Genomic DNA, 56,826 nt, shown 5'->3' with positions numbered 1-56,826 from the left:
ATTGGCCAGGCTGGGTTCCCGCGCGTCGACACAATCGATGTGGCTTCATATCAAAATGCGATGTCCCAGGCAAACTACACCACGCTTATACAACTTGGCGTCAAAGCGGTGATCGTCAAAACTTCAGAAGGCAATTCCTATCGCAATCCCTATGCAGCAACCCAGCTCAAATATGCACTAAACGCCGGGCTAAAAGTTGCGACCTATCATTACGTCCACTTCGCCACCAAGTCCGCAGCAGTCGCAGAAGCGACCTATTACGCTGCGACCTTAGCACAACTCGGCGTCGACAAGTCGGCGCCAGTGGTGGCTGATTTGGAAGATACTGATGTTGGCGGGGACGTGGCCACTAACCTGAACGCCTTCTGGAGCACACTGCAGGCTAAGGGCTACACCAATCAAGTCCTCTACACAGGACAGAACTATAGCTGGTCAAATCAAGCCATCGGTACCGTTGGTAAAGCACGAACCTGGGTAGCCCAGTATCCATACACGCCCAGTGCGTCGAACCTGTGGAATCTCGACTTTGGCGCCTGGCAGTTTTCCTCAGTGGCCAGAATTCCGGGCTACAGCGCAAGCGTGGATGCCTCGATCGATTACTCGAGCTTGTTCTCTAAGTCAATCGTTTATGACAAGGTCACTGCCACCCAAGCAGTGAATCTAGGAGGGAAGATTGATCAATCGTCCCGCCAAGATGGCTTCTACTCAGCGCCTTACTATACTGACAACATGACTATTACCCCGAATACAAATGCAACCGCCTTTAATGGGCAGACTGTCCAGATTCTCAGCAAAGCCACAACCACTCGCAGTGCTGCGTCTGGCAACACATTCTATCAGGTGCGGTTAGTCGACGGAAGAACCTTCTGGACTGATACTCGTGCCGTAAAAGTTGTACCCTTTCTCACCCCAACTCATCAGATTAAGACCAGTTATCGCGCTAAAATTGTGCAAACCACACGCAGCGATGGACTATATCCAGATGGACCATACAACACCAAACTATCCAATATTTACGCCAACACGAATGCGCCTCAATTTGACGGTGATATCGTCACCGTTAGTGCTGAAGCAACCATTCCAAATGGCACTTATTGCGAAATCACCCTTCCCGATGGCCGAGTCGAATGGATTGATAAACGCGGTTTAACCACGGATATCTACGACAAAGTTACGAGCACCACCACCTTGGACCGCGTCGGCGTAATCGACCAAACTGGTCGCCAGGACGGGTTATATTCGGCGCCATGGTTTACCGACGCCCTTACCATCACGGCAAATCAGAATGCAAAACTGTTCAACGGGCAAGCCGTGACCGTGTTAACCGAGAAGACAACCTCACGGAATAGCAAACTCGGCAATCACTTTTATGAGATTCAGTTTGCAAATGGCAACAAACATTGGATTGATAGCCGTGGGATCAAGCTCCTTACCCTGAATACGGTAACTGCAACCAAGCCCCTTTCGTTAGGTGGCCGCATCAATCAGAGTGGCCGGCAGGACGGCTTATACTCGGCTCCATGGTATACAGATGTCCTAACGGTCACCCCAAATCAGAACGCCCGCTTGTTTGATAACCAACTGGTCAAAATCACCGCTGAGAAAACGACGAATCGCTCTGCTGCTGCAGGCAATCGCTTTTACCAGATTACATTAACGAACGGGCGAAGCCTGTGGATTGATGCCAATGGTGTCACGCTGATTCCGCTTGACGCCGTTAGCAACCAACACACGGTGAGCTATACCGCTGTCATTAACCAAAGCTCTCGTAAGGATGGGCTGTACGCGCATCCATACAAGAGCAACCTGGATAGCGTAACGCCTAACTCCCTAGCAACAACCTTCAACGGCCGCGGTGTCACCGTGCTCGAAGAAGGCACCACTAGTCAGGGCACTTACGCAAAGGTTAAGTTGCCAGACGGGACCACCAAGTGGATTGACAAGCTTGCGCTGAAACCGATCAGCTACGACACGATTGTTAGTGAGAAGTCGGTCTCTCTGACCGGAACCATTAACCAGGCTGGCCGAAGTGATGGTTTGTACTCTGCCCCGTATTACACCGATGCAATGTCGGTGCTGCCAAACACGAACGCCCTTCAGTTCAATAAACAGAGCGTAAAGATTCTCAAGGACGTCACCACAACAAGACCAACAGCAGCGGGTAACCGCTTCTACTTGATTCAGCTCAGCAATGGTCGCCAACTCTGGATTGACGCTCGTGGGGTAAAAATCAATCGCTAGCTCACCCGGATTGATCATCCTGAAAATCTTCTTCTAATAATCTAACTCCCTCAGCTGCAGTACGTGGCTGGGGGAGTTTCACTTTAACCAATTTATAGCCTTGATATCCAGGTTTTCTCATTCACCCCAACCTTTACAGTGAACTCTTACACGAACAACCGGATGCCGCCCACAACCGCCGCTCAATAAACAACATAGAGCACTCTCATTTGAAGATCACAAACTTACTAAACACATAATTCGCAGCCACAATGGCGAACTGCGTCAAGATCTTGGCGACCGTCTCATTCATCCCCAGTGCCTGAATAAACAGCAACATAAACCCATAATCAATCCCCAGGCTGGCCACTCGGGCAATGATGAATTTACTGAATTCCCAGCCTAACGCGCTCAGATTCTCGGTATGCGAGTTAAACACCCAAATCTTGTTCGTCACAAAGGCAAATAGGACTGATAATAACCAAGCCAAAAAGTTGGCAATCTGCCACGAAAGCCCGCCATGTGTGGCACCGGCAAAGACAACAATATTCACTAAGGTGGTTAGGCCACCAAAAAAGACATACGTAAAAACATCCCAAAGCTTGCGCGCCTCAAGCCATTGCTTACCCTTTAAAAACAGCTCTTTCATCTTTCCCCAGTCCACTCTGCCCGCTAGGTTGGTCATTTCTTCTGCTGATCGACTTCATGGGTCTTTTTCTCTTCCACAAAGTACAGTGGCCGGTTTTTCACTTCCATGAAGACCCGCGCCAGATACTCTCCCAGAATACCATTGGAAATGAGAATACACCCGCCTAAAAACAGAATCAGCACCACAATCGTTGGGAACCCTGACTGGTCCGGCCCAATAATCATGGTCTTGATCAGCACGTACACCATGTAAAGAAAGGCAAAACCAGATACCAGGAAACCTAAGAAGGTCGATAAACGTAACGGCGTCGTCGTATAGGAAGTAATTCCTTCCATTGCTAGGTTAACCAAACTGCGAAAACCCCATTTGGTTTTGCCGTGCAGTCGTGGTGCAGCGTCAAAGTCAATGGCCGCCTTTTTAAACCCCACCACGTTATACAAGCCTTTGGTATAACGCTGGGTCTCTCGCAGTTGCCTGAGGGCTAGCACGACTTTGCGGTCTAATAACCGAAAATCGCCGGCATCGGGAGTCACTGGGGTTCGGGAAAGGACGCCCAGTAACTCATAGAACCATTTCGAGGTTTTGATTTTAAACCAACTTTCCCCGGCCCGTTGGTTCCGCTTGGCATAGACGTCCTCGAAGCCGGCTTGCCAAAGTTTCACCATATCATTGACGAGCACCGGCGGATGCTGCAGATCGCCATCCATCATAATCATGGCATCGTGATGAAAATAATCAAAAGCAGCGACCATCGCCGTTTCCTTGCCGTAATTGCGTGAAAGGCAAATATAAGAAACGTCGGCATGCATCGCTGCTAATTGTTTGACCACCTGGACGGTCTGATCCTTGCTACCATCATCGATAAACAGAATCTCAGGGTCAATGCCAAGCCCTGCGAAATCAATGTCAGCCTTGATCCGCGCGTACACGGATTCAACGTTGGCCTCTTCATTAAAGCATGGAATTGCGAGTAGAATGTCAGTCATGGTTAACCCTTCCCATCATGTTTCAACCCAAACCTAACAGGAAATCATGACCAACACACTGCCACCACTGGCCTCAATACTCGGCGGGACCCACTCCGCCTAACCCAGAAAGCCGATCACTCCAAATCGGCGATTAATTGCAATAATTATAAAATTAAATTGTATTATCTGCAAGGACAAGAACGGATTGTTCTGGTTTTTCGAAAAAACGCAGCCGCTTCAGTCAAACTTGAAGCGGCCGCGTTTACTTATCTTTGGATTTAGTCTTGAATTAAATGCACTTGAAAATCGAGTGCTTCCACGCCGGCTGCCTGCCAGCTACTCAACAGATGCTCAATCGGTTGTTGCTTTTCAATCAGCACAATCCCGCAATCGCCGCCGCCAGCGCCAGAGGACTTGGCCGCCCCACCTTTCGCTTCGGCTAACTCACACATCTTCTTAAGCAACGGCGTCTCGATGGCAACGCCGGAGAAATCAGCCAGGTTGTTCAACAAGGTCCGGTTGTGCCGAATCCCGGCCTGAATGCCGGCCAACGAATGAGCCCGGAAGTCTTTAATCAACTGTTCGATGGTGGCTTTGCTTTCAGCCAAAAACGCCTCGTACTGGGCCCGTTTCTTGGCTTTGGCGATGGTAATCTTGTCCACCAGACGTGAGGTTGAGGCTGGGGACCCGGTCCAGCCAATCAGCAGCCGCATTTCCGCCGGGGCCTCCAGCAAGTCAATCTGGAGCTGCGGCCAGTCCATCTCAAGTAGCTCGGCCAAGGTGTGACTGTTGCGTTCTGCGGCGAGCCAGGCTTTGTCGAACGAACGATAGGCAATCCAGCCGCCATACACCGACGCGGCAATATCGCCCAGTGAGCCGTTGCCTTGCACATCCAGATGGGCAATGGCTGCCAGCTTGTAGATCTGATCCGCGGACATCTGCAAGTCGTAGAACTTGTTCAGCGCCTTGACGGTGGCCACCGTCACGGCCGCTGAGCTACCCAGCCCGTATTTCTTGCCGTCATCAGAGTCCAAATCGGAATCGACAAACAGCTTATACAGCGCCAGCGGCTTCCCGAGCTCACGGGCGTATTTTTCCGTCAGGTTGATGGCGCTGAGGATGTAGTGGAACGGATTGTCCCGGTTGTCGAAAACCATCGCATCCCCATCCCGCTGCCACAGCAGGGAGTTTTCCTGATATTGCTTGGATACGATGCTCCCGTAGTCAGCCATTTTTTCTACCGTTACGGTCACGAATTGATTCAAAGCCACAATAATAGCGGGGTACCCAGTTTCCACCACCGCGTATTCACCGGCAATATAAAGTTTGCCTGGCGCCTGCGCTGTTACCACATCATCAGAACCCTTCCAACGAATCTTTCATTTCTGTCACATTGATTATAGCGATAACCGTGGCTAGCAACAAACCAAAGCCCCAACTGTTACCATTTCTCAAGAAACCAACCCTTCCATTGTAGCGAAATCTGAACTTTTTTCCAAATCACTGTTTCAAATTGGCCGAGTTATCGATTTATATAGTGTAGGCAAAATCCTACGACTAAATCATGAAGGGAGGTATCGCCCATGCGTCTCGTTAAACGGCAAGCCGTACGCTTCACGTTCCATGATCCGAGCGACCCAGACTACACCCTGAGCCGCTCTTACGGATCCATCAAGCAAACGGCCCAAGATGATGAGCTGCTGGCATTCGGCAAGGCCCTGGCCGCGCTGCTGCCAGGCGACCAACTGGCCAACGTCCAAGTGACCATCGCCAGTGATGTCGAAGCCGACTAATGACACCCAATCTTGAAGAAAGGAGGAGAGGCTCATGTTAGGCAATCTTGTGTTGACCTTTTTGGACAGCCAGAACAAAAAGCGGAACCTGACCATCCGCAACATTCCTGAGACGGTTGATCCTGAAGCCATCAAAGCGTTGGTCGAATTGATTACCGTTCAGAATTTCTTTGGCACCGATGATATCAGCTGGTATCAGTCCGCTTACAGCGCCAAGTTGGTGCTCACGACTGAAAACGTCTACTTCTCAGTCTAGCACCTGACCCACCAGCACCAACGAACGCCTGCCCGAAGCCTTCGGACAGGCGTTTTTTAGTGGCGGTCGTCGTTGGTTTCTTTGAGGATGTACTGCGGCCGATTTTTCGTTTCTAAGTAGATCTTGCCGACGTACTTGCCAATCATCCCCAGTGACAGCAGTTGCAACCCACCAAGGAACAAAATGATACAGACCAAGGATGGCCAGCCGGCAACAGAATTGTTGAACAACAGTGCCCGGACAAAGATGAAAACCAGGGCTACTGCGGCGCTCACACAACTGACGGCGCCGACAATCGAGGCCACGTTCAAGGGGGTTTCGGAAAAATTCACGATGCCGTCGAAGGAGTAGTTCAACAGCTGCCAGAAATTCCAGGAGGTTTTGCCCGCCACTCGCTCATGATTAGGATAATCCAGGTAGGTCGTGTTGAACCCGACCCAACTAAACAGTCCCTTAGAAAAGCGGTTGTACTCCGACAGTTCCAAAATCGCGTCAACCATCTGCCGAGTCATCATCCGAAAGTCGCGCACCCCGTCGATAAACTCGGTGGCGGAAATACGATTAATCAACCTATAGAATCGCCGGGCAAAAAAGCTGCGAATCCGGGGTTCGCCTTTGCGATCCACCCGCCGTGTCCCCACGCAGTCAATCTCGCCTTGCTTGAGCATGGCTACCATTTTAGGCAAGAGCTCCGGCGGGTCTTGCAAATCGGCATCCATCACCACCACCAAGCTGCCCTTGGCATGTTGCAGGCCAGCGTAAAGCGCCGCCTCCTTGCCAAAGTTCCGCGAAAACGACAAGTAGCGGACCGCTTTGTCCTTAAGCGCCAACTGACGCAGTTCATTCAAGGTCTGATCTTTAGAACCATCGTTAACAAACAGGTACTCGACGGATTCTCCCAGCTCTGGTCGAATGGCTTCGACCGCCTGGTAAAATAAGGGGACCGTTTCTTCTTCGTTATAACAAGGAACGACGATCGATAACATGCGCATCCTCCTCTAAACAAAACGGCCAGACCATCTACTGGCCTGGCCGTTCTCATTTTACAGCAAGTATTTTGCGTCGGCCACCGCATCTTGACTGGTCAAAATCTTCGGCCCGTCATTGGTGATGACCAACGTGTGCTCATACTGAGCGCAATCCGAGCCATCGGCGGTGACGTAGTATTCCCAGTCATCATTCGGCACCTGCTTGGCTTTGATCTTCCAAGTGCCGGTGGTAATCATCGGTTCGATGGTGATGGTCATGCCAGCCTTCAGCCGCAAGCCATGACCGGGTTCGCCATAATGCGGCACATTCGGCGCTTCATGCATGGTCGGCTGAATGCCATGGCCAATCAGTTCGCGGACATCGCCGTAACCCATTTCATCTTCGGTGTAATGCTGAATGGCATAGCCGATGTCGCCAAGGCGATTGCCCACCACGGCCTGGTCAATGCCCAGATACAGCGCTTTTTTGGTCACATCCATGAGCTTTTGCCGCTCTGGGGAGATGTTGCCAACGGCGTAGGTCCAGGCGGAGTCGGACATGTACCCTTGCCAGTTAACCACGGTGTCCACGGTCACAATGTCGCCGTCTTTCAGGTCCAGCCCTTTGCGGGGCACGGAATGGGCCACTTCATCGTTGATGGCTACGCAGGTTGCGTACTTATAGCCTTCAAACCCGAGTTCGGCAGGAATGGCGCCGTGGCTTTCGATGTATTCGCGGCCAACTTTTTCAATTTCCCAGCTGGATACACCGGGCTTAATGATTTCAGCGACGGCATGGTGCATGCCAGCCAAAATGGCGCCGGACTTCGCCATGCCTTCAATTTCACGCTGTGATTTTAATGTAATCAAAAACTTGCATCTCCCTGTTTATTTGACGGAATCAACGTACTGAGCCAGCCCAGTGGCCAATGGCGTGTGAGTCATGAAGCCAAACTGGTCAATTTTGCTGGCATCGGCATAGGAATCATGAATATCTCCGGCCCGCTCTGGCTTGAAGCTGGCGTTCAGGCGCTTGCCGGTTAGGCTTTCAAGCTGCTTAGCCACGGTCATCAACGCGGTTTGCTGGCCGTTGGCGATGTTGAAGACATCGGCCTTAGCTGCGGGCGTGTGCAAGAGGCCGACAATGGCGCTGATGACATCCCCGACATAGACAAAATCGCGCGTTTGCGAGCCGTCACCGAAGAACGTGAAGGGCTTGTTGTTCATCAGGCTATCCATGATGATGGACAGCACGCCACTATAAGGGGACTTTGGATTTTGCTTTGGCCCGTACACGTTGAAGAATCGAACGCAGACCATCGGCATGTCATACAGCCGACTGTAGTTAATGATGGCGCGCTCAGTGGCGTACTTATCAACGGCGTACTGGGTCAAAGGCTGCACGGCTTGATCTTCCCGCTTCGGCATTTCCGGCAGCTCGCCGTATACAGCAGCGGAGCTGGAGAAAAACAGCTTCTTGAACGGAATCTGCTGGGCGCGCAGCGTTTCGATGATGTTCAGGTTAGCTTCTTGGTTGACCTGATGGGTTTCATACGGCCGCTCCACGGAGTCCGCCACGCTGGCAATCGCCGCCAGCAAAACGATGTAGTCGAACTGACCATCTACCAGCAATTGACTCATGAAAGCATGATCGGTAATCGAGTGTTCAATGAACGTTACCCGCGGCGAATCTGGAATGTTGCTTTTCAGCCCCATCGACAAATCATCCACAATGGTGATTTCGGCTTCCGGCTCGGTCAACAACTGTTCGGTCAGGTTCGAGCCAATAAAGCCCGCGCCGCCTGTCACTAAATACTTACTCATTTTTTCACTCCCTATGCGACTCATTACAATCCAGGATAAATCATAACACAACCCGGGAAAATAACGAAGACAGGCTGTGGAGCTGGGCACACTTAGCCCGACAGGTAGCCTAGCGTGAGGCATCGCCGTCCGGTTTTGACGGCGATGCCTCATGCGTAGCTACATGATCGGGCGTTGCCCAGCGCAGCGCAACTAGGACTGTGAGAATACAGCTATCTGTTCCTTGGACTATGAACCCCGCTGAAGCATAGTTGCGCTCCAGGTGGCTGACGCCTGAGCGATTTGATCAACTTCGCGTACAGGCTGACATGCGCCAGCTGCTACAATCTGAGGCTACTTGTTAGGCTTAGGCGGCCCCCTTCAGCAGCCTCTCTAGTCCTTTCCCTTGTTTTCTGCTATACTAATTCGGACAAATCGAACCTGAAAGGACGCAATATTCATGGCGACTGCAAAAATCGTATATGCCAGCATGACTGGGAACAATGAGGAAATCGCGGGCATCGTCGAGGAAGAGTTAGAGAACTACGGCTACGATGTCGAAACCACCGAGGTCTCACAGGCGATGGCCGAAGATTTCCAAGACGCGGATATCTGCGTGGTGGCGACTTACACTTATTCCGACGTCGGCGAAGGCGTCCTGCCGGATGAAGCGGTGGACTTTTTCAATGATCTCAAGACGCTTGATTTGAGCGGCAAGGTCTACGGTTGCTGCGGCAGCGGCGATCGCTTCTACGATGATTTCTGCACCAGCGTCGACGATTTCGACCAGGCGTTTGCGGCCACTGGCGCCACCAAAGGCGCGGCCAATGTCAAAATCGACTTGGCGCCAGAAGAAGACGATATTAAGGCGTTAGAGAAGTTTTGCCTGGACCTGAAGAACAAAGCCCAAAGCCTCTAATCCATCTGTACCACCCTGCCAGCCATCAGCGCTGGCTTTTTTGAATGGCGGCGATATAATGTGGAAAAATGATGGAGGACGCTGACATGAACCGATATATAGAACGACTATTGGCCGCAGGGGTTTACTCCCGGTTAATCAAACTAGCCTTGCACATTGCGGGAAACGTTAAGCGCACCAGGGGTCAAAAAGTGACGTTTACTCTGATTGCGGGCGGCTTCATCCTCATCGGCTTGCTGGCCTTGGCCGGGTTTGCCTTTGTCATCAGTCAGTTGCTAAAGTACGGTGATGGGGAAATTGGCCTGTACATGGCACTCGCGCTGCTTGGTGTCGTTGGCGTTTGGTTCGTCATCATCGGGTTAGCGTTAGTCAAAACTTACCGTCGGGCCTAAGCTCAACGCAAATACCGCCGTCCTCTACTGGATGGCGGTATTTTTTATTGTTGATGTTCTGCATATTTGGCTTCGACCGCTGGTTTTTGCGGCACCCACCAATCTTCATGGCTTTGATACCATTGAATCGTTTGTAGCAACCCAGCGCGAAAATCCGTCACCTGCGGCTGCCAGCCGAGTTCATTTTCGAGCTTGCTGGCATCAATCGCATAGCGCCGGTCATGGCCCGGCCGATCCGCCACGAAGTCGAAGGCATCGCTAGGCTGCCCCATCGCTTCAAGAATCAGCTGCATCACGGTCAGATTGTCCAATTGCTGATCGGCACCGATTAGGTAAGTTTCGCCAATCCGTCCGCGGGTCAAAATCGCCCAAATCGCCGCAGAATGATCCGCTGTATTAATCCAATCCCGCACATTGCGGCCGGTACCGTACAGTTTCGGCCTGCGCCCAGCGAGGATATTAGTGATGGTGCGCGGGATGAATTTTTCAATGTGTTGATAAGGGCCATAATTATTCGAGCAGTTAGAAAGCGTTGCCCGCACGCCGAAGCTGCGGGTCCAGCCGTGCACCAGCATGTCGCTGGCCGCCTTGGTCGCCGAGTAAGGGCTGGAAGGCAAGTAACGCGATTCTGGGGTGAACTTCCGCGCCGCAGTGTCAGACGTGGCCAGTGGTAAATCACCGTAGACCTCATCCGTCGACACATGGTGAAACCGCACCTCATACCGCCGCGCCGCCTCGAGCAGCGTGTAGGTGCCAATCACGTTGCTTTCCAGAAACGGCCGCGGATCGCGCAAGGCATTATCGTTGTGACTTTCCGCGGCGAAATGAACACAGGCATCGACCTGCGCCATCAGTTGATCCACCAAGGTGGCATCGCAAATATCACCCACCACCAGCTGAACCTGGTCGCCGAGCACCCCGGCCAAGTTGGCCCGGTTACCCGCATAGGTGAGCTTGTCTAACACAATCATGCTGACTGCTGGATGGTACTGCCGAACGTAGCGCACAAAGTTAGCGCCGATAAAGCCGGCGCCACCGGTCACGAGTAGTTTCATCTTGTTTCCCCCAGCCGTGCCAAGTCGTCTAGAAGCCGGTTGTCAATTGTGAATCAAGCCAAATCGTCATTAGGGCGGCGGTTATTTAAGTGTGAAGCGCAACTCAACCGGGTTGTGGTCAGAATACTTGAAGCCCGTGTCAATCACCTGAACCTGCTTAGCCTCGATATTCGGCGATAAGATGAAGCCATCAATCAACGTCTTGAAGCTGGTCTTGGGTGACCACGGTTTGTCCAGCCCTCGCGCAGACGGCACGGCCGCCGCGGCGAGTCCCTTTGTCGGCTGGTAGAAGCCAGCCGGCAGCTGATTCACGGGGAAAGGATGCGTCCAGGTCTGCGGCTTGGTACTGGTGTGGAACACCGCTGGCGCGTTCTTGATGACGCGGTGATTATAATCCCCGCCAACCATCACGTAGTTGCCGTCAGCGTAGGCCGCCACAATATACTTGAATAATTTCGCGAACTGCGCCTGTTGCACCGCCTGGTTCGGCGTGAAGGCCGACAAGTGTACGTTCACTAAGATCAGTGACTTACCATTGGCGACTGGCACCGTGCTCATGGAAAAAGCGCGGTCGAGATCCATCAGTTTGTTGTAGTCCGTATCCACTGGCAACTGGTAGCGCCGCGCCGCGCTGATCTTCGCCCTGCTGGTGGTGACCAACCCTGACTTAGCCGCGCCAATCGGTTGGGTGACCGGGAAGAAGAGGTACGCGGAGTCGTAGTTCTGCGCGAAGACCAAGTCGGAATTTGGCTGGCCCTTCGCCAGCAAGGCCACCTCATTCACGTGCCGCGACCGGTCGCCGTCGCGATCCACCTCTTGGTAAAACGCCACATCCGGGGCGACTTGCTGCGTGGTTTTCACTACGCCAGCCAGGCTGCGGCGCACCGCTGCGGCACTGTATGCTCGCGAGAATTTGCCGCCGTCCATGAAGAAGCTATAGCTCGGCGGATAACTCCCGTACCCAATGTTGTAAGTCATCGCCCGGTAGGTCTGCCCCGACTTCAACGTCTCGACCGCCGCGGCCTGGTCAACCTTCAGCGGCTGATCATCCGGCACCCGGTGGTAACTGGCGAACAGATACCCAACGTATCCAGCCACCACCAAAACCACCGCCCCGACGCCGATTCCAATACCCTTAGCTATTTTTTTGATCATCATACCCCCGCTGAAAATGCAACCTAACCGCCGCAACATGCTCCGCGCTCAATCACAAGGATTAAGCGCACATAACTGCCAACCACTCAGCGATGTTCCAGTCGCCGCTGCTTGAGCTGCTTTTGGTTGCGGCGCACAAAATCATGCACCTTGCCTTTACTCCCCTTAGCCCGACCGCCGTAATACTCCGCGACGATGGCATTTACCACGGCGCCAAGTAGCCACAACATGGCCATAAAGTCCAGCCACAGCAACAAGACAATCACCGTGCTTAAGGTGCCATAAGTCGAAATCCGGGTGCCAAAATAGCGCATGTACCAGGAAAACGCCTGCGATAGCCCCAGCCAACCGGCAATCGTGACCATACCACCAGGTAACACGGTCCAGAAGTGAATGCGTGCATTGGGCAAAAAGTAGTCGATGACCAGCACCACAATCGCCAGTGCCGACAATGTGACCGGCCAACGCCAGGTGTTAAAGGTCGCCAGCCATTGGGTTGACAACCCAAGTTGGGGCACCAGCCATTCCAAGAATTGCCGGCCAAAGGTAAAGGCCACCATGACGCTGCCCAGCAAAATCACCAGGGTAAAAATCATCAACATCGATAGCAGTCGTTGGACGAGATAATTTTGCTTGGCGTCGACTTCATAGGCTCGGTTAAAGCCAGTTTTCAAGCCGCTGACAGCCATCCCCGCAGTCCACAGTGTCACCACCCCAGCAACAGACAGGACACTGCCTGAACTGCTGGCAATCAGGTTTTGAATGATGGGATTGATAAAATTCATCACATCTTCGGGAATAATCTGGCCCAGGTAGCCTTGAATCTGATAATAGTTGAACCCAAACAGCGGCAGCAAGTTCCCGAACACAATGAACATCGGAAACAAAGACAGCAGCGTGTAATAGGCCAGCGCCGCCGCCATACTGCCGATTTGGGCATCCATGATGCGATCGATCATTAACTTAATCGCTTCACCGAGTTTAATGTGCCGTGCCACCGGCAGCGACGCCAGGGGCACCTGGCCGCTGTGCACCGCTTCTTTTTCCGCGGCGGTGAGTTTGGTGCTATGGACGCGCGGTGCTCCGTGCTTGGTTTCCTTGTTCATCACGGCGCTCCTTTCACGTTTGCATTAGTCCGCTTCAATTAAATTATAGCAAAATCCTCCCGCCGCGCGAAAGTGTCTGAAAATGTCGCGCGGGTTTAATGCCCATACTTGGCTACAAACGCCGCGTAATCATCAATCACTTGATGCAAGTAATCCTTCGCCCAATGCTGAATGGTTTCATCAAAGGTTTTATTCATGTACCCAGCGACAATGGCTGCCATGGGACTTTGCGCATGGGCCATCGCCAGCAGGTAGCCACAAACCCGGCCATACGCCGCATATTGCCGCCAGTCAAGGGTGCTGACGTCAATCGACCCCTTCATATCGCGGAATTGCCGGACATAGAAGCTCTTGCCGCTGAGATTGAACCAACCCAGGAAAGGATCGGAGGCCTTTTGCAAAATCTGCGTGGCCGCAATAATCCGCCGCCCTTCGCTGGCTTCCCGCTCCTGATCAATGGTAAGGTCATTCGGCGCCAATTCCCGCCGGCGCGGCAGAGCTTCTTTGACCTGTAGCACCAGATGACTCCCACCCAGTCCAGTCAGCAACACCAGGTAGCAGCTCGTACCAAAACTGCCAATGCCAACGCTGTGGCGAATGATGTCGGTGATGTGATACTGACCCAACAGCAGCGCCACATCCGCGCGGGTGGTTTGCTGGTACGCCAGCACGCCTTTCATCAAGGCGATCTCCAGACCCTGGTCGACATGCACCGACCGCGGCGCGTCGTCTTTGAACCGGCGCCGCTGGCCAACCAATTCGGTGAATTTCTTCACCGTGGCCTGGTTATCGCGCTTAGCGGCTTTGGCGGCCATGGTACGCACAAAGGCCGCGTCTTCTGCTGGCAAGTCGGCAATTAGCTCCTCAACCGGCGTGCTGGCATAGAAGCGTTCCAAAGCACCTTGCTTGAAGGCATTTTTCAGCGCTTTCCGGTAGGTACGCACGACATCTTGGACCAAATCATCCAACGCGGATTCCTCAAAATGCTGATCCGCGCCAAACAGATAGATGGAAGTCGTTAGACGTTTGACGTCATATTCGAAGGGATTCGGCGCCGCCTCATCGAAGTCGTTCAAATCAAATAAGAGCTGGCGCTCTGGGGAGGCGTAGAAGCCAAAGTTTTGCAGGTGAACATCCCCATCAGTTAAGACCCGCAGGCCAGATTGCGCCTCATGGCTTAAGTCATAGGCCATCAGCTCGGCCGTGCCGCGGAAAAACGCCGCTGGATTAGCCGCCATTTTGGCGTGGCGCTGCGGCAGGAGCTCTTTAATCAGATTGCTTTCAATGGCGTCAATGAACGCCACCGGATCCCGTTTAATCACCGGCCGCCGTCCCAGCGCCGTCACTGGCACCCGATTGCGGTGCGCCTTACCCAGTTCATGTAGCCCTTTGATTGAGGTGACGGTGGTTTGGGCTTGCAGTCTTTTGAGTTCTGCTGCCATATCTGCTTGCATGTGCTTGCCTCCATAAAAAATAGACTAGAGTTGCCTCTAGCCTACCACTTCTCAGGCGATTTTCTAACCAGCAATGGAATTGGCGATGGAAGGCGCTAAGCACACTGCCGCGGCATCTTCAGAAAAACGCTTATTAATGATGAAATCTTGAATCACGGCTTTGAGAATGTCGATCATCTGCTCGCGCGTGATATCGATGAAACCAGGCGCCATCAAGTTTGCAATCCCGGTAGCGACAATCCATAACCCCATAATCGTGTTGCGCTTTTCCGCATCGGTTAAGGGTTCGGCCAAAGCGTAAGTATCAAGGCGTTTCATGGCAGTGGTCATCGCGTATTCACGCATGTCGGTGACGCCGAAATGATCCTCCACGAACACCGCCCGGTACAGCACTGGGTTCTCCAGCGCGAAGTTGATGTAGGCCAGGCCCAGATCAACCACTGGATCCGTCGTGAAACGACGGGCAATTTTCGAAGCCAGGGTGGCTTTGATCTCGTCCATCACGGCTAGCTTGAGGTCTTGCATGTTACGGAATTCCAGATAAATCGGCTGCGTCGAGCACCCCATGCGCTTAGCAACGTTGCGCGCCGTGAAGCTTTTAAACCCTTCCTCGACCACTAAACCGAACGCCGCGGCCAGAATCTGCCCGTGCGTAATTGTTTTCTTTCTTGCCAAAAGTGTTCCCCCACTTTCTGGCCCCGAGACCACCCGGGGTCTCCCAATTCGTACTAACACTAACCTACTTAACACAATGTTATTTTACCAAAGAATATATAAAAGGCAAATATATTTATTAGAATTCTCTATGTTTGTTAACAACAAATGAGCCTTTGCGGCCCGTAGCGCGGCCATTATGCCAAACAGTTATTTATTCATCGTGTCCAGTCGTTATCTCAAGTCCTGTTCACCACCAGTGATGGACGCCTTCAGCCGGAACCGGTACAATATAAAAAAATGATTTGAATTGGAGGCATTCTCATGACTTTACCGCATTTTGCCGAACTGTTGCAAAAATACGCGACCCTGGCCGTCGACACCGGCGTCGGCGTCAAGCCTGGCGACACGGTTTACCTACAGATTGGCACGGATCAGCTCGCCCTCGCACACCTCATTACCGCCACGGCTTACCAGCGCGGTGCCGCCGAAGTCCAGGTCTGGTGGCAAGATGACTTCATCAAACGCCAAGACATGGCCAACCTCGCCGATGACCGGCTCGCTAACCAGGCGCCGCAAACCAGCGCCATGTTCAACTACTGGCTAGATCACAACGCCAAACGCATCACCGTGCACTCCGCCGACCCTGATAACTTGGCCGGCATCGACGCGACGCGCATCGCGGCTTACCAGCGCGGCTTCCAAAAAGCCTACGCACCGCTGAGCGATGCCATCTCTTCGAACCGCATCAGCTGGACCATCATTGGTGCCGCTTCCCCGAAGTGGGCGGCCAAGGTGTTCCCTGATGACGACCCGGAAACCGCATTGGATAAGCTCTGGGATGCCATTTTCAAAACCGTCCGCATCTACGCCGACGACCCGGTCACCGCATGGCATGCGCATGAGGAAGTGTTGCACAATAAGTCGGCCTGGCTCAACGCTGAACAATTCGATGCGCTGCACTACACCGCCCCTGGCACTGATTTGACCGTGGGCCTGCCGGCTGACCACATCTGGGCCGGCGGTAGCTCCCTGAATCCGCGGGGCGAAAGCTTCATGGCGAACATGCCCACCGAAGAGGTCTTCACTGCGCCTGACAATCGCCGCATTGATGGCACGGTTGCTTCAACCAAGCCGCTCTCATACTCCGGTAATATCCTCGAAGGCATGCATTTCACCTTCAAAGATGGGCAAGTGGTTACGGCTCACGCGGATAAAGGTGACGCGGTGCTCCAGCACTTGCTGGCCATTGACGGCGCCCGCAGCCTCGGCGAAATCTCACTCGTGCCAGATCCTTCCCCGATTAGCCAGTCCGGTTTGATTTTCTTCAGCACCTTGTACGATGAAAATGCTTCAGATCACATGGCGCTGGGCGCCGCTTATCCGTTCTCCATCAAAGGCGGGGTCGACTTAACTCCGGCAGAACTGACCGCCCGCGGCTTGAACGTTGCCGACACGCATGTGGACTTCATGATGGGTTCCGCCCAGATGAACATCGATGGCATCAAGCAAGATGGCACCATCATCCCAATTTTCCGCAATGGTGATTGGGCATAAGCTTAGTGTATGCGAAAACCCGTGCAGTGATGCACGGGTTTTCTTGTGGCCTCAAGTGCGATTAGTCACGCTTGCGGCGCTTGGTGAAGCCGAGGAGGCCCAATAGACCGAGGCCGAACAAGGTCAGTCCGCTGGCGACTTGACTGCCAGTTTGCGGTAAGGCCTGGTTTGAATTCGTGGTGGTCGAGCCGCCAGTGCTCAGGTTCGTCAGCTGACCGCCGCCAATCGAACCGGTGCCGGTACTGCCGGTGCCAGTGCTACCACCAGAACCGCCACCACTGTCGGGGTCTGGTTGGCTCGGGCTTGGATCAGGGTTCTGGTCACCACCGTCGCCAGAATCGAGTTTCGTGTAGGTGACCGTGATGGTTTCATCCGCAGGGAGGTCACTGAGTTCAGCCTCAAAGCTCTTTGCCTCTACCACGGTGAGGTTGGCTTCATAGCCTTCAATCTCTGGGACGGGATATTCATCATAGCCACCTTGCGCAGTGTGCACGAGACCATCAAAGAAGAAAAGCCGTGAATTGTTCGGCTGGACCGCGTCAGACCAGTCCCAATCCCAAGCAATGGTCTGAACCACGGCGTCAATTTCATTTTCCAAGCCTTCAAAGACAATCGTGCGCGTCGTTGTTTTGTGCACTCGCTTCAATGTGATACTTAGGAACTGAAAACCATCTTCCCTGTCGCCATTTGCCGATAAGTCGATGGCGGCAGCTGGGTCGGTTAATTCATAACCATGAGGAATATTCATGGTGGCTAAGGCAATCGTGGCCCCTGGCGCGCCGGTCAAGACCTGCCAGCCAACCTGTTTTGCATTGAGATCATCAAACAGGTGGACAATGGTCGTACTGAGGATACCTTCAACGAGTCGATAAGTATCCGCATAACCCCCACCGTATATTCTACTGAATTGATGGCCGGTGCGCTCACCCTGCCAATGCTGTCCCACCGGCAAATCGACGTTGTCTTCTAGCACAGTCTGGTCACCTACTGTGAGTTCGGCCAACTGCGGTGAGTTGCGTATCATTTGATTGGCGCTCGGAGTCCTCACGATGTCAAAATTTGCAATATTCAGACGCTTCAATTCTGGCATAGCAGAAAAGGTATTCTGCAAATAGGTTTCGGCGATGTGCCAGTTTGAAAGATCGACCGATTCGAGGCGGGTCCCGTATAGAAACCGATCTAGGTCGTAAACCTGATTGACATTCCAGTTTTCAAGTTCTAACTGGGTGAGGCTAATGCAACCTTCAAACATGGACCACATTTCGCCAACGTTACTCATATCCCAGCTTGCCACATCCAGGCTGGAGACGGCATAATTACCGGCAAACATGTTGCGGGTCGTCGTCGCGCGGCTGAGTTTCAAGTGATTGAGCCCTTCATAGTGCGTCACCTGACTAAACCCGGCGAACAGGAAGCTGCTGTCCGCTGGCGCTGTAATATCGCCGGTGATAACGACAGATTCAACGGTATTCGCGATTCCCGCCCAGGGCGATTGCATGCCCGTGTCCTCGCCGACGCCACCTTCAAGGGTCAACACGCCCTGATTAAAAGACCAGCGCACATCACCCCATTAGCTCACTAACTCGCCAATTTCGAAGCGTGCGGTTGCGGCCGTTTGCTGAGTATCAGCCGCGTTGTCGCCTGCAATTGGTTCTGCTCCGGCCTGCGCCTCTGCCTCCGCCTCCTCAACTTGAGGGCTAGTTGCTGGCGTCGTCGGCGCAGCTTCAGGCGCGGTGATTTCAGCCTCCGTGTTCTCCTCAGCCGTGTCATCAGACTCCGCCGTTGCCGCTTCGTCACCAGCCGGTAAAAGCGTCACCCCGTCACTCGGATGCTCTGGTGCAGTGATCATGGGTGAAACTTCAGTCGTGGTCGGTTCACTTCCCACTTCAGCTGCATGCGCCGTGAGTGGTGCCATTCCCCCCAGGATGGCAGAGCTCATCAATACTGTCAGGCCGAGCGATGCTGCCAAGCGCACGCGGCGGCGTTCTTGCTTACTCATCTTGCACTTCCTTTCACTTACACTTATCAATGATATAATCTCTTACAAATATAATTGTAAATGATTACCCCTATTTGCTGTCCATTGGGAAGGGTGGCGGGCATGAAAAAACCTGACCGAAGGCGGATCGGTCAGGTCGTGAATTAATAAGTTAGTTTTTGAAACTATGAATTGGCGCCGGAATTTGGCCCCCCCGGGAGACGAAGCTGCTAGCATCCCCGTCATTGACCGCCATGATCGGAGCGCGGCCAAACAACCCGCCAAAGTTGATTGAATCGCCGACAGTTTTACCTGGCACGGGAATCACGCGTACCGCAGTGGTTTTGTTGTTGATCATGCCAATGGCGGCTTCATCGGCAATCATGCCGGCAATCGTAGTGGCCGGGGTGTCGCCAGGAATGGCCACCATGTCCAAACCCACGGAGCACACAGCGGTCATCGCTTCAAGCTTCTCCAGCGAAATTTGCCCGGCTTCGGCGGCCTTAATCATGTTGGCATCTTCCGAAACCGGGATGAACGCCCCGGACAAACCACCCACGCGTTCGGCGGCCATGACACCGCCTTTCTTCACCGCGTCATTGAGCAACGCTAAGGCGGCGGTCGTGCCAGGCGTGCCGACATGAGATAAGCCCAAGGTTTCGAGAATCTCCGCTACGGAATCACCGCGCGCTGGGGTCGGGGCGAGCGACAAGTCGACAATATTGAAGGGCACGTGCAGGCGTTCGGCGGCTACTTTGCCAACGAATTGGCCCATGCGCGAGACTTTGAACGCCGTCTGTTTGATAATTTCGCAGATTTCCTCAAAGGAAGCGTCAGGCCGGTCCGCGATGGCGCGTTGGACCACCCCTGGCCCGGAGACGCCTGTGTTGATCGCCACATCGCCTTCGGAAACGCCCCAGAAAGCGCCGGCCATGAACGGATTATCCTCCACGGCGTTGGCGAAAACCACCAGTTTCATCGCGTTGACTGGGTCGATGGCCGCGACCTGTTTGACCACCTCACCCATGATTTTCACGGCATCCATGTTCAAGCCGTTGCGGGTGGAGCCGACGTTCACCGAGCTGCACACGCGCTCGGTAGCGGCGAGGGCTTCAGGAATGCTAGCCATCAGCGCTTTGTCTGCCGGGGTGCAACCGGCTTGCACCGTGGCGGAATAGCCACCAATCAGATCAACGTTCACGGCCTTGGCCGCAGCATCCATTGCCTTCGCGAACAGTGGAAAATTCGGGTGCGGATCGCTCCCGGCTAGCAGCGCCACCGGAGTCACACTGAGGCGTTTGTTGACGATGGGAATGCCGAATTCATTTTCGATTGCGTCGGCGACTGGCACCAACTGCGCCGCCTGCGTCGTGATTTTCGCATAGATTTTCTGTGCCGTGGTTTTGCTATCGCCGGTGATGCAATCCAGCAGCGACAGGCCCATGGTGATGGTGCGGATGTCGAGGTTTTCCTCGCTGATCATCTGAATGGTTTCTTTGATCTGCTGCGTTTCCATCGCGACCTCCTACAGTTTGTGCATCGCGTCGAAAATTTCTTGCCGCGCGATTTTGACGTCGACGCCGATGCTGGTACCTAGGTCCTGCAGTTCGGCTTTGGTGCTGGTGAAGGCGGCGGCTTCTGGCAGCTGTGCCAGCAGCATCATGGTGAACGCCCCTTGCATAATGGTTTGCGACACATCAAGGATGTTCACATTCAAAGCAGCGAGTTTCGTGGTGACCGCGGCGATAATGCCCACTTTATCGGTGCCGATGACGGTGATGATAACTTGCATCGTGAGACCCCTTTTCCTGATATTGCTATCAGTTTAGCATAATGCCTCGCTGCGCGGGCGGCCAAAAACAGCACCGAGAACTGAAAAAAGCCGCCGCAGCGGCTTTTCAGCAATAATATGGTCTGGCAATAAAGTCAGACGCGATTTTGATTTGACCAGTTTTCGCTCCCGTAGCCAGCGCCAGCGCCGCGCGCCCCACCGCTTGAAAATGGTGGTCAATGGTTGAGATGCCAAGGAGCGCACTGGACACTTGGTTCTCCTGCCCCATCAAGCCTGGCAGCGGCAGGTTGTTTTGCTGGTAGTAATCATGAACCCCCAAGGCGATGTCATCGCCGTTAGCAAAGACGAAATCGGCGCCGTTCGCAGCGAACAAGGCCCCGGCTTTAAGCCCATCGGCATAGGCCATCGAACCAATCCAGGTTAACTCGGCGGCAGGCGCGGCGCCGATGACGCTGGTATACGCCTGCACCATAGCACTGGCCGTTGCGCTGACATTCGGGTCACGCGGCAGCATCAGCCCGACTCGCTGATAACCAGCTTGCCTAATCCAGGCAAAGGCTTCATGATAACTGGCCTGCCGATCCGTAAAAGCAGCAGGAATGGTGACTGACCCTGGATCTTGACAAACCACCACCGGGCCAAACGCCTGCGCCGCCGCAATTTCGCTAATGGGCATGCTATGCGAAGTGAAAATCAGGCCATCAAACGCGTGCTGGCGGAGCTGCTCAAGATAGCGGCGCTCAAGCTTGGCATCATAATCTGTCGGCAGTAGCGTGACTTGGTACCCTTCCTCAAAGGCTGCCTTCGTGATACCTTTGACCAGCGTGGTGTAATACGGGTGGGCCACCATGGCTAAAGCGACGCCAATTTTCTTGGTGTGGCCACTGCTGAGATCGCGCGCCACCGCGTTTGGTACATAATTCAGCTGCTGCATCACTTGCTCAATATGGTCCCGCACGGCCGGCGAAACGTATTTCCGGTGATTGAGCACCCGCGACACGGTGGACACCGAATAGCCACTCTCCCGGGCAATATCACGAATATTGGTCATGTTGATCCCTCCGCCCTTTAGTTTAACCGAAGTGGCCAGCCCTCGCTAGTTGAGCACGGTCTGGACATACTTGTGCGCGGCGGCGCTGGTCAACGGCCATGCCGCCGTTCGTGCGCGCTTAGCCACCTGGGCCAACAAGTTTTCAGCCACCTCGGATCCATAATCGTTGGGAATGAGCAAAGCCAACAAGTGCGAAATCGCTTGGCCGCTGCCCGTTTCGCCCCACCGCACTGGTTGACTCAAATTCAAGCCCACCACCTGCGGCGTGGCGATGTTTTGACCACTGGCAAAAATCAAAGCGGTCTCGGCTGCGACAAAGTGAGCCCCTTTCACTTCACTCGCCAGCAAACTCGCATGCACACCGGTTACATTCAAATTGAAGCGCCGCGCCAAGGCCTCAGCGCTTTGCCGCAAAGCGGACAATTCAGAAGGTGCGGTCAGCTTCAGTGCAATGAGTGGTTGTCGTACCATCGTGTTTAGCATATTGCATACCCCTTTCAGTTCACCCCGGCGACTCACCGCGGTTTGAATCGCTTCTATTCAACAAGGTGAGTGTAAGCTGTGGGACGCGTTTCAGGTCAAGGCGACGAACCAAACTTTTTTCGGCTGCCTCAAAAAGGCCTCATGGCTTGCGGTGAAACCGCAAGCCATGAGGCCAAGGTGATTGTAATAGGTTATTCCGCGCGCAATGCGATAGCAGCGTCTTTCTTCGCGGCCATCCGGGCAGGAACATGTCCACCCAGCAGGGTCAGAATCGTGGAAATCAGCACTAGGATGATGGCGTGCACCGGATTCAGCACCGCCACGCCGCTCAAGCCAGTGACATTAGCCAAGACGGCATTGATCGGGAACGTCAACAGCCAAGCGACGAAAATCCCAAACAAGCCAGCGCCAAAGCCCAGGATGAAGGTTTCGGCATCGAACACCCGGGTGATGTCTTTCTTCCGAGCCCCCAAGGCTTTGAGCACCCCAATTTCTTTGGTCCGTTCCAAGACTGAGGTGTAGGTGATGATGGCAATCATGATCATCGAAGTGACCAAGGAAATGCCCGCGAAGGCCACCAGGACGTAAGTAATGGCGTCCATCAAACCACCAGTCATATCAGAGACCGTGCCTGCCAAGTCGGTGTAGATGACCTTGTCCGCCTTGGCCTTGCCTTTGTTCCACTTATCCAGATAAGCCAGCACCTTGTCTTTTTGCTTAAAGGTGGTGGGATAAATCTGCACAGAAGTTGGCGTGGACACGCCGCCCAGCGTAGTCATAACGGCAGTGCGGGTCGCTTGATCCATTTGCTGGCCGGTCATGATGTTGGTGGTGCTTTGCTTTTGGGCGGCCACAATCGCCGAGGATTTATTTTCATCCAGCACTTGCTTGGTTAAAGCGGAGCTGTAGGCAATCCCTGACGCCAGCAAGCCATCGGAGTTCTTGGACTTCACCCGCACAATCCCGGCGATGTGCAAGGTTACGGTGTTGCTTGAGGCAGCGGCTTTGCTCAAATCTTGCGTGGGCAAATAGGTTCCGGTTGGCAGCTTGGAGTAGTAATCATCATTCGCCACCAACTGAACCGAAGTGCCGATCAGGTCGTTGAAGTTGAATTTCTGACCTTCCTTGACGGAGAAGCCCAGGTTCTTCAGCGCATTGATGTTAACGGTGTTCTTCTTATCGACCACCAGCACAATATCCGTGGCCTTCGTCGGGTAGCGGCCGCTGAGCAGCTTGTAATACGTCTGCAGGAACGTTTTACCGCTACTGGTACGCTTCACCGGATAGACACTGCCGCCAACACCAGTGGACGCCGCCATCATGGCACTGGCATCTACGCTGGAACTGTCCGGATTGCTGGTCGAAAAGCTAACGGTTTGGTACTTGCCAGCCACTTTGCGCACCAAGTTCATGCCGGTGCCATAAGTGACCGCGATGCTGCGGGCGTCTTTGGTCGGCATCTTGTCGATGTAATCCAGATAACTCTGGGTCAACTTGTTCGTGTGTTGCGCCTTGTCGGCTGCACTCTTTTCCGCGGTGATTGTTGAAGACTTCGAGAAGGTCTTGGTTTCAGTCCCCGTCATCATTGCGTTGGTGTCAGTGCCCACCTGCGAAATCGTGACCGGCATCGAAGCCATGGCCTCACTTTGGGTCTTGTCGATTTGCTTTTGGAAGCCGTTGGACAACGCTAGTACCACCGCGATGCCGATAATCCCGATACTGGAGGCGAACACAGTGAGGAAGGTACGGCCTTTTTTAGTGCGAATGTTAGTCGCGGAGAGCTTTAAGGCCGTCCAATAGCTCATCTTGGTGTGGTTAAGTTTGAAACCGTCTTGCTTCTCGCTTTCCACATGGGGATTGGAGTCGTGCTTAATTTGTCCATCGGCAAATTCAATCACCCGGTCAGCGTATTTATGCGCTAGCTCGGGGTTATGCGTCACCATGATCACCAAGCGCTCCTTGGAGAGCTCCTTGATCAGTTGCATGATTTCTTCGGAGGTCTGGGAATCCAGTGCGCCGGTCGGTTCATCAGCCAGCAGGATTTCTGGGTCATTGGCGATTGCCCGGGCAATCGCCACCCGCTGCATCTGACCACCAGAGAGCTGGCTTGGCTGTTTGTGCATGTGGTCCTTGAGCCCAACACGAATCAACGCGTTTTCGGCGCGTTTTTGCTTCTCAGCAGCGGGCACGCCAGATAAGGTCATCCCCATCTCCACATTTTCCATAATGGACAAATGGGAAATCAGATTATATGACTGAAAAATGAACCCCACCGAATTATTCCGATAGGCATCCCAGTCGGCATCTTTGAAGTCTTTGGTGGACTTGCCTTTGATCACCAGATCGCCGGAATCATACCGGTCCAGGCCACCGATGATGTTGAGCATCGTCGTTTTCCCGGACCCGGAAGGCCCAAGAATGGCGACGAATTCCTGCTTACGAAAAGCCACAGAAACATCATCTTGCGCCTTCGTGAGGGTGCCGCCGACGTGATAATATTTCTTGATATGTTTAAGTTCTAGCACTTGAGCACTTCCTTCATCTTTATTGGTTGATTTCATCATACGCGTTTGGCTGCCAATCAACCAAGTACAAGTTCCGATTATGACAGGTTGTCGCTTTGGCGACCTCCGCCTCAAGACTGATTCGCGTTATCTTTTCACAAAAAAAGATGAGGCGTTAACCTCATCTATTCGGACTTCCGGTGGGCCAAGCAGCCAGCCGCCGCTATCGCCGCGCCTGGTGCCTGCGCAGTGCCAACCACCCGCCGAGCATGGCCAAGCCCACAAAACTGGCCAAACCAAGCATCAACCAGTGCAGCGGGCGCCAGTACGCCCAGACCGCGGTACGCAAGCCGGGCACTGGCCAAATCAGCGCAATCAGCATCAGACCTTCAACTAGGCCTAACAGCACGACCAGCCCGATGCCAATCCGCATCACGAGGCGCATAAGCAACCCTCCTCACCGGCGGCTGGTGATCAACGCTACAGACAAGTCGACTAGCTGGCCGCCTTGCCCCGACCGCCGAAAACGCGAACGAGTAACGAAATGACGAAAACCACCACCGCGGCGCCGATGATGGCGGGAATGATGGCCATTCCGGCAACATTAGGCCCCCAGTTGCCGAGCAGATTGCCACCGACCCAAGCGCCGAGCAGGCCGCCAATCAGGTTGCCAATCCAGCCCCCAGGGAGATCACGGCCAACAATCATCGAGCCAATGGCCCCGATGACGGCACCGATAATCAGCACCCAAATGAAATGTAACATGGTCTCACTCCTTTCACCGTTAAGTGCCGGCAGGACTTTCCTGCCTAGCTTGAGTGTATCGAATCCCGCGCGGCAAAAGTATTAATATGCTTATGATTTCAATAATTTGCTTATGACAAAGAGCCACTGTTACCAGTGGGTCCAAGTGGTCAAATCAGGTTAAGGTTAGCGATAAAGCACTCGGCACACCAACCAAGTGCTTAAAGCAATGCCGCCAAGCATCACGATTAATCGCGCCAGAAAACAGTTTAAGGCCACCCAGTGGGTTAATGCGGCTGGTGCCACTGCCCACAGCAGCAAAGCCGCGATGACGAGCAACACCGCCGCCAGCGGCAAACCGCGGAGCATCATTTTGATATCTGCCGCGGATAAACTGGCCCCGAGATTGATCAAGAAGACGCCGACCAGCCAGGCCAGCGCCCAACGCCAATCTGGGTTGAAGGTAGCCTGGTTGATCAAAGCGAGCGGCACCTGCGGCCAGAACACATACCGCGCGGTGATGAGCTCGAGGGTACCACTGACCCACAGCGGCGCCCCGCCGGCGAAAAACAAGCCGAAGCGCTGCCACAGAGATTTTTGCCGAAACCGGAGCGTCACGTGGCCCGCGGAACTCGCTTGCGGACTATCATGCACCGAAAAGTCCGCAATCTGCATTCCAAACAATCGGCCCAGCAACGCGTGGCTCAGCTCATGGAGCCACAGTCCGGGCTTGGTGAGCCATAGTTGGCTACTATTTTTCCCGCGGACATTGACTAGGTGCTGGATGGTGGCGGTATTGAGCCATGAAAGGCCCAACGCCCCTGCCACTAACAGCAATAACGTTGCCCCAGCAGTTTGGATGATGATCATGGCTGCACCTCCTAGAACACAAACGGGGCTGTGACAAAAGGCGGTTTTGGAGCCGACAGGTAGCCTAGCCATCTACCAAGTCCGAACTTTGGACTCGGTGGATGGCGTAGCTAGCTGCTCGGCTCCGGCCTTTTGGCACGTAACTCTGCTGGAATATTCGGAGTGAATGTAGGGGCTGTGACATTTGTCACAGCCCCAAGCGATGCAACAAGCCGGACTCGAACCGGCCACCTACAGTTTAGGAAACTGTTGCTCTATCCAGATGAGCTATTGTTGCAGACAAGTACCAGTTTAACCAATTCATCAACCATCGGCAAATGAAATTGCCGGGGAGAAAAGTTAAATTTGGTCCTGCGAAGCAGCAATCTGTGCCCACATTTTCTTCATGCGGCGTTTCTTGCTCCAGCCAATCAAAATCATCATCAGCTGGGAATTACGCTTCTTCATCGTTTCGGCGTAATCCACGTCTTCTTGATAGCTCACTTCGGTCCGGCCATCTTCAGTCGGGCGCAGTTCATACCTCGTGTGATACGTGTCTGGGCCAGCAAAGGAGTCGAAAGCGTAGGTTTGATTCTGCACAATCTTAGTAATCTTGATGCGAATGCTACCGCGCGGACCCATTGACTTGCGATATTCATAGCCTTGCAACATCGCTGGAGTCAGCGTCTGCCCATTTTCATGGTTAATATCATAAAGCACGGAATCAATAATGCGCTGATAGAAAAACGCCACTGGGGCGTCAACTGTATCTGTAACCTTCATGGAAAAAGCCTCCGAAACTAGCGGTCCCCCGCCGACTTGTATACACTATTATAGCCATATTGAAAGCGAAATCGCAAACAGGCTCAGGTTGCTGGGACCGAGCGGATAAAAAGACAACGCGCCACTTATTTCGCCTTGCGCTTCCCTTTATTCTTCCGATCCCGCAACCGATTCTTCTTGTGGGCTTTCTTGGGTGCTGGCGCAGCCGTTTCGCCAGTGGCATGCGCATGGCGCTGCGCTGCCGGCGTGTTTGGTTGCGCTGGCGACACCAACTTGGCTGGGCGGGCTGGTTTGGCCTGTTCGACCGGCGCCTCGGTGCTCATTTTACCGTCATTCAAATAGCCCCGGACAATCTGATACTGGGGCACTAGCCGGCGCAAATCACGCAGGTCATGATCATCGCCGAGGGTGATGACCATCCCCGCCGCCCCCATCCGGCCGGTCCGGCCTGAGCGATGAATGTAGGCTTCCGGCCGCGTTGGCGTCTGGTAATTGATTACCGCCGGCAGGTGCGGAATATCTAGGCCCCGGCCGGCCAGATCCGTCACCAGCAGCAAGGTCACTTTGCCTTTGCGAAACGCGTTTAAGGCGTTCGCCCGGGTGGTGGCGCGGTCGGTGCGGTTCAGCACCGCAAACTTGACGCTTTGATGGCTCAGCGTGCGCGCCACCTTCATCATCACCGCGTTTTGATTGAAGAACACCAGCGCCTGGAACTTGTCGAGATGGGCCAAGTGCCTGAGCCAGACTTCGCGGTGCGCGTTATCAGTTTGGACAAAATAATGCGTGACCGCCCCTTGGGTATGGTCAATCGCCCGCACATCAACGCGCTCAACGGCCTGCCCAAACCACTTAGCCAACTCTTGAAACATGGGGCTATCGGTGGCGGAGAAGAAGCCCAGCTGCACATCAGCCGGCGCCGCTTGCGCCAATTCGCGCACCTGGGACAGACCTGGTTCACGCAGCATTTCGTCGGCCTCATCGATCACCAGTGTCTGTAGCCGGGCCAGACTCACACGACGCGAATCCACTAGCTCCAGCAGGCGGCCGGCTGTCGCCACAATCACCTCTGGATGCTGCTTCAGCACCTCCAGCTGGCGCTTGACGTTAGCCGAGCCGGTCACCCCTTGCAAATTCAACCCGGCCGCTTTCGCATACGGCCGCAGCACATCACGGGTTTGAATGGCCAGCTCTTGGGACGGGGCTAAAATCAGAAGCTGGAGGCCGTCATCTGGCACCAGCTTCTCCAGCAAAGGCAGGCCAAAAGCGAGCGTTTTGCCAGAGCCGGTGGGAGCCAGGCCGACGACGGACTGATCTTGTTTAAGCGGTTGGTAAACCGCCGTTTGAATCGGTGTTTCTTCAGTAAAGCCGGCCGCTTGCCACAACGGCTGAAAAATGGATGCAATTGCCATGTTTTCTCCTTACCCTATTGCGGGTCGTTGCCAAATTTGATGGTGGTGGTCCCGCGCAAGTCGCCGAGCACCTGATGAACCTGCTTCGCAAGGCGCCATTGCCGCTCAAAAGCGGCCTGATCGTGCGTTAGCAGGGCGTGAGCAAAATACCGCGCCTCGTCCACCATCGGGTTCGCCGGTTGCGCCACGTGCAAGTCGTCGGTTTCCGCGCCAACCAGCCTTAGTTCATCAAGGCTACCGGTGGCCCCGAGTTGCAGCGTCGTTTTGCCAAAATGGATTTCACTGCTGGCGCTGGTGTTGTAGTTTTTGCCGAGTATGAGATTGACGTCGACATCGGTGTAGTGCAAATGGGCCACCCCGCCGCCGTCGACCCCGCTGGCCAGCATGCTTGGCAGATACTCAACTTGCTCCGGCACCCCGAACCAAGCCACCGCCGCATAGACTGAGTACACGCCCAAATCCATCAGTGCCCCGCCGCCAAAGCGTGGGGAGAAAATGTTGGGATTTTCGCCGGCCAGATAGGCATCATAACGGGAAGAATATTTGGCATACACCAGTGTCGCCCCAGTCAAAGTTGCCCGCCGCTGTTGCACGAGGGCGGTGATCTTGGCGAAGTTGGAATCATAGACATGCCGCGCCGCCTCAAAAATCAGGCATTCCGGATGTGCGGCTTGCGCGGATTCGATCAAAGCCAGTTGACTGGGGTGCGTCACCATTGGCTTTTCAACAATCACATGCTTGCCAGCGGTTAGCGCCGCCGCGGCTTGCTCGGCATGCAGGCCATTGGGGCTAGCAATATACACCACGTCGAGGTCGCTGGCGAAAAATGCTGGCAACTCGGTGTAAAGCGTCGCCTCATGGGTCTTGGCCGCAAACGCGGCGGCCGTAGCCTCATGCCGCGAGTAGATGGCGGTGAGCTGATAGTCACCAGTACTTTCGGCGGCTTCGACGAATTGTTGGGTAATCCAATTGGTCCCAATGATACCTAATTTCATGACGCACCTTCCTTTCACATAGCTTCATTCTACCATCTCACCGGCTGCGTTGCCGCCTGCCTTTTTTTGAAATATTTCGCTCATATTATTGTAAACAGAAATATAACCGGATGTAATACTCAGCGTGCTATGATAAGAGCATCAGAGTAAGGGGTTGCTCAAACCACACATCAGGGAGGGATGATGGGTATGGCGTCGTTTTTCAAAAAAATGGTCAACTCAATCGAAAAAAAGGTGCCGCATCGTAAACCCGCGCACCCAGCACCCACTGCCGTTGAGGCCTTGGCGCTGCAGTACACGGGCAAATACGCCTTTTTGGACGAGCTGACACATAAAACCCACCAGCTGATGATTTCCCCTGCCCTCAACATCAAAATTGATGGCAGCACCCTCCCTGGCACGGTTACTGGCATCACCACCGACAAGCTGACCTTTCTCGATCACTACGGCTACCAGCTCATCATCACTGCTGACAGCGCTGGGCCCGCCACAATTTACGACGAGGCGGAAGACGCCACCTACCAAATTATTAAACCCACGACTGACAATTAAAAAATGGATGACCCGCAGCGTTGCGGATCATCCATTTTTAGTTGCGGTTGCAACCTTCTATTCAAGATTATTTTGGGCCTGTTTCGGTAAGTCCACCGCATCAACGGCTTCCCAGCTCGTGACCCCTTTTTTCGTGTTATACACCAGCTTGAGATAAGCCCCGCGGCGCAGCGGCCGGGATTTGTTGGCGTTAAAGGTCAGGGTTTGGCGCTTGCCTTTGTCATCGTACCCAGTCAGTTCATAGCGATAATCGGCATAAACATTGCCGGCTTTGTCCCGTTGATTGATTTTCGTGCCGGCAGTGGTGATTTTCGTGTAGTAGGTCGTGCCACCATAGTTGGTGACTTCATACCATTTGAAACCGCCAAAGGCCAAGGCCACAAGCAAAACCAACGCAATCAAGAATTTTTTCATCGTTCTTTCACCTCATCCATGATTATCGCAGGGTTAACCTTTGGCAACCATCGATTCGGCGAACAGTGAGTGACAATTCTGTTAGTTGGTGAGCTGGGCTTTGAAGGCCTTCGTTGTGGCCAAATAGGCAACAGCCGTGTAATCTGTCCCGGCTGCTTTCAGCGTGCCGCTTTGCCAATACTGGGCCTGCTTGCCGGGATGGCCGCCAATCTGCCAGCGCGGCGCTGAAGAAGCCACTTCGGTCAAATCCGACAGCACCTGCTTGCTGCCCATCAAGACAAAAGGATGTGTGGTGTAACGCTGCAGCTCCACGATAAAGGCCCGAACCTTCGCCGCCACCACGGCCTTTTTCGGCGGTTTATTCGCATACTGGCCATAGAAAGCGACTTGAATGCCGATGGGCAAGGTCCCTAGATTTTTCCCGACTTTGGTGGCAAAGTACCGCGCTTGAACGGCAGGATCGCTGTCAAAGCTGAAGTAATGGTAAACGCCCACGGCTAGCCCGCTGCCGGTGGCCTGCTCGTAGTTGGTGCTGTACGTGTCATCGAAAAAGCTCGCGCCTTGCGTCCCTTTGAGATACACAAAGCGCAAGCCCTCGCTTTGGAGCGCCTGGAAATCGGCGTTACCATCGCTTTGGCTGACCACCACCCCGCGCACCGCATACTTGGCCACACCGGTGCGCCGCTGGCTCCACAGCCAGCCGCCGAGGCCCACTGCTGCCAGCAAGGCGACGACTGCGGCCACCAGCAGCCAGCGCCGCCGCTTGCGGTAAGTATTTGAATAGATGGGACGTTTTCGTCTCGGCACCGTGAAGGTCTCCTTTCGCCAAATTGGCCTTTGCATAAAGTTTATTATACCTAAGCCACCCGCTAATGGCATTCTTCCTGTAAAATAAACAGTGCATAGCGCAATTAATCAGTCCAAAGGCTGATTAACTCCTGTCCAAACTCGCTATGATATGGACATCAGCAGTAAGGAGGAGAAGATGTTAGATGAACGGCTGATTGGCACTACCTTCACCCTGACTCACGATGGGCCAGGCGATGTTGCGCTTTATGGCATTCATTATCATTACCACGTATTAGACCAAGCTAAAAGCGGCGATTTAGTGGTCGTCGTCCGGGCAGAGGCGTTGGGGCTGAGCGTGCGTAAGGCAAGCGAAACGTTAGTGTTTTGACCTGCCACACATAAGGAGGAATTAAAAATGGTTAGTATCATTATTTGGGCAATTGTTTTAATTATTGTCATCTTGTTTGTGATTATGTTGTTCTCCAGCGTGGCCATTATCCACACTGGTGAGGTCGGCATTGTGGAACGGTTAGGGAAATACGTGCAAACGCTGGAACCAGGTTTTCATGTGGTGCCGCCGTTCATCTATCGCATCACTGAAATTGTGAACATGAAGCAAATTCCGTTGAAAGTCGACGAACAAGAAGTCATCACCAAAGATAACGTCGTGGTGCGCATTTCCGAAACCTTGAAGTATCATATCACCGACGTTAACGCCTATGTTTACCAAAACAAAGACTCCGTGCTGTCCATGGTACAAGATACCCGCGCCAACTTGCGCGGCATCATTGGGAACATGGATCTGAATGATGTCCTCAATGGCACCGAGACGATTAACCAAACCCTGTTCCAGCAAATCGCCACCACCACCGCCGGCTACGGCCTGAACGTCGATCGCGTCAATATCGACTCCATCCAGGTGGACAAAACAATTCAAGAATCCATGAACAAACTGCTCCGTGCTTCCCGGGAAAAGGAAGCCAACATCATGGAAGCGGAAGGTTTGAAGCAAGCCGCCATTGCTAAGGCCGAAGGGGAAAAGCAATCTGACATCCTGCACGCGCAAGCCAGCAAGGAAACCCAGATTCTGGACGCCCAAGGGAAAGCCGAGAGCCAACGCTTGATTGCCGAAGCGGTCCGCGATCAAATCAACTCCATCAACGAAGGGTTGGAAAACCATGGCGAACTTTACCTCACCTACAAGAACGTCGAAGCGCTTGAAGCTTTGGCCAAAGGTGATGCCAATACGGTCGTAATGCCAAGTACCGCCATTGACTCCTTGGGTCAAATCCCAGCGGTTGGCAAACTGCTCAAACAAGAAAGCAAATAGTCCTCATCAGGACGACACAGCCCGCCAGCATCCGGTTGACCCGGAAGCTGGCGGGCTGTTTTGGGCTTTTAGGCAGATGAGTTGACCCGGGCCGCTTAGTTTGGATAATAACGGCGAGGTGATCAAGATGACAACAACGCTAACGCTCATTATTCCCACGTACAATCTCGGCAGCTATTTCGCCGGTATGTTAGGCGCCTTGCAGCGCCAAACCCGGCCATTTGACTTGTGGCTAGTCGATGATGGTTCAACTGACGGCACCGCGAACCAGGCAGAGGCTTTCACCCGCGGCATCCCCAATTTTCACCATTTCGCGTTTCCCCAGCATCAAGGCGTGTCGGCAGCCCGTAATTATGGGCTGGCGCGCGCGACAACGGAAGCGGTCGCCTTTATCGATGGCGATGATCTGATTGCTGAAGACTTCGTGCAAACACTGGCAACCGCCATGTCGCCGGCGGTCAGCGCGGTGGCGGTCGGTTACCGCTGGTTCCGCACGCCGCCAGTGGCCACAGGGGAGCAGCGTCTTGATCAAGCTGCCATGTTCGAACAAGTCAGCCATCATGGCACGGCCATTGGCGGCTATGTCTGGAACAAGGGGTTTCGCCGCGCTGCCATTACCGCAGCCAACTTGCAGTTCGACCCTACGCTGCAACTGGCGGAAGATTACTGGTTCACCGCGAGCTTTGTTGCGCATACCCCAGGGCCATATGTGTACTTGCCGGCGGTGCGCTACACCAAAAGAAATCGGCCTAACAGCACTATTCACCGCGCCGGCTTTCAGGCTCGGGCTCAAGAAGACGCCGTGTTTGAACGCATTCGCCGGCTGCGCGAAGAGCTCGGCCGGTAAGTTTAACCTAGCGCCATTCGGTTTGCACTAGGTTAAACATGGGCACCAAATATCATGCAAAAAGCCGCTCAGCGAGCGGCTTTTATGCTGGTTTTAGTCAGTCTTCAAGGTCAGCACTGTGACACTTTCAATGCTGGTCGTTTGCGGGAACATGTCCACTGGCTGAGTCTGGGTGGCTTGGTACCCGAACGCCGCCAAGGCTCTCAAATCGCGCGCCAAGGTGGCGGGATTGCAGGACACGTAAACCATTTTCGGTGGCAATAGGACGCCTACCGCGTCGATGAATTCCTTGGCCAAGCCCTTGCGCGGCGGATCGACCATCAGCACATCCACCGGCAACTGTTGGTCGCGCCAAGTTTGCATCACATCCTCGGCTTTACCAACTGCGAAAGTGGCATTGTCAATGCCATTCAGGCGCGTGTTTTGGCGGGCGTCGGCCACTGCTTCTGGCACGATTTCCACGCCATAAACTTGCTTAGCGTGCTTGGCCATCGCCAGCGAAATCGTCCCAATGCCGGAATAGGCATCAATCACAGTTTCCTTCCCCGTCAAGCCCGCAGCTTCAATCGCCTTGGTGTAAAGCACCTCGGTTTGCTGCGGATTAACTTGATAAAAACTCAGCGGCGAAATCTGGAAGGTATTGCCCAGGAGCTGATCGGTCAGATAACTGCGCCCAGCGAGCAGCCGAGTCTTGCGGCCCATAATCACATTGGTCCGCTTATCATTCAAATTCAGCATGATGCTGGTCACTTCAGGGAGTGCCGCCTGAATGCCAGCCACCAAATCATCTTGATGTGGCAAAGCCCAGGTGGTCACCACGAGCACAATCATCATCTCGTGGGAGAAATAGCCACGACGCACCATGATGTGGCGCACTAGGCCAGTGTTGTTGGCCTCATCATACCCGGTTAAACCGTACTGCCGAAGCAGGTCACGCACCACCACCACGGCGGCGTCGATTTTCGGATCCTGAATATAAAAATCTTCCAGGGGCACGAGGTCATGACTACGGCGCTTGAAAAATCCTGTGGTCGCTTGACCGTTCACCTGGCGCACCGGGATCTGGGCTTTGTTGCGATAGCCCTTCGGATCGGCCATGCCTAACGTTGGCAACACTGGCACCGCCAGATTCTGTTTTTGATACAACTCTTCAATTTGATGTTGCTTGAACTTGAGCTGCGCTGGGTAAGCCAAATGCTGTAGCGGCGCGATTCCGGTTTGGGTGTAGGCTTTGTCCACCGGTACTTGCCGGTCTGGTGAGACTTTGAGCAGCTTCACCAGCTTGGCAAAGCCGTATTGCTTTTCCACCTTCAGCACATGGACCTGCACTTCTTCGCCAGGGAGCGCGTTTTCGATAAACAGCGGGAAGCCGTCGACTTTGGCCACCCCCATCCCCTCATACGTTAAATCTGCGATGGTGACGGTGAGTTCTTGATTTTTGACCACTGGTGCTTTAGCCACAGGGCACTCCTTTCGCCGCAATGCGGCAGACGCGAAAATAACTCCACCCACTTTACCAGAGAACGCCGTGGGATACAACCGCACCAAAACGCCCGCCGGCAGATGCCAAGCGGGCGCAGTGATTATTCTCCCTTAGCGATTTTACCATCGCCATTAATGTCTTGATGAGAAATATGTTCGACTTCCTCAACATAATCTTCGGTGACGACATCAGGGTCCAGGTTCTTCTTCGGAATCTCATCCACATTGGCAAAAATCTCCATGTGCTGCTTGAGATTTTTGAAGGTCATCGGGGCATTGCCGCCGAATTCTCCATCCAAGTTGATTTTCATCTCCTGACCATCGGTGCGTTTAGCCACGAGCTTGGAGGTCTTGGTATAGATGATATTGCTATCATCCGTGTGGCGTCCGCCGTTCAGGACCTTGCCAATCAGCACCAGGAAGTCGGCGAAGTTGCCGGTTTTCACCACAATCAGCGAAAACTTGCCATCCCCCATGCTGGAGTCAGGCACAATTTGCTCAAAGCCGCCCACACTATTAGTCATCGCTAGCAGGAACATGCTCGCCGGCCCATCGTACACGCCATCATCGAATTCCAGATGCATTGGCACCGATTGCACTGCTGGCAACATTTCGGCGCCTTTGACGACATAAGCAAAGTAGCCAAAAATCGATTTGAATTCCGATGGCACCTGGTACGTCAGCTCAGTCAGCAAGCCCCCAGCAGCGATGTTCATGAAGTAATGGTCATTGGCTTGGCCAATATCCATGCGCAACGTCTGCCCCTTTAAAATCAGTTTGGCCGCCGCCACCGGATCTTCCCGTGGAATGCGCAGCGCCCGCGCGTAATCGTTCGTGGTCCCCGCCGGAATGATAGCCAGCTTGGGGCGATGCCGATGCGGTGCAATACCGTTGACGACTTCGTTAATCGTCCCATCGCCACCTGCACCAACAATCAGGTCAAAGCCGTCCTTGGTGGCGCGGCTCGCCTCTTTTTTGGCGGAAAATGGTTTTGGGGTCGTCTGAAACGCCGACGCTTCATAACCCGCCTGCTCCATGACGTCTAATATGTCCGCCACATAGCGGCGCATGCCTTCGTTCCCGCTGGTTGGGTTATAAATCAAACGTGCGCGTGGTCGCATGTTCTTGCCTCCTGTTTTGAAATGGGTGGAGAAAAATGAGGGGTGGAAACCAAAATTAGACGGGCGGGCTAAAAGCGGCCACCCTCCGCAGCCTATCTAAGTTGCGCTCCGCGAGGCAACGCCCTAGAAAATAGCTATGCTTCAGGCCTCACCGGCAAAATACGCCGGTAATGCCTGAAGCTAGGCTATTTGTCGGGCTAAGCGCGCCTCGCTCCGCAGCCTATCTTTTTTTAATTTCGCTCATCAAGATCTGGTTGACGACTTTCGGGTTCGCTTTGCCGTGCGTTTGTTTCATGATTTGACCGACTAAGAAGCCGATGGCGCGGTCTTTACCGTTCTTGAAGTCCTCGATACTTTGAGCGTTAGCGTCCAAGATCCCGTCGATAATTGGAGTGAGTTTGGCGGGGTCGGAGAGTTGGACCATGCCTTTTTCTTCAACCCAAGCTTTGGGATCGGTGTCGTTCTTGATGATTTCTTGGAAGACTTTCTTGGCGATTTTACTGGAAATAGTACCGTCTGCAATCAGCTTAATCATTTCAGCCAAGTGCGCTGGCGTCAGGGCCACGTCCTTGAGTTCCAAGTGTTCGGCGTTCAGGTAACCAGAGACCTCGCCCATCAGCCAGTTAGAGGCTTGCTTAGGATCGGCGCCGGCTGCGACGGTGGCTTCAAAGAAGTTGGCCATTTCCATGGTCAAGGTCAAGACGCCGGCGTCATAAGCCGGGATGCCCCATTCGTTGATGTAACGTGCGCGCCGCTTGGCTGGTGCTTCTGGCAGCTTCGCAGTCACGTCATCGATCCAAGCCTGGGAGACGAAGACTGGTGGCAGGTCTGGTTCTGGGAAGTAGCGGTAATCATCTGCACCTTCCTTAACCCGCATCAAAATCGTTTCCTTTTTGGCTGGATCCCAGCGCCGGGTTTCCTGCCGCACCTGACCACCTGCCATCAGCACCTGAACTTGGCGCTTTTGTTCAAAGGCCAGGCCGTCACGCACGTGGTTAAAGGAGTTCAGGTTCTTGATTTCGGTTTTGACCCCAAACCCGGTGGCGCCAATGGGCCGCACCGACAAGTTGGTGTCCACCCGCATGGAGCCTTCTTCCATCTTCACGTCGGAAGCGCCGGTGAACTGCACGATTTGGCGTAGCTGTTCCAGATACTGGTAGGCTTCTTCGGGGCTGGCAATATCGGGTTCAGACACAATTTCAACCAGCGGGGTGCCTTGCCGGTTCAAATCGACGTATGAATAACCGTCGTCTTCGTGCTGATTTTTACCGGCGTCTTCTTCGACGTGAAGTTCGTGAATGCCGATTTTTTTCTTCTTACCATCAACTTCGATTTCAATCCAGCCGTTGGTGGCCAGTGGGGTTTCACTTTGGGTAATCTGGTAGGCCTTCGGGTTATCAGGATAGAAATAGTTCTTCCGGTCAAAATGGGTGTGCCGGGTGATGTCAGCATGCAACGCAATGGCAACCATCATGCCGTAGCTGTACGCGCCTTTGTTGACGGTTGGCAGCGTCCCTGGGAAGCCCCAATCGATGACGTTGGTATTGATGTTGGGTTCAGCACCGTAAGACACCGGCGTTGGGGAGTACATTTTGGAATTGGTTTTCAGCTCAACGTGGACCTCAAGCCCAATGGTGGTTTCAAAATTCATTAGTTCGCACCTCCCGGGATTTGGTCAACATAGTCATTTGCCTGCTCAAAGGCATCCCCCGCTTGCAGTAAGGTTGCTTCATCGAACTGCTTGCCAATCAGCTGCAGCCCCACTGGCATGCCATCCACAAAGCCAGCCGGTACGGAAACCGCTGGTAAACCGGCCAAGTTGACCGGAATGGTCAGGATATCATTCATATACATGGTCAAAGGATCAGTGACTTTTTCGCCAATCTTGAAGGCTGGCGTTGGCGTCGTTGGGGCAATGATGAAGTCATAGTCGGCAAAGACCTGATCAAAGTCGCGAGAAATCAACGTCCGCACTTGCGCCGCCTTTTTGAAGTAGGCGTCGTAGAACCCAGCGGACAGGCTGAAGGTCCCCAGCATGATACGGCGCTTCACTTCAGGGCCGAAGCCTTCGGAGCGCGACCGCACATAAACATCTTCCAGGTTCTTCACATCTTCTGCGCGGAAGCCATACCGAATCCCATCGAAGCGCTGCAAATTCGAGGAGGCTTCAGAGCTGGCAATAATGTAGTAGGCAGCCACGGCATACTTGGTATGCGGTAGCGAGACGGTTTCAACAGTCGCACCCAGCGCGCGGAATTGATCAGCGGCTTTTTGCACTTGCGCGGCCACCGCCGGATCGACCCCTTCGCCAAGGTATTCACTCGGCAGACCAATCTTCATGCCTTTGATGGATTGGCCCAACTTGGCCGCGTAATCCGGCACTGGGATATCGGCGGTGGTGGCATCTTTGTCATCATGGCCCGCAATCACATTTAGGGTCAACGCGGCGTCCTTCACCGTGCGAGTCAACGAACCCACCACGTCCAGGCTAGAGGCAAAGGCAATCACACCCCAGCGGGAAACTCGGCCATAAGTTGGCTTGAGCCCGACAATGCCGTTAAAGGCCGCTGGCTGACGAATTGAACCGCCAGTATCGGTCCCTAACGCCATCGGCACTTGACCTGACGCTACGGCCGCCGCGGAGCCGCCTGAGGAACCACCAGGCACGCGGGTGTAATCCCAAGCGTTTTTGGTGGTTTGGAAGGCGGAGTTTTCCGTCGATGATCCCATGGCGAATTCGTCCAGGTTCAGCTTACCCGCTGTAATCGCGCCGGCAGCATGCAACTTGTCCACTACCGTTGCGTTGTAGATCGGCATAAAGTTGCCCAAAATCTTGGACGCTGCGGTAGTTTTGAGGTCTTTGGTGACAATATTGTCTTTAATGCCTACTGGTACGCCAGCAAAAGGCTGGTCAGCGGGGATGCCTGCTTCATCGATTGCAGCGGCTTGCTTCGTGGCGGCTTCCTGGTTCAAAGTCAAAAAGGCTTGCACGTCAGCGTCTACTTGCTCAATGTTGGCATAAGTTGCCTTTAGTAGGCTGCTAGCCGTTTGGCTACCATTGACCAGTGCTTCATGCACTGAGGTGAGATCTTGCTTCAAATAAGTCACGCTTAGTCGTCCTCCTTGTCAATGATTGATGGCACTTGGATTAAGGTCCCCTTCTTGGTTGGGACATTTTCCAGCAAGTCGGCGATCTTGGTGTCGTTGTGCGCCACATCTTCGCGCATCACATTTTCAAGGTGGATGCTTTGCGTCGTCACTGGCACGTCAGTCGTATCAACGGTTTCCAGCTGCGCGACCATGTTCAAAATCTCATCCAGCTGATTGGTGTATTGCTGCAATTCATCGTCGGTAAAAGCCAACTTGGCCAGTCCGGCAACATGGGCAACACTCTCTTTTGAAATCATGTTCTCCCTACCTTCTTCTGTGCGATTTTAACGCACAATTATTCAACTTAGTTTACCATACCCACCGGCAGTGCGGGCACGCCGGCCGGGATTTATGGCCAGGCCAACAAAAAAACCAGGTCGCCCTGGCTCTTTGCTTAGTAGCTACCAAAGACATGGGTGTAAAAGTCTTTGCTGCTGCTTTCCCGCGAGACAAACGCCTGGATGCCTTGGGTGGATTGAATCGTAATTTCGATTTTGACTCCGCTTGGCAGATACTTGCTAGCGGCGTTCGCCACGTATTGGGTGAAGCTGTTGAGCTCTGTGGCCCCATAGAACTGGGTGTTAATGGTGATGTTCAGCCCATTCAAAGCGTTATCGCTATAATGCGCCTGCGCTGTCACCCCAGCCAAGGTCGGGAAGAAATTCTCAACATTCGTGGTGAAGTTATCAAAGTCCGTCGAGACGGTTTTGTTGATGGGCTTTTTATTGTCCACCGTCGGCAGCACTTCGTTTTGCTGGTTAACGGGCGTCCAATCCGCCACGTCGGTTCCAGACTTGGAGACCACATAGTCGAAATACGTGCCGCCGACCAGTGAATCCGAGCCAGCAAGCTTGTACAAGGCTATCACGATTGGGGTATCGTTATTGACGCCGCTCATTTTCCGCACCCGCGCCACCACTTTCTTGGCCATGGCTTTGCCCTGCGTCGTCATGTCCGCATCGCTGATGTGAGTGGTATAAGTAGCACCATATTTTTCTTTCTGGTAGTAATCGTCGGCGTTCATCCCCAGGGCAATCGCCACCCCACCCAGGCTCATGTCACTACCAGATTGGGTCATGTAATCCTGCTCCACCATGGTTTCCAGGTATATCGGGTTGCGTTCAGTTTCACCGGTTTTGCCGTTGTCTTTGGGGTTCAGACCTTGGCTGTCGTCGCTTTTACGCGCGAGCCACTTTTTGGCGGTGCTGGTGGAAATCAGCTGGCCTTCCTCGAACACATACTTGGAAGTGGAGAACTGTTTTTTGGCAATGTCCTGCAAGCCATTTTCCATGCTCTTAATGTTGAAACTATTGCCACCTTGTTGATTGGTGGACAGCTGCAACCCGCGGGCACTGGAGGTCTTATAGCGGCCATTCTGAATGACGCCTTCGTACATCCCGGAATCCACCGTGCCGGTGGTGGTGTAGCCTTTGCTGGAGCCGCTGGTACTGCTGCCGCTGCCAGAGTCAAAGCTCAGATTGCCGCAAGCGGCCAAGCTGATGGCGGCGACTAGGATCAAGGCCGCTGTGAGTGCTTTTTTCATGTCAAATGCCTCGCTTTAAAGTTTCGTCAAAAGTTCTTGCTCCACCATTACTGGCACTTGGAGCTTGGTGGCTTTGGCCAGTTTGCTACCAGCCGCCTCGCCTGCCACCAGCAGGTCGGTCTTCTTGGACACGGAGCCAGTGACTTTGGCGCCCAGCGCCTGCAACTTGGTCGTGAGCTCCGGCCGGGAAAATTCACTGAACTTACCGGTGATGACCACCGTCTTGCCCGAGAAAAAGCTGTCGGTGGCCGCCGGCGCCGCGCCGTGGTAAGCCAGATTGACGCCTACCGCCTGGAACGCCGCAATCAGCTCCTGCGCCTGCTCGCGCTGGAAGTAAGTCGTCACACTCTCTGCAATGGTCGGCCCGATACCGGCGATGCCGGCCACGGTTTCGGCATCGGCTTGCATCAAATGATTCAAGTCACCGAAATGGGCGGCCAACAGCTGCGCCGCTTTACCGCCAACATGGCGGATGCCTAAGCCAAATAGTAGCCGTTCCACGGAGTTCTGCCGACTGTTATCAATGGCCTTTAACAAATTATTAATCGACTTTTCTTTGAACTTATCCAGTTGACTCAGGTCGGTGGCGGTCAAATGATACAAATCCGCCACATCTTTGACTAGGTGCTTGGCCTGCAACTGAGCGATGATTTTGGGTCCGAGGCCGTCAATGTTCATCGCATTGCGCGAGGCAAAATGGGTCAGCTGTTCTTGGACCTGCGCCGGGCACATTGGGTTGATGCAGCGTAGCGCCACTTCTTCGTCCAAATGCACCAACGGTTCGCCGCAAGAAGGACAGCTCGTCGGAATCGGCGCCGGCTGACTAGCCGCCGGTCGTTTGCTCAAGACCACCTCCGACACTTCCGGAATGATATCGCCGGCTTTGTGCAGCAGCACCGTATCGCCGATGCGAACATCCTTCTCCGCAATCAAATCGGCATTATGCAAACTGGCCCGCGCCACCGTGGTCCCAGCCAGACTGACCGGATCCATCACCGCCGTGGGAGTCACCACGCCGGTGCGGCCGATGGTCCATTCAATGTCACGCACTACGGTTTCGGCTTGCTCCGGCGGGAACTTGTACGCAATCTCCCACCGTGGCACTTTCACCGTGTTGCCGAGTTGCGCTTGCAGCGGCAAGCTGTTCACCTTCACCACAATGCCGTCGATGCCATAGGGTAAACGGTCACGGTCGGCAGTTTGAGTGGTGATGTAATCATCCATCGCCGCCAAATCCGCGGTGCTCATCGAAGAAGGGTTAGTGGCAAAGCCCAAATCGGCCATGAAGGCAATGGCGTCGTGTTGCGTCGTGATACCGTAGCGTGCTGGCTCGACCAAGGTATACAAGAACGTGGCAAGCTGGCGGTCAGCGGTGACTTTGGCATCCAGCTGGCGCAGGCTCCCCGCCGCCGCGTTCCGGGGATTAGCAAACGGTGCCAGCCCCTCGGCTTCACGCCGGGCGTTGAGTTTGGCAAAGGCGGCTTTGGGCATGTAGCATTCACCGCGCACTTCGATGTCCAAGGGCTGTTTAAGCTGGTGCGGAATATCAGGAATGGTCAGGACATTAGCGGTCACATCTTCCCCGACGTTGCCGTCGCCGCGGGTGGAGCCTTGCACCAGCTTGCCTTGCTCATAGACCAAGGACAGGGACAGACCATCGATTTTCAGCTCCACATTGTAATCAACGGTTTCGCTCACCCCGGCTTCCAGGCGCTCGGCCCAAGCCTGCAGCTCTGCGAGGGAAAAGACATCCCCCATCGACAGCATTGGAATCGGATGCGGCACCTTGGTGAAATCAGGTGAAATGACATCCCCCACGCCTTGGGTGGGCGAGTCACTTTGAATCAAATCGGGAAAAGCCGCTTCAAATTCCTGCAGGCGCCGATAGGTTTGGTCGTACCGCGAATCTTCCACGCTCGGCGCATCATTGGTGTAGTATTCACGCCGCCAGCCGTTCAGCTGTCTGACCAGCTGCGCGACTTCAGTTTGCGCGGCGGCATGCGTGTAGTCGCTGATTGCCTGCTCTGCCATGTTGGGACCTCCTTAATCGGTTTGCTTCACAATCGGGGCAAAGGCGGCCAGTAGCCGCTTCACACCCATGTCTGGGAACGCAATGTCGAGTTCTTGATCATCACCGGTGCCGGAAACTTTGACAACCGTGCCAATGCCCCACTTCTTGTGCACGGCCTTGTCACCCAGCGCCCAAGTGGTTTTACCGGCCGCCGATTGCGGTGCGGCTACCACATGCGCTTTGGTGCCTTGCGGATGGCGGCTGAAGGTTGGCGTGACCGCACGCTGGGTCCGATTCAAGAACGGAATATCGGACTTCGGTGCGGCTTGGCCGGTGGTGGCCAGCAATTCCGGTTCGATTTCGTCAATAAAGCGGCTTTGCGGATTGTTTTGACGCTGACCATACAGCATGCGGGCATAGGCATTACTGATGTACAGCTTATTCTTGGCCCGGGTGATGCCGACATAGGCCAGCCGTCGTTCTTCTTCAATTTCACTTTCGTTCATGGCCGAGCGGCTCAGCGGGAAGAGTCCTTCTTCCATGCCGACCAAAAAGACGACTGGGAATTCTAGGCCTTTGGCAGCGTGCAAGGTCATTAACGTCACTTCTTGGGCGTCTTCTTCGATGTCGTCTTGGTCGGACACCAAGGCCAAATCAGCGATGAAGTCGACGAACAAATCGCTTTGCTCATCTTCGGGTTCGTAGCGAGCGTCGAATTGCTGAGTCACCGACAACAGTTCCTGCAAGTTTTCGATGCGGGTATCCGCCTCAACGGTCCCGGCATTTTTCAGCTGCGGCAGGTAGCCGGTATTATCCAAAATGCCTTCCATCAACTCGGTGACACTGCCACTGGCGCGTTTGTCCGCCAGCTTGGCAATGGTCTCGCCAAAGGCCGCCAAACTCGTCCGCGCCTTGCCGGACACCTGGGAGAGCTCGGCATTTTGCGCCGCTTCCAGCAGCGACCAGCCATTTTGGTTGGCGAAAGCCTGCAGTTTCTCCAGCGAGGTGGCACCAATGCCGCGCTTGGGTTCGTTGACAATGCGGTTGAACGACATGTCATCGTCGGGATTGATCACCAGGCGGAAGTACGCCAATGCATCGCGAATTTCCTTGCGGTCGTAGAATTTATGGCCGCCCACCATTTTGTAGGGAATGTTACTTTTGACGAAGGCTTCTTCAATCGCCCGGGACTGGGCGTTAGTGCGGTACAAAATGGCAAAATCGCCATAGCGCCGGTGGTGATCCGCCATTTCGCCTTCGATGGTTTTGATGACGAAGTACGCCTCATCCAGTTCGCTTTGCGCCCGGTAATAGGTGATCTTGTCGCCGGTTTTATTTTCCGTCCACAGGGTTTTGACCTGGCGCTTTTTGTTGTTTTTGATCACATCATTGGCGGCTTGCAAAATAGTTTTGGTCGAACGGTAATTTTGTTCGAGCATGACCACCTGGGCATCCGGATAATCCTTCTGGAAGTCCAGAATGTTTTGCATGTTCGCCCCGCGCCAGCCGTAGATGCTCTGATCGGCATCCCCGACCACGCACAAGTTGCGATAACCATCGGCCAACATGTGCACCAGCTGGTACTGGGCCTCGTTGGTATCCTGATACTCATCGACATGAATGTATTGGAACTTGCGCTGGTAGAATTCAAGCGTTTCAGGTTCTTGCTTGAACAACAGAATGGTTTGCATGATTAAATCATCGAAATCCAGCGCCTGATCGGACCGTAGCCGTTTCTGATATTCGGCATACACGCTGGCCGTCACTTGTTCGAACGGCGACGCCGCCGCTTTCGCGTAATCTTCTGGCGTCTGCAGGTCATTTTTGGCATTGGAAATCGTACTCAGCAAGGCTTTCGGGTCGTAGCGTTTCGGGTCGAGATTCAAATCAGCCAAAATGTGCTTGACCAACGTCTTTTGCTCTGCCGGGTCAGCGATGGTGAAAGCGCGGTTCATGCCTAATTTCTCAATGTCGCGGCGCAAAATCCGCACGCACAGCGCATGGAAGGTTGAAACCCAGACATCGCGGGCCAGCTCCGGATCCAGCAATTTGCCGACCCGTTCCTTCATTTCTCGCGCCGCTTTGTTGGTGAACGTAATGGCCAAAATGCGCCAGGGATTGATGCCCTTGTCTTCGATCAAATACGCAATGCGATGCGTCAGCACCCGAGTTTTCCCGGAGCCAGCGCCGGCCATGATCAAAAGCGGGCCTTCGGTGGCTAACACCGCCTCGGATTGTTTGTCATTCATGCCTTGCAGTAGGGCTGTTGCCATAATATCGTCCTTTCACCGGTGCATAATCTTGTTTCATTGTACCAGAAACACGCGTTCGATTACAGCCGCTCGGCCGCATAAAAACGGCTTCACACCGGCTTTTGGCCGTGGTGAAGCCGTTTATTTTTTGATGCGTTACAGCCGCTTTTCCCCTTCCAAGGCGCGAATGTCAGTCACATCTTGATTGACCTCTAAGCACCCAAGATAGTCGCCGGCGGGGTTGTGAATGGCGAAGTAGCGAATGTAAAGCATGCGGTCCCGGAAGTGAATCCAGAAATCGGCATGGTCCTCCTTGCCACGATGAAAATCGGCCAAAATTGCTTTGACCTTGTCCACGGACTTCGGCGGGTGGCAGTCCACCACCAAGCGACCAATCACGGCGGTGGTGCGCGGAAAGACCCGGTGGCCGTTGTCTGAGAACCAGCGCACGGTGTCCGTGGCATCGACAAAGGTCAGATCCACTGGCAACAGCCGCAGCACATTGGTGAGCTGGTCGAGATCAAAACTCCCGGTCGGCAGCACCACCCGCGCCGGGTGCATCCCGTCAATCTCCACCCGGCCATCAGAACTGCCAGAGCTAGCGGAACCAAAGGCCACTGGCCCGCGATGGCGCGGCTTTTGAACAGAGATGCGAGGACCTGCGCTCTCGCCTGTCTTGCCTTGGCTGGCTTGCAGCTTGGCCATGACTTCTGGCGGTGCCACTGGCATGGGCACGTCCTGGTGAATTTGACTCAGGATATCACGGTCGCTAGGCTGCGCCGGGCGCTGAGAGCCAAGTTGCTGGCTGGTGGCTAAGGCTTCCGCCTGAGCGTTCAATTCCTGAGCGAGCTTGGACGGCTTGGGCTTTTGCTGGCGCTCTTCTTCAGTTGGCTGCCATGGCAGGGGATCGGGAATCAGGGTGTAGCCAATCGGTCCGCTTTCGGCCTGGATCATCCCCCAATCGCTGGGGGTGAAAACCTCCAGCACCATCGGTAGCATAATTTCTTCTTCCTTGAACACCATCTCATCGACTTCTTTGGCCGCCTTTTCGATGGCGGTTTCCGCTTGGTAGCGGTCAGTGATTGGCGCTGTCACCGCATGCTGGGCGTCTTTGATCCAGTTGCGGATTTCATCATCCACGCCCCACATTACTTTTGGCGGGGCGGTAATGCCGTACTTGGTCATCAACGGAAAAATCAGGTTTTCTTTGCGCTTGTAATGGGCATCAATTTTACTTAAGTCTGCCAAGGCGTTCTGCAACCGCTGCAGCAAAATCGCATCTTCAGTCGGGTCGGTTTTGGCGCCGGCACTGGCTTGCTGAATCCACTTCTTCAGCGTTGGCAGCAGTTCATCGTTCATGAGTGATTCCAGCACCACATTTTCCAGCTTCATCACCTGCACCGGATGGCCCGGAATTTCGGCCATTGGCGTTTTCTGGTTGGTGATTTTTCCGCGGAACACCGCGGCGTGGACATTGCACAGGGTTTGGATTTCCATCGGGTTCAGGCCACTGGCAATCAGCTCGCGCTCGGCGCCAGTGATTTCCGCCACATCCACCCCATCAAAGGTCTCGTCAAAGATTTGCTTGGCAGCTTCAAAGTCGCCGCCTTGGTGCAGCATCTGCAGAATTTCGACTATCTTTTTTTGCCGTTCAACGGCGTTTTTTTCAGTCATGGGCCTCTACCTCAAATCCGGCTTGCGTGAGCGTCTCAATCAACTGGGCCAGCGGAATGTGCTTCATCTTGGCCCCTTTTTCCAGCGTCATGAAGCGGCCCACCGTGTTGAGTAACCCCGGCTGGGTCACCCCGTCCAATCCCATCTGCACCATGATTGGCACGATATCGGGATGAGCCGCCACCAAGTCGTGGACCGGCGTGGTTAAACTAATTTTGGCCATGGGGCAGTGCTCCTTTCAAACTGCGGGCAAAGACCTGCTCAAACTCCGCCACCAATGCATCTGGCGCTACAGGGTGGCCTTCCAAATACGCGTACAAGGCGTGGGTCGTCACCGCATCATACAGCGCGCCATGCGCCAGCAAACTCAGGCCCAGATAATGACGATACCGGGTCAAACTGACTTCTGGAGTGCCGGGCATCGGCCCCACCCGCTTGGCCAGCTGCGCCACATCAATCAGGCGCCCTGCCGTCGGATAAAGGCCAAACTGGCGGCGCAGCACCGGCAAGTCGCCACCATGCATGGAGAAACCTAACAGCACATCGCTGCCGATAAAATCGATAAATTGGCGCGCCGCTTGATCAGCCGGCAGGCCGTAAGTTTTGAGAGTCGCCTCGTGAATGCCGGTAACGCGCTGGGAATACACGTTCAAGCGGTGCTTAGCCGGGACTTTGACGAAGGCGTTGAAGGTGTCAACAATCTGACCGGCGCGCACTTTGACCGCCCCGATTTCGGTGATAAACATCCCTTCGTGGACATTACCGCTGGAGAATTCCAGATCAAAGACGGTGTAATCGCGCACGCTTCCTTCATGGTACAACGTCGGCTGTTCCTGGCGGACAAACGCCGGCCGCTTGGTGCGCGGAAAATGACGCAGTTGCAACGCCTTGGCGCGGTCCAAGACCTCCTGCTGTTGCCCCACGCCGGCGCGGCCATCACGGCTTTTCTCACCCACCACCACTGGCGCCATCGCCGCGCCTTGGAAGCCAGTGGCCCAAGGCTGGGCCATCGGTTCAAAACTCGCTTTGACCCCGGCGGCGGTCAAAAGCTTCTTGGTGCTGCCAGCCACTGGACCGTAAAGTGTCGTCTGGACATTGGGCGCCTCTGGTTCCAAGCGCCATTGGTGCATGACGGCTTGGACCGCGGCAATTTGATTGTAAACCTGGCGCACGGCCGGCCAGTCTGCCACGAGCACTGGCGGTAACGCCGTTGGATCCCGCAGCGACAAGGTATAAGCGTTGAGCAACCGCCGCAGCACCCGGTCGGCTGCTTGCTTGGGCTTGGGGGCGGTGGGCAAACAGGCCATGGCGTTGAGTGCCGGCAAAGCCGGGACGGCGTTGGGCCAAAGACAGGCCAGATTGACCATGAGGCCAGTTGTTTCGTCCCAAGTGGCGGCGGCTTGTTCCGGCGTGCCACCGCTAAAGGCCGCGAGCGCGGTCAGCGCTGCTTGCAGGCCAGATAGCCAATCCTCTTCGGCCAGCGGGGCTTGCACTTTTTTAATGACTGCTGCTTGATTCATTCCTCCACGCTCCATTCAGCTTCAGATTACCCAAAAAAGGGTGCGAGGGCAAGTGCTGGCCGGCCAGGACCGCCTCCACAGAAATGGGCTGGAACGTGGTGGCCAGCGCTTTGAGCCAAGCAAAGCTTGTCTCGAAGTCGCGGCTTGTTCTAAGCCAACCAAATTCGTTGGCTAAGAACAATTTCACCACTGAGCCCATTTCTGTTCCGGCTGTCCTGGCCTACCGTGGTGTTAACCTGCAGGGATTCAGCTCAACGATTTTGGGCGAAATCTCACGGTTCCGGGAGCTTTTTCAATCTTCCTCCTAAATTTCGCCAACCGTTTTTAAGAATCAAAAATCGGCAACGGCACTCGCTTGTGAGAGAACAGTTGCCGATTATTCAGGGTTTAGTCGCCCAAGCCGATGCGGTCGAAGATTTCATCGACGTGCTTCAGGTGGTAATGGTAGTCAAAGGCGTCGTCCAAGGCGGCCGCGCTGAGGCGGTCCGTGACGGCCGGGTCAGCTTCCAGTAAGGTGCGGAAGTCGCGGTGTTCGTCCCAGGCCTGCGCGGTTTTAGGCTGCACGAGGTCATAGGCTTGTTCCCGGCTCATGCCGGTTTCAATTAGCTTGAGCATCACGCGCTGGCTGTAAATCAGGCCATGCGTTTTTTGCATGTTAGCTTTCATGGTGTCTGGGAAGACGTCCAGGTTAGCCAAAATATTGGTGAAGCGATGCAGGATGTAATCCAGCAAACCGGTAGCATCTGGCAGCATCACGCGCTCTGCAGAGCTGTGTGAGATGTCGCGTTCATGCCAAAGCGGCACATCTTCCAAAGCTGGGGTGGCATAGCCGCGGATAATCCGGGCCAAACCTGTGACGTTTTCAGAGCTGATGGGGTTGCGCTTGTGCGGCATGGCGGAGCTGCCTTTTTGGCCGGCGTTGAAGTGTTCTTCCACCTCATGGACTTCGGTACGCTGCAAATGCCGAATTTCTAGGGCAAAGCGTTCCAAGGAGGTGGCAATCAGGCCCAGGGTTTGGATGTAATGCGCGTGCAAGTCCCGCGGCAAGACCTGGGTGGAGATTTCCTGGGCGCGGATGCCGAGGTGTTCGCAAACGTAGGCTTCAACCGCTGGCGGGGTGTTGGCAAAAGTGCCTACCGCGCCGGAAATCTTGCCCGCTTCCACATCTGCCGCGGCATCGTCAAAGCGCTTGGCATTGCGCTTCATTTCGGAGTACCAGGTGGCCAGCACGAGCCCAAAAGTCGTGGGTTCGGCATGGACGCCGTGGGTGCGGCCCATCATCACGGTGTGCTTGAATTCTTTGGCGCGCTGGCCGATCAAATCGGTCAAAGCTTGGATGTCGGCACGCAAGATTTCATCGGCTTGTTTCAACACCGCGCCTTGCGCCGTGTCCACGACATCGGTACTGGTGAGGCCAAAGTGCACCCATTTTTTCTCGGGGCCGAGAGATTCTGACACATTGCGGGTGAAGGCCACCACATCATGGCGCGTCACCGCTTCAATTTCGTGAATGCGATTCACATCAAATTTGGCATTGGCCCGCAAGGCTTTGACGTCAGCGGCAGGGATTTCCCCCAGCTGGGCCCAGGCTTCGGCCGCCAGAATTTCGACTTCCAGCCAATTGCGGTAACGGTTCTCTTCGGTCCACACTTGCGCCATTGCTGGCCGGCTATAACGGTCGATCATGTTACTCCTCCTTATTCAGTGACAAGTGAAAATGGTCAGTCGCGTTCAAGGCTGCTACCGCTTCGGCTGCCGGGTGGAAAATGGTCATGGCGCCGAGCTGAGCGCTGCCCACCGGATAGAACTCAAAGTGCCAATCGGGTTTGATCTGCACCTGGGTCATCGCCGCCGCCTTTTGCGTCGTCGCCAGCGGCACCAGGAACCCTGGCCGCAGCAGCGACACTACCGGCAGTGGCCAGCCGAGCAGCGCCCGTAGATGCATTTCGACCGGACTGATGCCGGCCGTGGTGGCAAGCACCGCGGTGTTGACTTGTGGCGCCGGATAAATCCGCTTCACGTAGAGGCTTTGACTTTCAGTCATAAAGAATTCCACGCCAAACGCCCCGATGTAATCCAGATGCTCCGCAATCAGCTTGGTCACGCGGATCAGCTCCTGCGTCACTTCTGGGCCAGCTGTGGTGGGCACAAACGCCGCCTGCAAGCTGCGGCCATCGACCACCGTTTGCACCGGTGGCATGACCTGCACCGTGTCGCCGCTTTTGGCCGCAGCAACGGCAAACTCGACGGGATGCGCCAGCCAGGCTTCCAGCACGTACGGCCGCTGCTGCAAGAGCTGCTGCGCATTAGCCACATCTTCGGGACCGTTCAACAGCAACTGTTGATCAGCGCCCATATCTTTTTGAATGGGTTTCAAAATTGCCGGGAAGCCGACACTTTCAATCGCCTTGCTGATGTCATTAGTACCCACGACCTGCGCGTAAGGCAAGATATTGATGTTCTGATCGTCCAGGAACACCATTTCCAAATAACGGTCCTGAGTCACCGTTAAAATATCCGTGCCCGACGGCAATTGCGTCTTCGTGGTCAACTCGGCCAAGGCATCCCCATCCACGTTTTCATTCGCGTAAGTCACGATGGTGGACACCGAGGCCAGCCGCGCCAAGGCGTCAGCGTCATCCGCGGCACCCACCAGCGGCATATCCGCTGCGGTCAGTGCAATATCATCTTCACTGGGCGCCAGCACAATGGCGTGCATCCCCAGATTTTTTGCCGTTTGGGCGAGGGCGTAACCCAGCGGCCCCCCGCCAATGATGCCGACCCCGGCACCAGGTTCGATAAATGCAGTCACGGCCTGCCTTCTTTCTGATCGGTTTCATTCAGTCCATCTTGTTCATCTAATTCTGGTTGCGGCTTTTTGGCGTTAAACAACAGGTTCAATCCCACCGCCGAGATGCTAGCCAGCAAAATACCTGACGAGAACAGTAGCTGCAAGGTTTTCGGCAAGAATTGCACGATATCTGGTTGAACCGTCACGCCCAGGCCTAAGCCAATCGAAATCGCCGAGACCAGCAGGTTCTTATCATTGTGGAAATCGACTTGCTGCAGCATGCGAATACCTTGCACCGCCACCATGCCGAACATCACCAGCATCGCCCCGCCTAACACAGGGTTAGGAATAATGGTCGCTAGGGCACCAATCTTCGGCAGCAGCCCCAACAGCACCAAAAACAATGCAGAGAACATCACGGGCTTGCGGGTTTTGATGCCAGATAACTGCACCAGGCCCACGTTCTGGGAAAAGGTGGTGTACGGGAAGGTATTAAAAATTCCGCCTAACAACACCGCTAACCCTTCGGCGCGGTAACCTTTTTTCAGGTCTTGGCTTTCGATTTTGCGGCCAACAACATCCCCTAAGGCGAAGAACACCCCAGTGGACTCCACCATCGAAACCAGTGAAATCAGAATCATCGTCAGAATTGAGCTCCATTCAAAGTGCGGCACCCCGAAGTAAAAGGGCGTCGGCACATGGAACCAGGAAGCTTCAATCACTGGCTGGAAGGAAATCATTCCCATCAGGCCGGCCAACACCGAGCCACCGACCATGCCAATCAAAATGGCAATCGAACGGATGAAACCGCGGCCCCAAACGTTAAAGGCCAAAATCAAGAGCACCGTGAACGCCCCCACGGCCAAGTTGGCCATGCTCCCGTAATCCTTAGCGGCGGTGTTGCCGCCGCCCAGGTTCTGGAACGCCACGGGAATCAGGGACAGGCCAATCACGGTGATCAAGGTCCCGGTCACCAGCGGCGGAAACAGGCGCCGCAATTTGGCGAACAACCCGCTGATCAAAAAGACAAACAACCCGGCGGCGATAATGGCGCCATACATGGTTTGAATGTCGAATTTTTGGCCGATGGCAATCAGCGGCGTTACGGCTTGCACGGCACAACCTAAAACCACTGGCAGGCCGATGCCGAAGAATTTGTTGGCAAAGACTTGCAGCGCCGTGGCCAGGCCACACATGAAAATGTCAATGGAGACCAGATAAGTCATTTGCTCGCTGGAAAAATGCAGCGCCGTCCCAATCAGAATCGGCACCAGCACTGACCCTGAATACATCGCCAGCAGGTGCTGCAAGCCTAGGACCGCCGCTTTCGGGGCGGAAACATCTTGCTGCTTCATTAGGCCTGCTCCTTTTCATCTGGACTAAACACAACTTGGCCATTTTCAAAGGCGGCGATACTGGCCAAAGCCTCCGTGTGGATATGCCGGTCATCCAGCAACTTGCGCCCTTTTTGGAATCGCTTCTCGATCACCACGCCAACGCCTTCTAGAGTGGCGCCAGCCTGTTGAATAATGTCGAGCAAGCCCTCAACCGCCTGACCATTAGCCAAGAAGTCATCAATCACCAGCACATGATCGTCGGCGGTGAGGAACTTTTCCGCAATCGCGATGGTATTAGCGGTTTTCTTGGTGAAGGAATAAACCTCAGCGGTGTACAGATGGTCCTTGAGCGTCAAACTCTTGTGCTTGCGCGCAAAGACCACTGGCTTGTGAAACGCCATCCCAGTCGCCAGCGCCGGCGCAATGCCAGAGCTTTCGACGGTCAAAATCTTCGTGATGGGCACTCCTTGAAACCGACGATAAAATTCCTCGCCCAACGCTGTCATCAAATCCGGATCCACTTGATGATTCAAGAAGCTGTCCACCTTCAGCACATCAGCTCCTAACACTTGACCATCCTGTCTGATTCGGTCTTCAAGAAGTTTCACGTTTACTCCCCATCCTTTTCTGCAATTTAGTTTCACAAAGTTTACCATAAAATCCCGGCAGTCACAATTTGAATTCCGGGGATTATGTGGATTTTCCGTTCGGTAATGAGCATGACCCTAAGGCGGGTTAAGCGCACCGTGAAAGGCTTACGTTAGGCATGGACCGGTATAAACGCGGACAAAATAAAAACCCGATTATTCGGGTTTGCTCAAGTGAAACGTTATTTTCGGTCAAAAATGTGCGGATTATTCGTTATTGGTCATATTGCGTCAAATTATAAGTCTCAATAATCTGAATCAATTTGTTGGCATAGGTGGGATCCGTGGCATAACCTGCAGTTTGCAGCGCCTTGGCGGCTGTCTGGTAATCAGTGGCTTGGCGCACCGGATCATACAAATGGGCATTCCATTTCGTGCCATACACTAGGAGCAAGGCATGGTCTTTAATGGAGGCCTCGTCATTCGCGTAGACCCGAAACCGAGCTTTCACGGTAATCCACTTACCATTCACATATTCTTTCGTGGCTAACTCACGACTGGTGTTTGGATCAGTGCCTTTGACCCCAAACAAGTTATGGTAGTCGCTGGCCAGTGTCGATTGGCCCCAGTCGGATTCCAAAATGGCCTGGGCCAAGGTAATGCTGGCCATGACGGAATACTGGCGCTGCATCTCCTGCGCATAAGGCGCGATGCGTTTAATGAAGACGCGGTGCTCATCAACTGCAGGCTTGCTCGGAGTTTCGGTCAAGGTCAAACGATGACAAGCCACCACGCCAACCGCCACGAAAAACACCGCCAATATTCCTGTAATCATTGCTGGCAAATGCTTCTTGCGGCGTTTTGGCATACTAGTCCTCCGTTTGCGGCGCTGGCAGCTGCTTTTGGGCAAATTCCAGCAGCGTCAGTTGCTTGGTTTGTAGTTGTTTCAGTTCAGGATTGGGCACCACGAAGTCCAGAATATCGGCGAGACCATGGCTACCATAATCAAGGCGAATTTGTAAGTGCGCCTCGGTTTGCCCACTCGCCAAAGTGGTTTTCTTCAACTCGGTTTCGACTTCCGGCGCTTGCAACCAAGCGGTCGCGATGGTCGCTTTAGCCGCCTGGAAGCGCCATGCCGGCCGGCCCCCGTCTTCACTTAAGGTCATCTTTTGCGCCAGCATCCACTCATAGTCGGTGAATAAATAACGTAATTTCTCCCGCTGGTGCGTCGTCAACGCGGCATCGCCAGCGTAAACTTGCGCCACGGGAATCCGCAATTGCTCAGCCAAATAAGCCTGGCCATGGTCGGCGCGCCCTTGCAGGGTCAAAGCCGCTAATTCTAGCAGTGTTTGATCATCCATAAAATCACCTCATGCCTATTGTAGCAGACTCAAGTGGCGCTGGCGTGAGGAAGTGGCTGGTGGCGCTTGATCAGCCCGTAGCGCATACAGGCTAACATACGGCAGAAAAGCCACTCATCCGGCTAAAGGCGGCCTTACTCCGCTGCCTTTCTCTCAATGACTAGCATTCTGGGGCTTAATCGGCTAGGATATAGGAAGATAAGGGGGGCGCATGCGATGAAAAAAATTGGCTTGGTCATTGCTGGGCTACTGCTGTTAGCAGGGTGCTCAACGGCGGTATTTGACCAAAAAACACAATTGAACGATGCGGCCCAAACCATTTTGACTCAGGTCAGCAAGAAGACGACTTTGATGAACGAGCTGGATGCCGATGCTGGCGCTTTTCCATCCACGTTCGAAGCCGCCTATAACAAGGATCCCAATCAAGACTTCAGCAGTGAAGGCCCAGTGGCGGCGCTCATCAGTAAGCGCGAAGCGACTTACAAGGAGCTCGAAGCCAGCCAAAATAAAATCGAGCAAGCTAACACCACGCTGACCAAGATCAACGCGCAAGGTAGCAAGCTTCCGCAGCAGCGGCTGTCGGATGCATTGAACAGCTTGAAGCTCGCTCATCTGGATCATAAAACCTTCGTCACCTACTACGACGAGCTGACCACTGCCGAGACGACCTTTTTCAAAACCGTCAGCAATGACCCCAGTGATCACAAGGCGGTAGAAGCAGCGTTGACCCGCCTGATGCAATACACCAGTTCCTTGAGTCAACAAGCTGAAATCGTGTCGGCTAACCTCGAAACGGTCACCGCCGAAACGAAATCCTTACAAAAAGCCATCGCCAAACTCGATTGATGGTCCAACAAAGCCCCTGAATCCCAGCGATTCAGGGGCTTGTTTTATCTTCTGCGCGCTTGCACGGCGAGCAGGACCCGCCCTAGGATTGGCGTAACGATGCCGGCCATTGCGGCTTCCGCAATGGCATTGATGCCAAAGGCTGCCATCAGTAGTAAGCCTAAGTTGGCGGAGTCGGCGCCGGCCACCACCTGTGTCGCCCGGCTGGCGAAAAAGATCCAGGTGAACCCAATCACGAGTCCAGTGTTGGTGAGCGCCCCGAGAATACCAGCGGCGACGAGTTTGACCGTTGCCCCCAACCCGGTTTTGACCTTAGGCGCAAGCAGATTAAACACCGCTGCCGCGACGATCCCCACCATCACCCGCGGTACAATCGCGATAATTGGATTTTGAAACAGCAACAACGTCATCGGGTCGGTGGCTGACGTGTAGGCTTTGATCAAGCTAATCACACCCCACAAGAGCCCAAGCCCGGCACCGCCTGGGATGCCGAGCAAGACCCCACCCAAGATAACCGTCAAATGAATGGTCGAAATCGCCGGCCACGCGGGAAAAATGCGAATGTAACCCACCATGGGAATGTACGCCTGCAAAATAATCAAGGCCCCGAAGATCCCCATCAAACTGATGGTGCGACTAGAGTGTTTCACCTTACTGCCTCCTTGGCCACCACTGGCCATGATTTTGTTGCTATTGTACAGATTTTTGCCGTAAAAAAAAAGCCTGATGAACCATCAGGCTGAGACTTACGCTTCCAACAACTCCATCAAAGATATTGCTTCCGGCGTTTGCACCCGTTTCAGCAGCGGCATTAAGTATTGCCGTTCCGCCCGCTGGCGCGCTGTGACCGCCTCACCGAAAGAACAGTACGTCCGGTTCAGCACCAGTTGGCCCTTGAAGAACAGACGCGCATTCCATTTGCCAGACTGCTGATCAAAGCTGACGCCAGTGACGCCGCTTTGATTGGTCGAGCGCACCGTCAAGGTCGCATTCAAATTGACGCCTTCCGTGGCGGCAAATTGATTCTTTTGGCCAATTTTGGCTGCGGTCTTCGGGTTTTTGCGAATCGCTTCGCGCATCACTTCCCGCCGGTAGCAACCGCAACTGGTCGTGGCCCCTTTACGAAGCCGGTAACCATCAACAATGGTCCGCTGCCCACAATCACACTGACAAAGCCAGGTGGCATTGCCATTTTTGGCGGCGCCTTCATAGCGCATCACCGTTAAGCGGCCAAATTTTTGGCCAGTAATATCCTTGCGTTTCATCGTAAACACTCCCAAAAAATGATGACGTTCCCCCAGTGAACGATTGTCACCCTTTTCCCAGCGCAAAGCAAGACTATTCGCCAAACATTTCCCCTGATGTATAAAAACGGAAACTGGGAAACGGTGGTATGAAACTAGGTCTAAAATAACACACAGCATTTAATAAATGCAAATAATTTTCATCGTATTCTATATCACAATTAATAAATCCCGAAATACCAGCTTTGCTTGTTTGGCTTTGCACAATTGAAAAGGCGATAAAAAACAGTTCCTCAATTTTCAAGTCAAGTGCAACGATGATAACGAATTCTTGATAGTGGTCTAGGCTGTTACGCCATGCATCGGTAGTAATCGCATGGGCGAAGATAGTTCAGAATACGTCTGGGACGATGGTTCAGTGCGGATTGGACTGCTTGA

57 protein-coding genes and 1 tRNA gene (1 of these 58 only partly in view) are annotated in these 56,826 nt (G+C 54.1%); 11 read left to right on the top strand and 47 right to left on the bottom strand.

Annotated elements, in window-relative coordinates; genetic code table 11:
• A protein-coding gene (locus tag EKM90_RS08425) for a GW dipeptide domain-containing protein (protein ID WP_164507920.1) crosses the window boundary here: on the top strand, positions 1-2,241 show its 3' portion. Its footprint begins 135 nt before the window's first position; only the last 2,241 of its 2,376 coding nucleotides appear in the window; the start codon falls outside the window, past its left edge; the stop codon is at positions 2,239-2,241.
• A gap of 205 nt (positions 2,242-2,446) precedes the next feature.
• Here EKM90_RS08425 and EKM90_RS08420 read toward each other — a convergent pair whose 3' ends face one another.
• The 3 genes from EKM90_RS08420 to EKM90_RS08410 all read right to left on the bottom strand — a co-directional run bounded on the left by EKM90_RS08420 (position 2,447) and on the right by EKM90_RS08410 (position 5,189).
• A complete protein-coding gene (locus tag EKM90_RS08420; RefSeq protein WP_225422784.1) occupies positions 2,447-2,905 on the bottom strand; it encodes a GtrA family protein in 459 nt (152 codons plus the stop codon).
• On the bottom strand, positions 2,902-3,855 hold the full coding sequence (locus EKM90_RS08415) for a glycosyltransferase family 2 protein (protein ID WP_125581620.1): 954 nt from the start codon (positions 3,853-3,855) through the stop codon (positions 2,902-2,904). Before EKM90_RS08415 ends, EKM90_RS08420 begins: the two co-directional genes overlap by 4 nt.
• A gap of 260 nt (positions 3,856-4,115) precedes the next feature.
• A complete protein-coding gene (locus tag EKM90_RS08410) occupies positions 4,116-5,189 on the bottom strand; it encodes a phosphomevalonate kinase (protein WP_125581618.1) in 1,074 nt (357 codons plus the stop codon).
• A 231-nt stretch (positions 5,190-5,420) separates the two neighbouring features.
• Here EKM90_RS08410 and EKM90_RS08405 point away from each other — a divergent pair, with 231 nt between their 5' ends.
• Both EKM90_RS08405 and EKM90_RS08400 read left to right on the top strand, forming a co-directional pair.
• A complete protein-coding gene (locus EKM90_RS08405; protein ID WP_125581616.1) occupies positions 5,421-5,630 on the top strand; it encodes a DUF1659 domain-containing protein in 210 nt (69 codons plus the stop codon).
• Positions 5,631-5,664: 34 nt separating this feature from the next.
• The gene (locus EKM90_RS08400; RefSeq protein WP_125581614.1) at positions 5,665-5,886 is read left to right on the top strand and encodes a DUF2922 domain-containing protein; all 222 of its coding nucleotides are present in this window, start codon (positions 5,665-5,667) and stop codon (positions 5,884-5,886) included.
• 56 nt (positions 5,887-5,942) lie between these two features.
• On the opposite strand, the gene EKM90_RS08395 is transcribed toward EKM90_RS08400, so the two are convergent.
• The 3 genes from EKM90_RS08395 to EKM90_RS08385 are packed head-to-tail and all read right to left on the bottom strand — an operon-like array spanning position 5,943 to position 8,678.
• Positions 5,943-6,872: a glycosyltransferase family 2 protein gene (locus EKM90_RS08395; protein ID WP_125581612.1), complete on the bottom strand. Its 930-nt coding sequence runs from the start codon at positions 6,870-6,872 to the stop codon at positions 5,943-5,945.
• A gap of 57 nt (positions 6,873-6,929) precedes the next feature.
• Complete coding sequence (gene map, locus EKM90_RS08390) at positions 6,930-7,724, bottom strand: type I methionyl aminopeptidase (protein WP_125581610.1); 795 nt, start codon at positions 7,722-7,724, stop codon at positions 6,930-6,932.
• Between the two features lie 18 nt (positions 7,725-7,742).
• A complete protein-coding gene (locus tag EKM90_RS08385; protein ID WP_125581608.1) occupies positions 7,743-8,678 on the bottom strand; it encodes an NAD-dependent epimerase/dehydratase family protein in 936 nt (311 codons plus the stop codon).
• A 439-nt stretch (positions 8,679-9,117) separates the two neighbouring features.
• Between EKM90_RS08385 and EKM90_RS08380 the strand changes: the two genes are divergently transcribed.
• Together EKM90_RS08380 and EKM90_RS08375 are read left to right on the top strand one after the other, a co-directional pair.
• Positions 9,118-9,576 (top strand): flavodoxin, encoded by a 459-nt coding sequence (locus tag EKM90_RS08380; RefSeq protein ID WP_125581606.1) that lies wholly within the window; start codon positions 9,118-9,120, stop codon positions 9,574-9,576.
• A gap of 86 nt (positions 9,577-9,662) precedes the next feature.
• A complete protein-coding gene (locus tag EKM90_RS08375) occupies positions 9,663-9,968 on the top strand; it encodes a hypothetical protein (protein WP_125581604.1) in 306 nt (101 codons plus the stop codon).
• Positions 9,969-10,012: 44 nt separating this feature from the next.
• Here the strand turns inward: EKM90_RS08375 and rfbB are convergent, their stop codons facing one another.
• The 5 genes from rfbB to EKM90_RS08350 form a co-directional block, all read right to left on the bottom strand.
• Positions 10,013-11,023 (bottom strand): dTDP-glucose 4,6-dehydratase, encoded by a 1,011-nt coding sequence (rfbB, locus tag EKM90_RS08370; protein WP_125581602.1) that lies wholly within the window; start codon positions 11,021-11,023, stop codon positions 10,013-10,015.
• Between the two features lie 81 nt (positions 11,024-11,104).
• Entirely contained in the window at positions 11,105-12,175 is a 1,071-nt protein-coding gene (locus EKM90_RS08365) for an endonuclease/exonuclease/phosphatase family protein (protein ID WP_125581658.1), read from the bottom strand.
• A gap of 89 nt (positions 12,176-12,264) precedes the next feature.
• A complete protein-coding gene (locus EKM90_RS08360; protein ID WP_125581600.1) occupies positions 12,265-13,284 on the bottom strand; it encodes a YihY/virulence factor BrkB family protein in 1,020 nt (339 codons plus the stop codon).
• Between the two features lie 95 nt (positions 13,285-13,379).
• Complete coding sequence (locus tag EKM90_RS08355; RefSeq protein WP_125581598.1) at positions 13,380-14,738, bottom strand: DUF2252 domain-containing protein; 1,359 nt, start codon at positions 14,736-14,738, stop codon at positions 13,380-13,382.
• A 63-nt stretch (positions 14,739-14,801) separates the two neighbouring features.
• On the bottom strand, positions 14,802-15,413 hold the full coding sequence (locus EKM90_RS08350) for a TetR/AcrR family transcriptional regulator (RefSeq protein ID WP_125581596.1): 612 nt from the start codon (positions 15,411-15,413) through the stop codon (positions 14,802-14,804).
• Between the two features lie 303 nt (positions 15,414-15,716).
• Between EKM90_RS08350 and EKM90_RS08345 the strand changes: the two genes are divergently transcribed.
• Positions 15,717-16,949: an aminopeptidase gene (locus tag EKM90_RS08345; protein WP_125581594.1), complete on the top strand. Its 1,233-nt coding sequence runs from the start codon at positions 15,717-15,719 to the stop codon at positions 16,947-16,949.
• Between the two features lie 61 nt (positions 16,950-17,010).
• Here EKM90_RS08345 and EKM90_RS08340 read toward each other — a convergent pair whose 3' ends face one another.
• The 14 genes from EKM90_RS08340 to EKM90_RS08275 all read right to left on the bottom strand — a co-directional run bounded on the left by EKM90_RS08340 (position 17,011) and on the right by EKM90_RS08275 (position 29,537).
• Positions 17,011-18,447 carry a BspA family leucine-rich repeat surface protein gene (locus tag EKM90_RS08340; RefSeq protein ID WP_125581592.1) on the bottom strand — a complete coding sequence of 479 codons (1,437 nt, stop codon included), beginning with the start codon at positions 18,445-18,447 and terminating at the stop codon, positions 17,011-17,013.
• Positions 18,448-18,519: 72 nt separating this feature from the next.
• A complete protein-coding gene (locus EKM90_RS08335) occupies positions 18,520-18,948 on the bottom strand; it encodes a hypothetical protein (RefSeq protein ID WP_125581590.1) in 429 nt (142 codons plus the stop codon).
• 151 nt (positions 18,949-19,099) lie between these two features.
• Positions 19,100-20,443: a PFL family protein gene (locus tag EKM90_RS08330; protein ID WP_125581587.1), complete on the bottom strand. Its 1,344-nt coding sequence runs from the start codon at positions 20,441-20,443 to the stop codon at positions 19,100-19,102.
• A gap of 9 nt (positions 20,444-20,452) precedes the next feature.
• Positions 20,453-20,719: an ACT domain-containing protein gene (locus EKM90_RS08325; protein WP_125581585.1), complete on the bottom strand. Its 267-nt coding sequence runs from the start codon at positions 20,717-20,719 to the stop codon at positions 20,453-20,455.
• A 106-nt stretch (positions 20,720-20,825) separates the two neighbouring features.
• A complete protein-coding gene (locus EKM90_RS08320; RefSeq protein ID WP_125581583.1) occupies positions 20,826-21,770 on the bottom strand; it encodes a LacI family DNA-binding transcriptional regulator in 945 nt (314 codons plus the stop codon).
• A gap of 45 nt (positions 21,771-21,815) precedes the next feature.
• Complete coding sequence (locus tag EKM90_RS08315; protein ID WP_164507919.1) at positions 21,816-22,241, bottom strand: PTS sugar transporter subunit IIA; 426 nt, start codon at positions 22,239-22,241, stop codon at positions 21,816-21,818.
• Positions 22,242-22,444: 203 nt separating this feature from the next.
• On the bottom strand, positions 22,445-24,778 hold the full coding sequence (locus tag EKM90_RS08310) for an ABC transporter ATP-binding protein/permease (protein WP_125581579.1): 2,334 nt from the start codon (positions 24,776-24,778) through the stop codon (positions 22,445-22,447).
• A gap of 202 nt (positions 24,779-24,980) precedes the next feature.
• Positions 24,981-25,202 carry a hypothetical protein gene (locus tag EKM90_RS08305; RefSeq protein WP_125581577.1) on the bottom strand — a complete coding sequence of 74 codons (222 nt, stop codon included), beginning with the start codon at positions 25,200-25,202 and terminating at the stop codon, positions 24,981-24,983.
• Between the two features lie 50 nt (positions 25,203-25,252).
• Positions 25,253-25,522: a GlsB/YeaQ/YmgE family stress response membrane protein gene (locus tag EKM90_RS08300; protein ID WP_125581575.1), complete on the bottom strand. Its 270-nt coding sequence runs from the start codon at positions 25,520-25,522 to the stop codon at positions 25,253-25,255.
• Positions 25,523-25,687: 165 nt separating this feature from the next.
• A complete protein-coding gene (locus EKM90_RS08295; protein ID WP_125581573.1) occupies positions 25,688-26,371 on the bottom strand; it encodes a hypothetical protein in 684 nt (227 codons plus the stop codon).
• Positions 26,372-26,574: 203 nt separating this feature from the next.
• Positions 26,575-26,648 (bottom strand) — tRNA-Arg (locus EKM90_RS08290).
• A gap of 62 nt (positions 26,649-26,710) precedes the next feature.
• Positions 26,711-27,133 (bottom strand): DUF3284 domain-containing protein, encoded by a 423-nt coding sequence (locus EKM90_RS08285; RefSeq protein WP_125581571.1) that lies wholly within the window; start codon positions 27,131-27,133, stop codon positions 26,711-26,713.
• A 125-nt stretch (positions 27,134-27,258) separates the two neighbouring features.
• A complete protein-coding gene (locus tag EKM90_RS08280; RefSeq protein WP_125581569.1) occupies positions 27,259-28,542 on the bottom strand; it encodes a DEAD/DEAH box helicase in 1,284 nt (427 codons plus the stop codon).
• 14 nt (positions 28,543-28,556) lie between these two features.
• Positions 28,557-29,537 carry a Gfo/Idh/MocA family protein gene (locus tag EKM90_RS08275; RefSeq protein WP_125581567.1) on the bottom strand — a complete coding sequence of 327 codons (981 nt, stop codon included), beginning with the start codon at positions 29,535-29,537 and terminating at the stop codon, positions 28,557-28,559.
• A gap of 189 nt (positions 29,538-29,726) precedes the next feature.
• Here EKM90_RS08275 and EKM90_RS08270 point away from each other — a divergent pair, with 189 nt between their 5' ends.
• Entirely contained in the window at positions 29,727-30,089 is a 363-nt protein-coding gene (locus EKM90_RS08270) for a DUF4828 domain-containing protein (RefSeq protein WP_125581565.1), read from the top strand.
• A gap of 57 nt (positions 30,090-30,146) precedes the next feature.
• Here EKM90_RS08270 and EKM90_RS08265 read toward each other — a convergent pair whose 3' ends face one another.
• Both EKM90_RS08265 and EKM90_RS08260 read right to left on the bottom strand, forming a co-directional pair.
• Positions 30,147-30,503 carry a YxeA family protein gene (locus tag EKM90_RS08265; RefSeq protein ID WP_125581564.1) on the bottom strand — a complete coding sequence of 119 codons (357 nt, stop codon included), beginning with the start codon at positions 30,501-30,503 and terminating at the stop codon, positions 30,147-30,149.
• Positions 30,504-30,584: 81 nt separating this feature from the next.
• Positions 30,585-31,310 (bottom strand): GH25 family lysozyme, encoded by a 726-nt coding sequence (locus EKM90_RS08260; protein WP_164507918.1) that lies wholly within the window; start codon positions 31,308-31,310, stop codon positions 30,585-30,587.
• A 178-nt stretch (positions 31,311-31,488) separates the two neighbouring features.
• Between EKM90_RS08260 and EKM90_RS08255 the strand changes: the two genes are divergently transcribed.
• The 3 genes from EKM90_RS08255 to EKM90_RS08245 all read left to right on the top strand — a co-directional run bounded on the left by EKM90_RS08255 (position 31,489) and on the right by EKM90_RS08245 (position 33,469).
• Positions 31,489-31,680 (top strand): hypothetical protein, encoded by a 192-nt coding sequence (locus EKM90_RS08255; RefSeq protein WP_125581562.1) that lies wholly within the window; start codon positions 31,489-31,491, stop codon positions 31,678-31,680.
• Between the two features lie 27 nt (positions 31,681-31,707).
• Positions 31,708-32,622 carry an SPFH domain-containing protein gene (locus EKM90_RS08250; protein ID WP_125581561.1) on the top strand — a complete coding sequence of 305 codons (915 nt, stop codon included), beginning with the start codon at positions 31,708-31,710 and terminating at the stop codon, positions 32,620-32,622.
• Between the two features lie 127 nt (positions 32,623-32,749).
• Positions 32,750-33,469 (top strand): glycosyltransferase family 2 protein, encoded by a 720-nt coding sequence (locus tag EKM90_RS08245; protein WP_125581560.1) that lies wholly within the window; start codon positions 32,750-32,752, stop codon positions 33,467-33,469.
• Between the two features lie 93 nt (positions 33,470-33,562).
• On the opposite strand, the gene rlmD is transcribed toward EKM90_RS08245, so the two are convergent.
• The 17 genes from rlmD to EKM90_RS08155 all read right to left on the bottom strand — a co-directional run bounded on the left by rlmD (position 33,563) and on the right by EKM90_RS08155 (position 54,298).
• Complete coding sequence (gene rlmD / locus EKM90_RS08240) at positions 33,563-34,930, bottom strand: 23S rRNA (uracil(1939)-C(5))-methyltransferase RlmD (RefSeq protein ID WP_125581559.1); 1,368 nt, start codon at positions 34,928-34,930, stop codon at positions 33,563-33,565.
• 122 nt (positions 34,931-35,052) lie between these two features.
• Entirely contained in the window at positions 35,053-36,072 is a 1,020-nt protein-coding gene (locus tag EKM90_RS08235) for a diacylglycerol kinase (RefSeq protein WP_125581556.1), read from the bottom strand.
• Positions 36,073-36,292: 220 nt separating this feature from the next.
• Positions 36,293-37,723, bottom strand: coding sequence for an Asp-tRNA(Asn)/Glu-tRNA(Gln) amidotransferase subunit GatB (gene gatB, locus EKM90_RS08230; protein ID WP_125581554.1), 1,431 nt, complete (start codon positions 37,721-37,723; stop codon positions 36,293-36,295).
• Positions 37,723-39,180, bottom strand: a complete 1,458-nt coding sequence (gene gatA / locus EKM90_RS08225; RefSeq protein WP_125581552.1) for an Asp-tRNA(Asn)/Glu-tRNA(Gln) amidotransferase subunit GatA — start codon at positions 39,178-39,180, stop codon at positions 37,723-37,725. Before gatA ends, gatB begins: the two co-directional genes overlap by 1 nt.
• A gap of 2 nt (positions 39,181-39,182) precedes the next feature.
• Complete coding sequence (gatC, locus tag EKM90_RS08220; RefSeq protein ID WP_125581550.1) at positions 39,183-39,479, bottom strand: Asp-tRNA(Asn)/Glu-tRNA(Gln) amidotransferase subunit GatC; 297 nt, start codon at positions 39,477-39,479, stop codon at positions 39,183-39,185.
• A 137-nt stretch (positions 39,480-39,616) separates the two neighbouring features.
• Positions 39,617-40,765 (bottom strand): CamS family sex pheromone protein, encoded by a 1,149-nt coding sequence (locus EKM90_RS08215; protein WP_125581547.1) that lies wholly within the window; start codon positions 40,763-40,765, stop codon positions 39,617-39,619.
• Positions 40,766-40,780: 15 nt separating this feature from the next.
• The gene (ligA, locus tag EKM90_RS08210; protein ID WP_125581545.1) at positions 40,781-42,796 is read right to left on the bottom strand and encodes an NAD-dependent DNA ligase LigA; all 2,016 of its coding nucleotides are present in this window, start codon (positions 42,794-42,796) and stop codon (positions 40,781-40,783) included.
• Between the two features lie 12 nt (positions 42,797-42,808).
• A complete protein-coding gene (gene pcrA / locus EKM90_RS08205) occupies positions 42,809-45,049 on the bottom strand; it encodes a DNA helicase PcrA (RefSeq protein ID WP_404819941.1) in 2,241 nt (746 codons plus the stop codon).
• A 135-nt stretch (positions 45,050-45,184) separates the two neighbouring features.
• On the bottom strand, positions 45,185-46,702 hold the full coding sequence (locus EKM90_RS08200; RefSeq protein WP_125581541.1) for a DUF438 domain-containing protein: 1,518 nt from the start codon (positions 46,700-46,702) through the stop codon (positions 45,185-45,187).
• Positions 46,695-46,925, bottom strand: coding sequence for a DUF1858 domain-containing protein (locus tag EKM90_RS08195; protein WP_125581539.1), 231 nt, complete (start codon positions 46,923-46,925; stop codon positions 46,695-46,697). Before EKM90_RS08195 ends, EKM90_RS08200 begins: the two co-directional genes overlap by 8 nt.
• Positions 46,912-48,222, bottom strand: a complete 1,311-nt coding sequence (locus tag EKM90_RS08190) for a 3'-5' exonuclease (RefSeq protein ID WP_164507917.1) — start codon at positions 48,220-48,222, stop codon at positions 46,912-46,914. The genes EKM90_RS08195 and EKM90_RS08190 overlap by 14 nt, the downstream gene beginning before the upstream one ends.
• Before the next feature lie 387 nt (positions 48,223-48,609).
• The gene (purB, locus tag EKM90_RS08180; RefSeq protein WP_125581533.1) at positions 48,610-49,908 is read right to left on the bottom strand and encodes an adenylosuccinate lyase; all 1,299 of its coding nucleotides are present in this window, start codon (positions 49,906-49,908) and stop codon (positions 48,610-48,612) included.
• A 1-nt stretch (position 49,909) separates the two neighbouring features.
• Complete coding sequence (locus EKM90_RS08175) at positions 49,910-51,034, bottom strand: ATP-grasp domain-containing protein (protein WP_125581531.1); 1,125 nt, start codon at positions 51,032-51,034, stop codon at positions 49,910-49,912.
• A complete protein-coding gene (locus tag EKM90_RS08170) occupies positions 51,031-52,368 on the bottom strand; it encodes a nucleobase:cation symporter-2 family protein (RefSeq protein WP_125581529.1) in 1,338 nt (445 codons plus the stop codon). Before EKM90_RS08170 ends, EKM90_RS08175 begins: the two co-directional genes overlap by 4 nt.
• Positions 52,368-52,958, bottom strand: coding sequence for a xanthine phosphoribosyltransferase (locus EKM90_RS08165; protein ID WP_125581527.1), 591 nt, complete (start codon positions 52,956-52,958; stop codon positions 52,368-52,370). The genes EKM90_RS08170 and EKM90_RS08165 overlap by 1 nt, the downstream gene beginning before the upstream one ends.
• Before the next feature lie 253 nt (positions 52,959-53,211).
• Positions 53,212-53,805 (bottom strand): glycoside hydrolase family 73 protein, encoded by a 594-nt coding sequence (locus tag EKM90_RS08160; RefSeq protein WP_125581525.1) that lies wholly within the window; start codon positions 53,803-53,805, stop codon positions 53,212-53,214.
• Position 53,806: 1 nt separating this feature from the next.
• A complete protein-coding gene (locus EKM90_RS08155) occupies positions 53,807-54,298 on the bottom strand; it encodes a hypothetical protein (RefSeq protein WP_125581523.1) in 492 nt (163 codons plus the stop codon).
• 216 nt (positions 54,299-54,514) lie between these two features.
• On the opposite strand from EKM90_RS08155, the gene EKM90_RS08150 reads away from it, so the two are divergent.
• The gene (locus EKM90_RS08150) at positions 54,515-55,144 is read left to right on the top strand and encodes a hypothetical protein (RefSeq protein ID WP_125581521.1); all 630 of its coding nucleotides are present in this window, start codon (positions 54,515-54,517) and stop codon (positions 55,142-55,144) included.
• A 44-nt stretch (positions 55,145-55,188) separates the two neighbouring features.
• Here EKM90_RS08150 and EKM90_RS08145 read toward each other — a convergent pair whose 3' ends face one another.
• The 3 genes from EKM90_RS08145 to EKM90_RS12830 all read right to left on the bottom strand — a co-directional run bounded on the left by EKM90_RS08145 (position 55,189) and on the right by EKM90_RS12830 (position 56,692).
• Entirely contained in the window at positions 55,189-55,764 is a 576-nt protein-coding gene (locus EKM90_RS08145) for an ECF transporter S component (protein WP_225422789.1), read from the bottom strand.
• A gap of 126 nt (positions 55,765-55,890) precedes the next feature.
• Positions 55,891-56,409, bottom strand: a complete 519-nt coding sequence (locus EKM90_RS08140) for an alcohol dehydrogenase (protein ID WP_191987472.1) — start codon at positions 56,407-56,409, stop codon at positions 55,891-55,893.
• A gap of 73 nt (positions 56,410-56,482) precedes the next feature.
• Positions 56,483-56,692, bottom strand: a complete 210-nt coding sequence (locus EKM90_RS12830) for a hypothetical protein (RefSeq protein ID WP_164507916.1) — start codon at positions 56,690-56,692, stop codon at positions 56,483-56,485.
• Between the last annotated feature and the right edge of the window lie 134 nt (positions 56,693-56,826).

The sequence above is a fragment of the Lacticaseibacillus suibinensis genome, assembly GCF_003946175.1.
In the GTDB taxonomy this organism is placed as follows: Bacteria; Bacillota; Bacilli; order Lactobacillales; family Lactobacillaceae; genus Lacticaseibacillus; species Lacticaseibacillus suibinensis.
Note: the sequence above shows the minus strand (reverse complement) of the source record. Positions and strands in the feature narration are given on the sequence as shown.

Excerpts from the sequence above, each read along its gene's own strand:
- EKM90_RS08280 (WP_125581569.1), bottom strand. The coding sequence starts at position 28,542 with ATGGCAATTGCATCCATTTTTCAGCCGTTGTGGCAAGCGGCCGGCTTT.
- EKM90_RS08245 (WP_125581560.1), top strand. The coding sequence starts at position 32,750 with ATGACAACAACGCTAACGCTCATTATTCCCACGTACAATCTCGGCAGC.
- EKM90_RS08195 (WP_125581539.1), bottom strand. The coding sequence starts at position 46,925 with ATGGCCAAAATTAGTTTAACCACGCCGGTCCACGACTTGGTGGCGGCT.
- EKM90_RS08315 (WP_164507919.1), bottom strand. The coding sequence starts at position 22,241 with ATGGTACGACAACCACTCATTGCACTGAAGCTGACCGCACCTTCTGAA.
- EKM90_RS08400 (WP_125581614.1), top strand. The coding sequence starts at position 5,665 with ATGTTAGGCAATCTTGTGTTGACCTTTTTGGACAGCCAGAACAAAAAG.
- EKM90_RS08335 (WP_125581590.1), bottom strand. The coding sequence starts at position 18,948 with ATGAGTAAGCAAGAACGCCGCCGCGTGCGCTTGGCAGCATCGCTCGGC.
- EKM90_RS08360 (WP_125581600.1), bottom strand. The coding sequence starts at position 13,284 with ATGAACAAGGAAACCAAGCACGGAGCACCGCGCGTCCATAGCACCAAA.
- purB (WP_125581533.1), bottom strand. The coding sequence starts at position 49,908 with ATGATCGACCGTTATAGCCGGCCAGCAATGGCGCAAGTGTGGACCGAA.
- EKM90_RS08190 (WP_164507917.1), bottom strand. The coding sequence starts at position 48,222 with ATGAATCAAGCAGCAGTCATTAAAAAAGTGCAAGCCCCGCTGGCCGAA.
- EKM90_RS08145 (WP_225422789.1), bottom strand. The coding sequence starts at position 55,764 with ATGGGGATCTTCGGGGCCTTGATTATTTTGCAGGCGTACATTCCCATG.
- EKM90_RS08300 (WP_125581575.1), bottom strand. The coding sequence starts at position 25,522 with ATGTTACATTTCATTTGGGTGCTGATTATCGGTGCCGTCATCGGGGCC.
- pcrA (WP_404819941.1), bottom strand. The coding sequence starts at position 45,049 with ATGGCAACAGCCCTACTGCAAGGCATGAATGACAAACAATCCGAGGCG.
- gatC (WP_125581550.1), bottom strand. The coding sequence starts at position 39,479 with ATGATTTCAAAAGAGAGTGTTGCCCATGTTGCCGGACTGGCCAAGTTG.
- EKM90_RS08275 (WP_125581567.1), bottom strand. The coding sequence starts at position 29,537 with ATGAAATTAGGTATCATTGGGACCAATTGGATTACCCAACAATTCGTC.
- ligA (WP_125581545.1), bottom strand. The coding sequence starts at position 42,796 with ATGGCAGAGCAGGCAATCAGCGACTACACGCATGCCGCCGCGCAAACT.
- EKM90_RS08330 (WP_125581587.1), bottom strand. The coding sequence starts at position 20,443 with ATGGAAACGCAGCAGATCAAAGAAACCATTCAGATGATCAGCGAGGAA.
- EKM90_RS08155 (WP_125581523.1), bottom strand. The coding sequence starts at position 54,298 with ATGGATGATCAAACACTGCTAGAATTAGCGGCTTTGACCCTGCAAGGG.
- EKM90_RS08345 (WP_125581594.1), top strand. The coding sequence starts at position 15,717 with ATGACTTTACCGCATTTTGCCGAACTGTTGCAAAAATACGCGACCCTG.
- EKM90_RS08285 (WP_125581571.1), bottom strand. The coding sequence starts at position 27,133 with ATGAAGGTTACAGATACAGTTGACGCCCCAGTGGCGTTTTTCTATCAG.
- EKM90_RS08250 (WP_125581561.1), top strand. The coding sequence starts at position 31,708 with ATGGTTAGTATCATTATTTGGGCAATTGTTTTAATTATTGTCATCTTG.
- EKM90_RS08265 (WP_125581564.1), bottom strand. The coding sequence starts at position 30,503 with ATGAAAAAATTCTTGATTGCGTTGGTTTTGCTTGTGGCCTTGGCCTTT.
- EKM90_RS08270 (WP_125581565.1), top strand. The coding sequence starts at position 29,727 with ATGGCGTCGTTTTTCAAAAAAATGGTCAACTCAATCGAAAAAAAGGTG.
- EKM90_RS08380 (WP_125581606.1), top strand. The coding sequence starts at position 9,118 with ATGGCGACTGCAAAAATCGTATATGCCAGCATGACTGGGAACAATGAG.
- EKM90_RS08235 (WP_125581556.1), bottom strand. The coding sequence starts at position 36,072 with ATGCGACCACGCGCACGTTTGATTTATAACCCAACCAGCGGGAACGAA.
- rfbB (WP_125581602.1), bottom strand. The coding sequence starts at position 11,023 with ATGAAACTACTCGTGACCGGTGGCGCCGGCTTTATCGGCGCTAACTTT.
- EKM90_RS08295 (WP_125581573.1), bottom strand. The coding sequence starts at position 26,371 with ATGATCATCATCCAAACTGCTGGGGCAACGTTATTGCTGTTAGTGGCA.
- EKM90_RS08305 (WP_125581577.1), bottom strand. The coding sequence starts at position 25,202 with ATGCGCCTCGTGATGCGGATTGGCATCGGGCTGGTCGTGCTGTTAGGC.
- EKM90_RS08255 (WP_125581562.1), top strand. The coding sequence starts at position 31,489 with ATGTTAGATGAACGGCTGATTGGCACTACCTTCACCCTGACTCACGAT.
- EKM90_RS08355 (WP_125581598.1), bottom strand. The coding sequence starts at position 14,738 with ATGCAAGCAGATATGGCAGCAGAACTCAAAAGACTGCAAGCCCAAACC.
- EKM90_RS08200 (WP_125581541.1), bottom strand. The coding sequence starts at position 46,702 with ATGACTGAAAAAAACGCCGTTGAACGGCAAAAAAAGATAGTCGAAATT.
- EKM90_RS08375 (WP_125581604.1), top strand. The coding sequence starts at position 9,663 with ATGAACCGATATATAGAACGACTATTGGCCGCAGGGGTTTACTCCCGG.
- EKM90_RS08385 (WP_125581608.1), bottom strand. The coding sequence starts at position 8,678 with ATGAGTAAGTATTTAGTGACAGGCGGCGCGGGCTTTATTGGCTCGAAC.
- EKM90_RS08215 (WP_125581547.1), bottom strand. The coding sequence starts at position 40,765 with ATGAAAAAAGCACTCACAGCGGCCTTGATCCTAGTCGCCGCCATCAGC.
- EKM90_RS08340 (WP_125581592.1), bottom strand. The coding sequence starts at position 18,447 with ATGCAATCGCCCTGGGCGGGAATCGCGAATACCGTTGAATCTGTCGTT.
- EKM90_RS08160 (WP_125581525.1), bottom strand. The coding sequence starts at position 53,805 with ATGCCAAAACGCCGCAAGAAGCATTTGCCAGCAATGATTACAGGAATA.
- EKM90_RS08325 (WP_125581585.1), bottom strand. The coding sequence starts at position 20,719 with ATGCAAGTTATCATCACCGTCATCGGCACCGATAAAGTGGGCATTATC.
- EKM90_RS08150 (WP_125581521.1), top strand. The coding sequence starts at position 54,515 with ATGAAAAAAATTGGCTTGGTCATTGCTGGGCTACTGCTGTTAGCAGGG.
- gatB (WP_125581554.1), bottom strand. The coding sequence starts at position 37,723 with ATGAATTTTGAAACCACCATTGGGCTTGAGGTCCACGTTGAGCTGAAA.
- EKM90_RS08320 (WP_125581583.1), bottom strand. The coding sequence starts at position 21,770 with ATGACCAATATTCGTGATATTGCCCGGGAGAGTGGCTATTCGGTGTCC.
- EKM90_RS08395 (WP_125581612.1), bottom strand. The coding sequence starts at position 6,872 with ATGTTATCGATCGTCGTTCCTTGTTATAACGAAGAAGAAACGGTCCCC.
- EKM90_RS08140 (WP_191987472.1), bottom strand. The coding sequence starts at position 56,409 with ATGAAACGCAAGGATATTACTGGCCAAAAATTTGGCCGCTTAACGGTG.
- EKM90_RS08405 (WP_125581616.1), top strand. The coding sequence starts at position 5,421 with ATGCGTCTCGTTAAACGGCAAGCCGTACGCTTCACGTTCCATGATCCG.
- EKM90_RS08420 (WP_225422784.1), bottom strand. The coding sequence starts at position 2,905 with ATGACCAACCTAGCGGGCAGAGTGGACTGGGGAAAGATGAAAGAGCTG.
- EKM90_RS08415 (WP_125581620.1), bottom strand. The coding sequence starts at position 3,855 with ATGACTGACATTCTACTCGCAATTCCATGCTTTAATGAAGAGGCCAAC.
- EKM90_RS08170 (WP_125581529.1), bottom strand. The coding sequence starts at position 52,368 with ATGAAGCAGCAAGATGTTTCCGCCCCGAAAGCGGCGGTCCTAGGCTTG.